54 protein-coding genes, 1 tRNA gene and 1 other RNA gene are annotated in these 56638 nt (G+C 59.0%); 25 read left to right on the top strand and 31 right to left on the bottom strand.

Annotation, left to right across the window (positions count from 1 at the left end; genetic code table 11):
- Both GGQ85_RS10345 and GGQ85_RS10350 read left to right on the top strand, forming a co-directional pair.
- The coding region (locus GGQ85_RS10345; RefSeq protein WP_309774439.1) for a hypothetical protein at nucleotides 1-378 on the top strand (378 nt) is incomplete at its 5' end.
- Between the two features lie 17 nt (nucleotides 379-395).
- Entirely contained in the window at nucleotides 396-1238 is an 843-nt protein-coding gene (locus GGQ85_RS10350; RefSeq protein WP_309774440.1) for a hypothetical protein, read from the top strand.
- Nucleotides 1239-1285: 47 nt separating this feature from the next.
- Here GGQ85_RS10350 and dmeF read toward each other — a convergent pair whose 3' ends face one another.
- The 7 genes from dmeF to GGQ85_RS10385 form a co-directional block, all read right to left on the bottom strand.
- Nucleotides 1286-2215 (bottom strand): CDF family Co(II)/Ni(II) efflux transporter DmeF, encoded by a 930-nt coding sequence (dmeF, locus tag GGQ85_RS10355; protein WP_309774442.1) that lies wholly within the window; start codon nucleotides 2213-2215, stop codon nucleotides 1286-1288.
- 29 nt (nucleotides 2216-2244) lie between these two features.
- Nucleotides 2245-3147, bottom strand: coding sequence for a DUF1259 domain-containing protein (locus GGQ85_RS10360; RefSeq protein WP_309774443.1), 903 nt, complete (start codon nucleotides 3145-3147; stop codon nucleotides 2245-2247).
- 189 nt (nucleotides 3148-3336) lie between these two features.
- On the bottom strand, nucleotides 3337-3627 hold the full coding sequence (locus GGQ85_RS10365) for a hypothetical protein (RefSeq protein WP_309774444.1): 291 nt from the start codon (nucleotides 3625-3627) through the stop codon (nucleotides 3337-3339).
- A 301-nt stretch (nucleotides 3628-3928) separates the two neighbouring features.
- On the bottom strand, nucleotides 3929-4195 hold the full coding sequence (locus GGQ85_RS10370; protein WP_309774445.1) for a hypothetical protein: 267 nt from the start codon (nucleotides 4193-4195) through the stop codon (nucleotides 3929-3931).
- 501 nt (nucleotides 4196-4696) lie between these two features.
- Nucleotides 4697-4924, bottom strand: a complete 228-nt coding sequence (locus GGQ85_RS10375; protein ID WP_309774446.1) for a hypothetical protein — start codon at nucleotides 4922-4924, stop codon at nucleotides 4697-4699.
- A 195-nt stretch (nucleotides 4925-5119) separates the two neighbouring features.
- The gene (locus GGQ85_RS10380) at nucleotides 5120-6991 is read right to left on the bottom strand and encodes a PAS domain-containing HWE histidine kinase family protein (RefSeq protein ID WP_309774447.1); all 1872 of its coding nucleotides are present in this window, start codon (nucleotides 6989-6991) and stop codon (nucleotides 5120-5122) included.
- Nucleotides 6992-7150: 159 nt separating this feature from the next.
- Nucleotides 7151-7393, bottom strand: a complete 243-nt coding sequence (locus GGQ85_RS10385; RefSeq protein WP_309774520.1) for a hypothetical protein — start codon at nucleotides 7391-7393, stop codon at nucleotides 7151-7153.
- Between the two features lie 1125 nt (nucleotides 7394-8518).
- Between GGQ85_RS10385 and GGQ85_RS10390 the strand changes: the two genes are divergently transcribed.
- Nucleotides 8519-9808 carry an acyltransferase family protein gene (locus GGQ85_RS10390; protein WP_309774448.1) on the top strand — a complete coding sequence of 430 codons (1290 nt, stop codon included), beginning with the start codon at nucleotides 8519-8521 and terminating at the stop codon, nucleotides 9806-9808.
- Between the two features lie 108 nt (nucleotides 9809-9916).
- Here GGQ85_RS10390 and GGQ85_RS10395 read toward each other — a convergent pair whose 3' ends face one another.
- The 4 genes from GGQ85_RS10395 to GGQ85_RS10410 all read right to left on the bottom strand — a co-directional run bounded on the left by GGQ85_RS10395 (nucleotide 9917) and on the right by GGQ85_RS10410 (nucleotide 11987).
- Nucleotides 9917-10741 carry a 2OG-Fe(II) oxygenase gene (locus GGQ85_RS10395; protein WP_309774449.1) on the bottom strand — a complete coding sequence of 275 codons (825 nt, stop codon included), beginning with the start codon at nucleotides 10739-10741 and terminating at the stop codon, nucleotides 9917-9919.
- Between the two features lie 214 nt (nucleotides 10742-10955).
- Nucleotides 10956-11117, bottom strand: coding sequence for a hypothetical protein (locus GGQ85_RS10400; protein WP_309774450.1), 162 nt, complete (start codon nucleotides 11115-11117; stop codon nucleotides 10956-10958).
- Between the two features lie 117 nt (nucleotides 11118-11234).
- A complete protein-coding gene (locus GGQ85_RS10405) occupies nucleotides 11235-11495 on the bottom strand; it encodes a GlsB/YeaQ/YmgE family stress response membrane protein (RefSeq protein WP_309774451.1) in 261 nt (86 codons plus the stop codon).
- A gap of 30 nt (nucleotides 11496-11525) precedes the next feature.
- Nucleotides 11526-11987: a YidB family protein gene (locus GGQ85_RS10410; protein ID WP_309774521.1), complete on the bottom strand. Its 462-nt coding sequence runs from the start codon at nucleotides 11985-11987 to the stop codon at nucleotides 11526-11528.
- Between the two features lie 211 nt (nucleotides 11988-12198).
- Here GGQ85_RS10410 and GGQ85_RS10415 point away from each other — a divergent pair, with 211 nt between their 5' ends.
- The 3 genes from GGQ85_RS10415 to GGQ85_RS10425 all read left to right on the top strand — a co-directional run bounded on the left by GGQ85_RS10415 (nucleotide 12199) and on the right by GGQ85_RS10425 (nucleotide 14256).
- Nucleotides 12199-12558 (top strand): Alb1 domain-containing protein, encoded by a 360-nt coding sequence (locus tag GGQ85_RS10415; RefSeq protein ID WP_309774452.1) that lies wholly within the window; start codon nucleotides 12199-12201, stop codon nucleotides 12556-12558.
- A gap of 240 nt (nucleotides 12559-12798) precedes the next feature.
- Nucleotides 12799-13572 (top strand): exodeoxyribonuclease III, encoded by a 774-nt coding sequence (locus GGQ85_RS10420; RefSeq protein WP_309774453.1) that lies wholly within the window; start codon nucleotides 12799-12801, stop codon nucleotides 13570-13572.
- 546 nt (nucleotides 13573-14118) lie between these two features.
- Nucleotides 14119-14256 carry a hypothetical protein gene (locus GGQ85_RS10425; RefSeq protein ID WP_309774454.1) on the top strand — a complete coding sequence of 46 codons (138 nt, stop codon included), beginning with the start codon at nucleotides 14119-14121 and terminating at the stop codon, nucleotides 14254-14256.
- A 292-nt stretch (nucleotides 14257-14548) separates the two neighbouring features.
- On the opposite strand, the gene GGQ85_RS10430 is transcribed toward GGQ85_RS10425, so the two are convergent.
- From GGQ85_RS10430 to GGQ85_RS10445, 4 genes are all read right to left on the bottom strand, one after another.
- Nucleotides 14549-14624: transfer RNA gene (locus GGQ85_RS10430), tRNA-Lys, on the bottom strand.
- A 161-nt stretch (nucleotides 14625-14785) separates the two neighbouring features.
- A complete protein-coding gene (locus tag GGQ85_RS10435) occupies nucleotides 14786-15385 on the bottom strand; it encodes a Spy/CpxP family protein refolding chaperone (RefSeq protein WP_309774455.1) in 600 nt (199 codons plus the stop codon).
- Between the two features lie 197 nt (nucleotides 15386-15582).
- Complete coding sequence (locus GGQ85_RS10440; protein ID WP_079447367.1) at nucleotides 15583-17142, bottom strand: 2-isopropylmalate synthase; 1560 nt, start codon at nucleotides 17140-17142, stop codon at nucleotides 15583-15585.
- Nucleotides 17143-17514: 372 nt separating this feature from the next.
- On the bottom strand, nucleotides 17515-18534 hold the full coding sequence (locus GGQ85_RS10445) for a polyphosphate kinase 2 family protein (protein ID WP_079447409.1): 1020 nt from the start codon (nucleotides 18532-18534) through the stop codon (nucleotides 17515-17517).
- Nucleotides 18535-18779: 245 nt separating this feature from the next.
- Here GGQ85_RS10445 and GGQ85_RS10450 point away from each other — a divergent pair, with 245 nt between their 5' ends.
- Together GGQ85_RS10450 and GGQ85_RS10455 are read left to right on the top strand one after the other, a co-directional pair.
- Nucleotides 18780-19586, top strand: coding sequence for an ATP-binding cassette domain-containing protein (locus GGQ85_RS10450; RefSeq protein WP_309774456.1), 807 nt, complete (start codon nucleotides 18780-18782; stop codon nucleotides 19584-19586).
- Nucleotides 19583-21142, top strand: a complete 1560-nt coding sequence (locus tag GGQ85_RS10455; protein ID WP_309774457.1) for an ABC transporter permease/substrate-binding protein — start codon at nucleotides 19583-19585, stop codon at nucleotides 21140-21142. Before GGQ85_RS10450 ends, GGQ85_RS10455 begins: the two co-directional genes overlap by 4 nt.
- 156 nt (nucleotides 21143-21298) lie before the next feature.
- On the opposite strand, the gene ilvC is transcribed toward GGQ85_RS10455, so the two are convergent.
- The 5 genes from ilvC to miaA form a co-directional block, all read right to left on the bottom strand.
- Entirely contained in the window at nucleotides 21299-22318 is a 1020-nt protein-coding gene (gene ilvC, locus GGQ85_RS10460) for a ketol-acid reductoisomerase (protein ID WP_309774458.1), read from the bottom strand.
- Nucleotides 22319-22467: 149 nt separating this feature from the next.
- The gene (locus tag GGQ85_RS10465) at nucleotides 22468-23169 is read right to left on the bottom strand and encodes a class I SAM-dependent methyltransferase (protein WP_079447371.1); all 702 of its coding nucleotides are present in this window, start codon (nucleotides 23167-23169) and stop codon (nucleotides 22468-22470) included.
- Between the two features lie 4 nt (nucleotides 23170-23173).
- Nucleotides 23174-23716, bottom strand: coding sequence for an acetolactate synthase small subunit (gene ilvN / locus GGQ85_RS10470; RefSeq protein ID WP_079447372.1), 543 nt, complete (start codon nucleotides 23714-23716; stop codon nucleotides 23174-23176).
- Nucleotides 23717-23882: 166 nt separating this feature from the next.
- Nucleotides 23883-25661 carry an acetolactate synthase 3 large subunit gene (locus GGQ85_RS10475; protein ID WP_309774459.1) on the bottom strand — a complete coding sequence of 593 codons (1779 nt, stop codon included), beginning with the start codon at nucleotides 25659-25661 and terminating at the stop codon, nucleotides 23883-23885.
- Between the two features lie 318 nt (nucleotides 25662-25979).
- Nucleotides 25980-26912: a tRNA (adenosine(37)-N6)-dimethylallyltransferase MiaA gene (miaA, locus tag GGQ85_RS10480; RefSeq protein WP_309774460.1), complete on the bottom strand. Its 933-nt coding sequence runs from the start codon at nucleotides 26910-26912 to the stop codon at nucleotides 25980-25982.
- Between miaA and serB the strand changes: the two genes are divergently transcribed.
- Nucleotides 26911-27804 (top strand): phosphoserine phosphatase SerB, encoded by an 894-nt coding sequence (serB, locus tag GGQ85_RS10485; protein ID WP_309774461.1) that lies wholly within the window; start codon nucleotides 26911-26913, stop codon nucleotides 27802-27804. The genes miaA and serB overlap by 2 nt on opposite strands.
- 127 nt (nucleotides 27805-27931) lie before the next feature.
- Here serB and GGQ85_RS10490 read toward each other — a convergent pair whose 3' ends face one another.
- The 6 genes from GGQ85_RS10490 to GGQ85_RS10515 all read right to left on the bottom strand — a co-directional run bounded on the left by GGQ85_RS10490 (nucleotide 27932) and on the right by GGQ85_RS10515 (nucleotide 33563).
- A complete protein-coding gene (locus tag GGQ85_RS10490) occupies nucleotides 27932-29422 on the bottom strand; it encodes a Do family serine endopeptidase (protein WP_309774462.1) in 1491 nt (496 codons plus the stop codon).
- A gap of 387 nt (nucleotides 29423-29809) precedes the next feature.
- Nucleotides 29810-30010 carry a DUF2065 domain-containing protein gene (locus GGQ85_RS10495; RefSeq protein WP_079447378.1) on the bottom strand — a complete coding sequence of 67 codons (201 nt, stop codon included), beginning with the start codon at nucleotides 30008-30010 and terminating at the stop codon, nucleotides 29810-29812.
- Between the two features lie 34 nt (nucleotides 30011-30044).
- On the bottom strand, nucleotides 30045-30941 hold the full coding sequence (gene hflC / locus GGQ85_RS10500; RefSeq protein WP_309774463.1) for a protease modulator HflC: 897 nt from the start codon (nucleotides 30939-30941) through the stop codon (nucleotides 30045-30047).
- Nucleotides 30938-32083, bottom strand: coding sequence for an FtsH protease activity modulator HflK (hflK, locus tag GGQ85_RS10505; protein WP_079447380.1), 1146 nt, complete (start codon nucleotides 32081-32083; stop codon nucleotides 30938-30940). The genes hflC and hflK overlap by 4 nt, the downstream gene beginning before the upstream one ends.
- A 155-nt stretch (nucleotides 32084-32238) precedes the next feature.
- Nucleotides 32239-32772, bottom strand: coding sequence for a dihydrofolate reductase (locus tag GGQ85_RS10510; protein ID WP_309774464.1), 534 nt, complete (start codon nucleotides 32770-32772; stop codon nucleotides 32239-32241).
- Nucleotides 32769-33563 (bottom strand): thymidylate synthase, encoded by a 795-nt coding sequence (locus GGQ85_RS10515; RefSeq protein ID WP_309774465.1) that lies wholly within the window; start codon nucleotides 33561-33563, stop codon nucleotides 32769-32771. Before GGQ85_RS10515 ends, GGQ85_RS10510 begins: the two co-directional genes overlap by 4 nt.
- Before the next feature lie 117 nt (nucleotides 33564-33680).
- Here GGQ85_RS10515 and ssrA point away from each other — a divergent pair.
- The 6 genes from ssrA (at nucleotide 33681) to GGQ85_RS10545 (ending at nucleotide 37558) form a co-directional block, all read left to right on the top strand.
- Nucleotides 33681-34039: a transfer-messenger RNA gene (gene ssrA / locus GGQ85_RS10520) on the top strand.
- A 167-nt stretch (nucleotides 34040-34206) separates the two neighbouring features.
- Nucleotides 34207-34758 (top strand): SspB family protein, encoded by a 552-nt coding sequence (locus GGQ85_RS10525; protein WP_079447382.1) that lies wholly within the window; start codon nucleotides 34207-34209, stop codon nucleotides 34756-34758.
- Nucleotides 34759-34845: 87 nt separating this feature from the next.
- Nucleotides 34846-36255 carry a class II fumarate hydratase gene (fumC, locus tag GGQ85_RS10530; protein ID WP_309774466.1) on the top strand — a complete coding sequence of 470 codons (1410 nt, stop codon included), beginning with the start codon at nucleotides 34846-34848 and terminating at the stop codon, nucleotides 36253-36255.
- A 228-nt stretch (nucleotides 36256-36483) separates the two neighbouring features.
- Nucleotides 36484-36672, top strand: coding sequence for a DUF4169 family protein (locus GGQ85_RS10535; protein WP_309774467.1), 189 nt, complete (start codon nucleotides 36484-36486; stop codon nucleotides 36670-36672).
- A complete protein-coding gene (locus GGQ85_RS10540) occupies nucleotides 36669-36923 on the top strand; it encodes a ribbon-helix-helix domain-containing protein (protein WP_079447385.1) in 255 nt (84 codons plus the stop codon). The genes GGQ85_RS10535 and GGQ85_RS10540 overlap by 4 nt, the downstream gene beginning before the upstream one ends.
- A 302-nt stretch (nucleotides 36924-37225) precedes the next feature.
- Nucleotides 37226-37558 (top strand): ribbon-helix-helix domain-containing protein, encoded by a 333-nt coding sequence (locus GGQ85_RS10545; protein WP_309774522.1) that lies wholly within the window; start codon nucleotides 37226-37228, stop codon nucleotides 37556-37558.
- Nucleotides 37559-37669: 111 nt separating this feature from the next.
- Here the strand turns inward: GGQ85_RS10545 and GGQ85_RS10550 are convergent, their stop codons facing one another.
- Together GGQ85_RS10550 and GGQ85_RS10555 are read right to left on the bottom strand one after the other, a co-directional pair.
- A complete protein-coding gene (locus tag GGQ85_RS10550) occupies nucleotides 37670-41281 on the bottom strand; it encodes an AsmA family protein (RefSeq protein WP_309774468.1) in 3612 nt (1203 codons plus the stop codon).
- Between the two features lie 626 nt (nucleotides 41282-41907).
- Nucleotides 41908-42081 (bottom strand): DUF1328 domain-containing protein, encoded by a 174-nt coding sequence (locus tag GGQ85_RS10555; protein ID WP_079447412.1) that lies wholly within the window; start codon nucleotides 42079-42081, stop codon nucleotides 41908-41910.
- Between the two features lie 267 nt (nucleotides 42082-42348).
- Between GGQ85_RS10555 and GGQ85_RS10560 the strand changes: the two genes are divergently transcribed.
- From GGQ85_RS10560 to GGQ85_RS10570, 3 genes are all read left to right on the top strand, one after another.
- Nucleotides 42349-44799, top strand: coding sequence for an ATP-dependent helicase (locus tag GGQ85_RS10560; RefSeq protein WP_309774469.1), 2451 nt, complete (start codon nucleotides 42349-42351; stop codon nucleotides 44797-44799).
- A gap of 120 nt (nucleotides 44800-44919) precedes the next feature.
- Complete coding sequence (locus tag GGQ85_RS10565) at nucleotides 44920-45840, top strand: ABC transporter ATP-binding protein (protein WP_309774470.1); 921 nt, start codon at nucleotides 44920-44922, stop codon at nucleotides 45838-45840.
- A gap of 2 nt (nucleotides 45841-45842) precedes the next feature.
- Entirely contained in the window at nucleotides 45843-46604 is a 762-nt protein-coding gene (locus GGQ85_RS10570) for an ABC transporter permease (protein ID WP_079447389.1), read from the top strand.
- A 72-nt stretch (nucleotides 46605-46676) separates the two neighbouring features.
- Here the strand turns inward: GGQ85_RS10570 and GGQ85_RS10575 are convergent, their stop codons facing one another.
- Nucleotides 46677-47015 carry a hypothetical protein gene (locus GGQ85_RS10575; protein ID WP_079447390.1) on the bottom strand — a complete coding sequence of 113 codons (339 nt, stop codon included), beginning with the start codon at nucleotides 47013-47015 and terminating at the stop codon, nucleotides 46677-46679.
- Nucleotides 47016-47280: 265 nt separating this feature from the next.
- Between GGQ85_RS10575 and GGQ85_RS10580 the strand changes: the two genes are divergently transcribed.
- From GGQ85_RS10580 to GGQ85_RS10605, 6 genes are all read left to right on the top strand, one after another.
- Nucleotides 47281-48078 (top strand): L,D-transpeptidase, encoded by a 798-nt coding sequence (locus tag GGQ85_RS10580; protein ID WP_309774472.1) that lies wholly within the window; start codon nucleotides 47281-47283, stop codon nucleotides 48076-48078.
- A 149-nt stretch (nucleotides 48079-48227) separates the two neighbouring features.
- Entirely contained in the window at nucleotides 48228-49835 is a 1608-nt protein-coding gene (locus GGQ85_RS10585) for a phytoene desaturase family protein (protein WP_309774473.1), read from the top strand.
- A 170-nt stretch (nucleotides 49836-50005) separates the two neighbouring features.
- A complete protein-coding gene (locus GGQ85_RS10590) occupies nucleotides 50006-50404 on the top strand; it encodes a hypothetical protein (RefSeq protein ID WP_309774475.1) in 399 nt (132 codons plus the stop codon).
- A 133-nt stretch (nucleotides 50405-50537) separates the two neighbouring features.
- Nucleotides 50538-51434 carry a 50S ribosomal protein L11 methyltransferase gene (locus GGQ85_RS10595; RefSeq protein WP_309774476.1) on the top strand — a complete coding sequence of 299 codons (897 nt, stop codon included), beginning with the start codon at nucleotides 50538-50540 and terminating at the stop codon, nucleotides 51432-51434.
- 51 nt (nucleotides 51435-51485) lie between these two features.
- Nucleotides 51486-53309, top strand: a complete 1824-nt coding sequence (locus GGQ85_RS10600; protein WP_309774477.1) for an aminopeptidase P family protein — start codon at nucleotides 51486-51488, stop codon at nucleotides 53307-53309.
- Nucleotides 53310-53559: 250 nt separating this feature from the next.
- Nucleotides 53560-54585, top strand: coding sequence for a class I SAM-dependent methyltransferase (locus GGQ85_RS10605; RefSeq protein WP_309774478.1), 1026 nt, complete (start codon nucleotides 53560-53562; stop codon nucleotides 54583-54585).
- 119 nt (nucleotides 54586-54704) lie between these two features.
- Here GGQ85_RS10605 and GGQ85_RS10610 read toward each other — a convergent pair whose 3' ends face one another.
- Nucleotides 54705-55424 (bottom strand): DUF899 family protein, encoded by a 720-nt coding sequence (locus GGQ85_RS10610; RefSeq protein ID WP_309774479.1) that lies wholly within the window; start codon nucleotides 55422-55424, stop codon nucleotides 54705-54707.
- A gap of 410 nt (nucleotides 55425-55834) precedes the next feature.
- The gene (locus tag GGQ85_RS10615; protein WP_079447398.1) at nucleotides 55835-56044 is read right to left on the bottom strand and encodes a cold-shock protein; all 210 of its coding nucleotides are present in this window, start codon (nucleotides 56042-56044) and stop codon (nucleotides 55835-55837) included.
- 285 nt (nucleotides 56045-56329) lie between these two features.
- Here GGQ85_RS10615 and GGQ85_RS10620 point away from each other — a divergent pair, with 285 nt between their 5' ends.
- Nucleotides 56330-56566, top strand: coding sequence for a hypothetical protein (locus GGQ85_RS10620; RefSeq protein ID WP_374708876.1), 237 nt, complete (start codon nucleotides 56330-56332; stop codon nucleotides 56564-56566).
- Nucleotides 56567-56638 lie beyond the last annotated feature (72 nt).

Consider the following 56638-nt stretch of genomic DNA (forward strand, 5'->3'; position numbering starts at 1 on the left):
AGGGAAAAGCGCGCTTCGCGAGCGGCCTCTGCCGCGCCCAGACTGGCCTGCTTTTACTCCGCCTCCGTGGCTTGGTTTTGCTCCGCCGTTGACACGCCGGTTTCGCCGACAATCGCGTATTCGCACTTCACGCTGAGGCCAGCGCGTTCCAAGCCTGGCTCAAAGCCAGCGAAGCATTCCAGGCTTGTAAGGACTAAAGGCATGGCCGCCCGCAAGAACGCGATCCGTGAGGCAAGGGCTGCATCGCAAGCCTTTGCTAGCGCGAGAAAGCAACTCATTGAGGCAACAGCGCTCCAACGCGACACGATAGCCGCTGCCGCGAACGAGTATTCCGCAAATCAACTTTGGCGTCGCGCAGTCGCCGCGATCACCACCTGAAAGAAAGAAGAGAAACTATGGGTATCCTCGAAAAATTCTTCCCCGCCAAGACCGCCATCACGTCGGAAACCATTAAGGCGGAAATCGATTACAGCGAGTCTGAAATCAAGCGCCTCCAGGCGGAGATCGGCCCCAAGCTTGCGGCCATCGCCACGATGACTGATGCCGAACATGTAAAGACCGAAGCCGACATTGCGGCAACGAAACGCGCCATTGCGCGACTCGACTCCCGCATTGCGCTGTTGAACGACCAACTTCCAACCGTGCTCGCTGCGGAAGGAGCTGCTGCAAAAGCAACCGCCGACGCCGCGCTTCGCGCCCTTGCCGAAGCGTGCCGCAAGGCGAACGAAAAGGAAGCCGCGAAGCTGTTGGCCGCCTATGACGAACACGCCAGTGCGATCGGCGGAATCATCGCCAAGCTGAAGGCGATGGACGGGGAACGCGAGGCTATCAACGCACAGCTGCGCACCAACGACGTCTGCGAGCCGGTGCGAAGCTACGTAGATATTCACCGCACCACGCCCGGCACCGACGCCACTGAACAACGTGCGAAGGTGCCATGTTGGGTCTACCGCTATCCTGGTAGTCCCCCAGACACGAAGGAAACGAAGTATCAGTATGAAGCACCGCGCGAGGACGTGCGGCGCGCGACCATTGGCTCAGATGGCGAGCCGGTCCGGGGTGCTACTGAGATTCATAATTACTACGGCCGAGAGATCATCATCACGCCGACGTTGGAGAAGCGCGAGATGGTAGTTTCTCGAAACCGAGCCCAGCCGCCTCGTTACGAGGACTCGCTTAACGGTGTGCTCTTGCCGCCCGCCTTTGCTGGCGGAAAGTGGCACTGGCCGCGCCAGTGAGATCGCTTGAAGCACCCCGTCGAAAATCGACGGGGTGCATCGTGCCATTAGCCATGTGCGTGGTGCGGACAAGCCTCGACTTCTATTGTTAAGTGACTAAGGCCACGCAACCCTCCGAGCCGCCGCTTGTACGTCTTGGGCGGCAGCGGATTGTCGGAAATAACCGAAATGATTGCGGCCCGATGTCCTGGCCCTACCTGCCACAAATGAAGGTCGGTGACACGATCACCCTTGGTTTCAATTCGCTCGCGGATGGTTGTTTCGAGATTTTTGTCCGCGCTGACATCCAAGAGCACAGCCCCGGAATCTCGGATCAGCCCATAGGCCCAGCTACCGATAACCAGACTAACCAAGATGCCAACTAGAGGATCGGCCCAAGTCCATCCAAAGTGCATCGCGAGCAATAGCGCTGCGATTGCCAGCACCGATGTGGCGGCATCTGCCAGTACATGGACGTAAGCGGCACGGAGATTGTTATCGTGGTGGTGGTGCGAATGATCGCTTCCATGGTGGTGGTGGTGAGAGTCTTGAAGGAGCCATGCGCTGGCGATATTGACCGTTAATCCCAGCACCGCGACCACTACCGCTTCGTTGTAGAAAATTGTGACCGGATTAAAGAGCCGAACCACGCTTTCATAAGCGATCTGCAGGGCAATCATTGCAAGCATGATTGCGCTGGAAAAGGCGGCAAGATCGCCGAACTTTCCTGTACCAAAGGCAAATCGCGAGTTTTGGGCATGCCTGCGAGCCAACAAATAGGCTAACCCTGCAATGCCCAACGCCGCTGCGTGCGTCGCCATGTGCCAACCGTCTGCCAACAACGCCATCGATCCAAATAGCGTGCCTGCCGCGATCTCTCCGACCATCATTGATGTCGTGAGCGCCACAACAATCCAAGTTCGGCGCTCGTTATGGGCGTGCCGCTCACCGAGAAAAACATGGCCATGGACCCATTGGTCTATTGAATGTGTGTGCATGTTGACTCCAACCTAGTACTCTAATCGTCTTAGTTTTTTGTGCTTGCGGTCTTGTCGAGTGCTGCCCGCAGTCCTTTGGCGAGCTTGATAGCATCGTCATTGGCCCAAAAGTGCATGAAGAAGAGCCTTGGCTGCTCATCCAGCATATGGCTGTGAAGCGCCGTGACTTCGATGCCGTGCGTGCGCAGCGCAGCTACTACCGGATTGACCTCATCGCCTGTCAGGACGAAGTCGCCGGTGATGGCAGCCTTACCATCGCCCGTCGGTTGAAAGTTGACTCCGATCGCTACACCCATTGGCCCGGCCGGCGTTAGCTGCATACCACTTTCGCTGACAGGATCACGTCGCGGCACATTGAACTGATAAACGCCGCCATTGGTCTTACCCTTCGCGCCGATAATTTCGTCTAGCTGCGCCGTATCAAGGTCGACAGCAGAAGGTGGATTTGACGACGGCGTCACCTGAAGCGGGGTTTTACTTTCGGCAAGCGCATCATGGAGCGCGGTTGCGAGTTTGGCGGGGTCTCCATGCCCGGCCACATGCATGTAGAACGTCGCCGGGTTCGCCCGAAGAAGATGATTATGGATAGCCGTAATCTCGAGCCCGCCAGCAATCATCTTCAACATGACTGGATTGATTTCACTCTCCAGCAATACGAGGTCTCCCATCGCCATAGCGCCATCGTGAGCTCGCTTAAATGCGACCCAGCCGCCGAGCGCCAAAGCCGGCTTGATCGTCACGCCATCAAGGGTCACCGTCAAATCGGTTCGAGGAAAGCCATATCGATGCACGTCTTCAGTGACGGCCGGCTTCCGAGCAAGTATCTCATCGATCTGCGCCCAATCTGCGCTTTGATCCTGCGCGCAAGCGCTTCCATTCAACGCCATTAAACAGGCGCTGATGCCTATCAGCGTAGAGAGTAAGCTTCGCATAAAACAACTCCTTGGGAAACTGCAACGCCAACCTACATCTTCGCCTAACCATCAACAACGGGGCGAGCGAAAATCCGCACGCAATTGCCAGCCGGTGGGCTGTCTATCATAGGCTCCGCACTAGCGGTTCAACGCCATTGCTATCCGAAGACAACATGCCATAGTCGTCCGAGGGAGACGAAGAGCTTCTTATATGGTGGGCACGCGCGAACCGATCCTGCAACCAATTCCGATTTTGTCGCTGCGACCGACGCAGATGACGGTCGGGATCATCGTTTTCATACCGGTCTCGGCTTGGGACCGGGTCTTGAAGATGCCGTGGTCGACGATGGTGGCCGTAACGGTTGGCTTTTGGTCGACGATGGTGCACCTCTTCGTCGCGGGGTCGCGGACGACATAGTATTCCTCGTGAACCACGGCCTGAGCCAATGCCGATGTAGCCGCGAATGCAATGACCGCGCTCAGAATAACTTTCTTCATCGATGCGTTTCTCCGTTGTTCAACGGAGAGCCAAAACGCGGTTGGCTTTAGGTTCCTCACTCGAAACTGTGAACTCCAACCCCTCTGATGGTGCCAACCATCTTCTTTTGCGGAACTGCATTGAATGCTTCGCGGAGTTTAAGCCTCATCTGTTGGATAGCGGCCATTTCAAGCTCGAGATTGTGTTGTTGACTGGCGAGATACGTAAGGGAACAAGCGAGAGATGCGTGTCTAGCTTGATCGATCGAGAAGCTGTTCATTTGGGTTGCTCAGGACACGAGTGCGGGCCGACCCAACAACTTCAGTAATCGGGAGTTGTTCCTGGCAAGAATCGGTCGCGCGCGATTGCGCCGTGCACGGCCCGGCAAAAGTAGATCCGTGCGATAAATATGAATGGACCGCCGTGTTCCGCTGCCAACTGCAGCCCCTTGGCGGCCCGCTGCCAGGGCTCGGTGTTGCGGGCCTTCTTTGACCGCCTGATCGCATATTCGGCCGCTTCGCCAAGCGTGCGAATGGTGCTGCCGTTTGGCATCGGGACAGGATTGTCGAAGCGGCGGGACCAGTTCACCCCGTTATACCATCCTGCTTATCACCGGTTGTGACGATCCGGAGGGATTCGTCTGGCAAGGGTCGTCGTAGCGATTTGGCTTGATCCGATGGTGCCCGCATCTAGACATCATCCTCTCAGTGGTCAGGATCACGGGCATGCCCTTCGGATGCGGCTTGGCGATCTCAAGGTTTGGCTGACACGTAAGGAAGCTGAAAACGTCCGCAGCGATCTCACCTTCTTTCGCCTTCCGCACGCATGTCCAGGTTAGTCCAGATCCCGGCAAAGGCTAGCAACGGTCGGCTCTCGTCGATCGCAAACCAGACCGGCATTTTCTTGCCGTAGGAGAGGTCCGTTTGGCGTTCAGCCTCATCGCCTCGCCTTCACCCCCGCTTCGCCACTTGCCTTAAAACAAAGCGCGAGCCCGCCGACGAGGGGGCGTCGACGGGCTCTGGGGTCCCTAGACGGGCAACATTGGGGCTGCTCCCGTCGGTGAACAGGCTAGCCGACAGCGCCCGAATATCAGGCGGATTTGCGTCGACGTCTCACCAGCCAGTAAACGCCATAACCGGCGGCGAGAAACGGAAGGCCAGCCGCGCCGACAATTGGTCCAGGCGCTCCGTGCACCCCATTTTTTTTAAGTTGGCCGGGTGCGTTTTCGCAATTGCCCCCGCCGTTGCAGGCCAGAGCAGGTGAAGCAATGATGGCGACTAAGGCCGCTGCCGATAAAGTCTGAAGTGCGGCTTTCATTCGATGGCTCCAATTCCAAGAGGACCAGGTTCGGTCAAATGCACGACTTTAATTTTAGCGGTATTTAATGTTCGACGCTAATTAAATCGAAACTATCCTCGCCGCGCCAAATTTCCATTTCGGTTCAATGTGTTCCCATCCATGTCCGACTGATTTTACCACGGGTGCAGCACCGACAGATCGCGAATCTTTACTCTAGGTTTGCGATCCTTCTTCCCAGTCGGCAGCAAGGGGAGCGACGATTTCACAGACGACGCCGGATGTTTCATAAGTGATCCGGACATCGCCGCTGAGTTCGAGCGCGAGCACACGTTCAATCAATCGCGAACCGAATCCCTTTCGACTGGGTTCTGAGACAGCCGGGCCATCCTGTTCCTGCCAACGAAAGGTAAACCATGGGACGTCGCGCTGCTCGATCCCCCACCCTATCGTGACTCTGCCAGTCGGGACGGACAGTGCACCATATTTGGCGGCGTTCGTCGCTAACTCGTGTAGTGCCAACGTCAATGCCAGTGCGGATTTTGGAGAGAGCCGCAGATCGGACCCTTCGATCTGGAATCGCCGGCGTCCATGCACAGTGATGATCTGCGCAACGATATCCCTCAGTTCTGCGCTATCCCATTCCTCGCGGGTGATCAGATCATGGCCTTTCGACAAGGCCAGCAAACGTGCCTCGAATTTGCGAAAGTCCTCGCTTTCACTCTCATGACCGCCGAAGCTTTGCCGTGCGATCGCGAGCACGGTCGACAGATTGTTCTTGAGCCGATGCTTCATCTCACGCAGCAAAGTGAAATTTAGACGTTCGGCCGCCTTGCGATCGGTGACATCGCGAGCAATCTTGGAAGCGCCGATGATATGGTTGTCACTGTTTCGGATCGGTGAAATCGTCAGCGATAGATCGACTAGACTGCCGTCCTTTCGCCGACGGACCGTCTCAAAATGCTCGACACGCTCGCCCCTGCGAAGCCGCGCGAGGATGTCGGGTTCCTCCTTCTGCCGATCCTCCGGGATTAGGACGGTGACGGGTTTTCCGACAATTTCTTCGGCTGAAAAACCGAACAATCGCTCTGCTCCGACATTCCAGCTCGTGATGATGCCATCGAGATTCTTACTAATGATCGCGTCGTCAGACGACTCGACAATTGCGGCAAGATGCCCGCTCGCTAGCTCGGCTCGCTTCCGGTCGCTAATGTCCACTGCAACGCCAGGCATCCGACAAGGCTTGCCAGATTCGTCATAGAGACATTGGCCATGCACCTCAAGCCAGTGAACCGTCCCATCCGTTTTCTGGACGCGGTATTCCAAAACGCATTTCTCTCCGGTCACAATCGCTTGCTGTATGGCATCGCTGACCCGCTGCACGTCATCCGAATGGATTCCCGCAAGGTAATCGGCAAGCGGTGCACCAGCGGCACCCTTTTCAGGCGCTACCGAGAACATCGTCGCGAAGCGGGCATCCGAATACACGGTACCCGTTTGAAGGTCGGTATCAAAGGTCCCGATCATGCCGGCCGCCTGCAGCGCGTAGGAGAGCCGTTCTTCCGCTTTCACCAACGCCCGGTCGGTGACGACGCGCTGTGTCGTCTCTTCGACGATGCACAAAACGCCGTCGATTCGGCCTGTCTCGTCGGAGATTGGAGAATATGAAATGTTGAAGTAGACGGTTTCGGGATAACCGTGCCGCTCGATCTCGAACGGTCGATCCTTCGCGGACACCGTTTCGCCCGTAAGAAGAACGCGGGTTAGCAACGGTTCAAGATCACTCCATAGCTCCGTCCAGCTCTCTCGTGCCGGTCGCGCAAACGCTGTCGGGTGTTTGTTACCAATGGTTGGAGCATAGGCGTCGTTATATAGAGCTAGAAAATCCGGCCCCCAAAACAGCACGATCTGGGCCTTTGCGGGTAACATCAGCCCCACGGTGGTCCTCAGATGCGCCGGCCATCCGGAAATCGGCCCCAAGCTGGTTTTGGAAAAGTCGAACGCTCGAATAAGCGAACCCATCTCGCCGCCGCGAAACGGGAATGCCTCATTCTGATTCCCGCCCGCTTCCGGGCTCACATTGAGCATAGGGTGTGCCTCGAAAATAGCGCTAATATTCATCCGCCATTCAAATAATACGCTGAAGCAAGGTTGGGGGAAAAGCTCTTTTAATGTGAGGGTGCGATACGGAATCCACTCGTTTTTTGGTTTCGCTCGCGAAGTTTAGAATAGAGTCCTAAAGCGCGCTCAATCACTCGGCACTTCGCCAAATGCTTTCAACAAAACCGCATCTGCAAACTCACCGCTGGCAGGATCGCCTGTACGGCTGAACGCAACCGCACCGATATGCCCCTCAGTCCGCGCCATTCGCTCAGCACTTCGTATCGCCGCATTCGCACTTGTGCATTCGACAGCTTCGCGAGACTCTGGTCCATCGTCGCCAGTACCAAACGGGATCGCTAACGCTGCAACCCAACAAGCCCGTGGAATGATCCTCCGATCACGCCACGACAGTCGCTTGAAGTCGTGCTTTTTCGTCAGTTCCTAGTTCTCTTGCGAGCGCCAAACCATCACTCTCATCCCGAAGCAGTTGAACGGTCGATGGTTCACTCCGTTCGTAAAGCCCGCGTTCCGTGGACACGAGCTGGTCAAAGAACGCGAACCTTGCCGTCATCGTATCGTCCCAAAAAAGCCCTTCCGGTTCACTAATTCAGCGGTGCGCTAATGGAGCGTGAGTCGGCGCTGTGCTTGCGAACTCAAGATAAAGCGGCCCTAGAGTTATCAGGAAGATGTTTGTGGCAGCCATTCCTCTCAGTTGGAATGACCCCGCTGTTTAGCGGCGTTACCAGTTTCGGTTCGTTAAGCCTGAGGGCGACGTTATCGGACAAGTCCGAACGCCTTAATAAGCCACGGAAATGATCGACTATCGAAACGAGCAATGGCGGGCGATCGATGACTTCTACGAAGTCTCGAACTTTGGACATGTCGCCGCAATAGGCGGGTTCCTCCTTCACAGGCGGATGAATGACTTTGGGTATTTTGTTGTACGCCTGTGCTCACCTCGGAGAATCGAGGAGGTTCACCGGCTGGTTGCATTGGCATTTGTCCCTAATCCGACCGCATTGCCGGCAGCAATCCACGTCAATGGCAACCCGACGGACAACCGCCCGATCAATCTTAAATGGTGCAGCTTCGAGTCCCAGACTTTTACTCGCTCGCTCCGGCCAATACGCAAATTCCCACAACTGGCGGCACATAGCCGACCTGGAGGGAAAGTTGATGACACAGCGGATAGAGGCAGCTCTGCGGGTTGTGAACGGGTCTCTCGAACAATTCCACCGGTCGTAAGAGAATACATCCTCCGCTGCGGGCATTGCAGCCACAGATGGTCTGACAAGGTTCAGATCGCGATAGGGAAAACCGCCTCAAGCTTCTGCCCTGGCTGCGGCACGCGAAACACCTGGAGTCATTCCGCTGCTCTCGAGAGGGCTCACCGACAAGCCCAGGCTGTTTGTGCCGATTGAGCAGAGAACAATTCGCAACGACGTCCGCGCCCTTGTCCTCTTAGCCGTTGTGCGGCGTCGATCTTTCACCTTTTCCGCTGTTAGGAGGACAATGGTGCAGATTGCATCCACGTTGAACACCTCCCGAATTGACGTTGGCTTTAAACAGATGGTCGGGCCTGTAGGGTACAGGCGTTCTGTTCAAATTGATGTCGTTCGCGCGTGTGCCATCCTTTTAGTCATGGGTGCACATCTCCGATTTGAGGAGCCGGACGGTATCGTGGGCTCCATTGCCTGGGCTTGGCACGAATGGGGCGGGTTTGGCGTGCCGTTGTTCTTCACGCTCTCAGGATATCTTGTCTACGGCCTACTCCTCGTCGAGAACCGCAACTCCGGCACAATTGATGTTAGTAGGTTCTTGATCCGACGAAGCTTAAAAATATGGCCTGCCTATTTCGTATTCGTGACGTATCTCGTCGCCATGCCTCTCCTAAAAGGAACCGCAACGCTATCTAGTGTGATGTCAGACTATTGGCCGAATGTTTTGTTTCTTAATAACTACGTGGGACCGAACCCGGCTCTACACACGTGGAGCTTAGCAGTTGAGGAGCAGTTCTATCTTTTGCTTGCTGCGTTCTTGGTTGCATTTGTTCGGATGGGGAAAGCGTCCTGGATCGCTCCGCTCTTTTTGTTGGCGCCGCTGATTTGGAGCGCGTTCAGAGCAATCTGCGCCTTGGCTGGTGACCCTTACCTTTTCGACCCCACGATGCCAGCCACTCATTTATGGCTTGATGGTCTGCTGGTAGGAGCTGGCGTCCGTGCAATTTCTGAGTCCAATCCCGGGATGTTCGCTAAGCTCTGCGCTTGGCGCTGGCCTTTCATAATTGGAGGGATCGCGCTGATGGCGAGCCTAGTTGCGCCCTGGCCCAACTTAAATGACGTATCGCTGTATCGCATACTCCCGGTTAGAGCCCTTGCCTCAACTTTCATTCTGATCGGAATGCTGCATCTTTCCATGACCACCTGGCTGCACGCTATGGCGGCACGGATCGGCCGGTATTCTTACAGCATCTATCTCTGGCATGTGACGGTCCTCGGGATCACCTATCGACTTTTCAGCCCCTCACTCGAAGCAGGAAACGCCATGCACTGGCTGGCCGCAGTAGGAGGGACCGTCGTAGCGGCAATCCTGTTCGGCGCGCTGACGTCCCAGCTCATTGAATGGCCGGTCATAAAAATTCGAGACCGAATATTTCCATCTAGAGCTCAGGAGAGCGAGCCTTCGGCTTTGTCGGGCCGCCGGCGCTCGTCCGCTCGAGGCCTTGCTTCGCGGTGGGCGAAAGAGCCGGGTTCCGCGCGGGCGCCGAACGGGAGCTGGTTAAGTTTGCGACCTAGATTGTGAACTGAATGCCAGCCTCAGAGTAATGGCCGCTGTGCAGACGTGCTCCGCACGTAAAGGGACGCTTTCGGGACTGTCGAGTTCACAGGTCCGCGCATCGTTCCGACGCGCTCAATTCGGCCTTCTTCGCACCAATTGATCACGCGCTGCTCGGAACCAAAATTTCAGCGGCTCGGGCGTCACTGATCGCGCACGATCCAGCCAACCTACGTGCTCTATTGAGCGATCATCCTCGGGTCGGGCGGCCCAATAGCGACCACCTCGTCGTTCACCAGCGGCTGCCGGTCGGCATTCTTTGGTATAGTAATACGATGCGACCGATAAGCGCATCCGGTTCGGAGGACATCTCACGGGATCGGGAAGACCATGCAGCGTCCCGCCGTGCGTTTCCCAAAGAACCATCGTATTGAAGCGCGGAAATACGCGGCGGCCGATAGCTGACATGTCCGTTGGCCACAATTCGAGACTGCCGCCATATGAGTCTGGCCAGTCACGATTCAGATAGACAAGTAAATTCACTCGATGGAATAGCCCAGTGTCAGGGTGCATCTCGAAATCGCGATGGATTTTGGTATACCCTCCCGGTGGCGTCCGGTGCGCGCCCGCCAACTTGTGGCTTGGATCGGACAGCAGGTTGTCAACGCCTGTCACAGTTGAGATGAACTCGCGGAAGCTTTCGCCGTCCACCAAGTCAAAAAAATGCTGGGTGGCTGGACCAAAACCTTGTGAGGCTTCCTGCTTGATTTGACGAACATCGAGGCTCGAGATGATGTGCGATTGATCAATGTTCGCGACTTCATCCGCGATCTCATCCAGGAAGTCATCGGGAAAGCCGTTCGCGACAACGACGTGTGGCCAAGGCTTGGCGTTTAGATATTCGTCCCGTAGGACCTCAGCTCGCTTATGGAGGTCAATTGCGACGGCAAACGTCTTCATGCTCGACCCTCCCAATGCCGAAAATAAGCCCCTTGGATCGGCTGGGGGCTGGCCGAGACGGCTCGCGGCCGATAGGCAACCGATCCCGCGCCATCCACAACACGCACACTAGTCGCTATCCTTTCATCAGCCTGCCCATCGCGTTGCCAATTGCACTCGGTTCCGCCTCAAGTCTGCCTACTTGGTTGTTCGGATTTTGACTTCGGCTGAGAATTTAATCTCCGACCATGTAGCCGACGGCGAACCAGGCGCCGGCCCCGAGCACGCAATCGATGAGGATCACAGCAATCAGAAGCCTGCCCCAGCCACTCCGTTCGATAATGGCTCTGGCGAATGAAAAACCGGAGACGACCTTGCCGGACTGATAGGCGAACATGAGAGCTCACAAAACGAGGATAGTGCGACGCGTTATCGGCAAACACGTCCTAGATGAAACGGATTTTTCCAGATGAGCGGTCCGCCGGATAGCACGACGACAAACCTACTCCGCCGCTCAAACTGCGCGTCGGCGGCCCGTAAAGAAGCTATAAACAAACAGCACGATAACAGCGCCCACCACCGCTCCAATCAAGCCCGCTCCTTCTCCAGGTCGATACCACCCAAGTCCCTGACCAAGATAAGTTGCGACGAAAGCTCCGACGATGCCGAGTACAGCCGTAAGGATAAAGCCGGTCGGCTCATTGTCGCCCGGCATGATGAATTTCGCTATTACCCCGGCTACAAACCCAATGATAATCGTCCAGATAATACCCATATCAACAATCCTCTACAGTAGTTTCGACCATCAGCTCGGAATGCGTCCGTCCGGCGTATACTTGTCCACGGCAGCAGGGAGTTCGCGGGAAAGTCTTGCTAACAGTTCTTCCTGAGGTAGGCCGGTTTGCTGTTCCAATGCGGCCAAGACATCTGGTCCAATAGCCTCCTTCAACCGGGGCGCAGGAAGCTCCTTGTTAGGCCCAGTGTTCACCCAGGAATTGGCGGCATCTCCCTGGCCGTTTTCCTTAAACCGCTCGAGCAGTTCGTTCAGTCCCCCGTTAAGAAGACTACCCACTCCGCCACCCGCGAGTACTCCGCTTAGGTTGCCCAACAGGCCGCCCAAGGGCTGCCCTTGCTGATTTCTGGGTTCAGGCTGAGTAGTCTTGCCGCTTGCGCCCTTTAAAAGCTCTGCGAGCTTGTCCCTGTTCTGGTAACCTGCCAACGCGAGCAAGCCGAGTAACGCTGTCATCGATGGCATCCCGCGTGACATATTCTCCACTCCAGCCTGATCATGAATCTTCGCAGCAACGTTTGAAGCTGCCTCCCGTTCCACTCTCTTGTCTTCTTGTCGCAAAAATCAGTTGCACGGCCGCCCAACGGGCTTGGAAGCCCGCAAGGAGGCAGACAAGCTCGCTCGCGTCGCGTGGAGCAGCCGCATGCTGGGCTCGAAATGACCTACCGAGCTCGACGCGACCTTCGACATGAACTTCGGAGTTCATAGCCGCGCGGCAATGAACCGAACTGACCTTGTTATCGAATATGAACGGATGCTCAGCCACTTAGCGAAATTTTGGGTCACACCGAGAACGCGAACGTCCGTGTTGATTAGCTCTCCACACGTTGAAGGGAGTTTGAATAAGTTGATTGTAGCGATGGAGGTTGGCGCGGCCGCACTGTTCAGTGTTTCCGCTGCAAACGCAGCCAATCAAAAGGATCTGACCGACGTCGCCCAGTATCAACCGGCAGCAAATCTCAACATCGGCACTATCGACACTTTCATGGGCGTCAGCACTATGGCCACCGCCATGATCGGTATTATGGCCAATTTGGCCATCGTATGACCGTAAAAAAGGAGCTACGGCTACGCTCCGCAGTATTAAGCGGTGGCTATGGTGGCCAAGGTTACGGCGGATGATATGGTTGTGGTGTTGCCGAGCATAACGTTTGGCTTCGCCCAGGGCGGATAAGATGGTTGGTGAAAAAGAACCCCGCAGCGATGCGGGCTGTTTTACAGCAACGCTGCCCTTAGTAGGCGGCACGCTCCAGATCGAAAACGAGGATGCGGCGTCCGCCGAGCCCGCATGAAGATTGCCACCTTCAACATCAACAACGTCAAAAAACGTCTGCCAAATCTCCTGCAATGGCTGAAGCAGAGCAAGCCCGATATTGTTTGTCTGCAAGAACTAAAATGCGAGACGAAAGACTTTCCGGAGTCTGATCTCCAACGTGCCGGCTATTCGGCCGTGTGGGAGGGGCAAAGGTCCTGGAATGGCGTCGCCATTTTGTCGAAACGGTCGCAACCGATCGTTACCCGCCGGCGGCTTCCCCGCGATCCCGCTGATCGCGAGGCAAGATACATCGAAGCCGCTGTCGACGGCATGCTGATTGGCTGCCTTTATCTTCCGAATGGAAATCCTCAGCCGGGACCGAAGTTCGATTACAAGATGAAATGGTTTTCGCGGTTGGCTCGGCATGCGGCTCAGGTGCAGAAGCAAGGCCACCCTACCCTCTTGGTCGGCGACTACAACGTTGCGCCAACCGACCTGGATATCTATCCAACGAAGTCATGGGCTAAGGATGCGCTGGTTCAGCCCGCGCCGCGCAGAACGTTTGCCTCGCTCCTTGCGGACGGATGGACTGACGCTCTCCGCGATATTTTCGGTGACGAGCGCATCTATACCTTCTGGACCTACTGGCGAGATCGCTATGAAAAGGATCACGGTCTCCGGCTAGACCACTTTCTTCTCAGCCATTCCGTTGCTTCCCGCTTAGTGGAAGCGGGCTTGGATGGCGACGTCAGAAACGAAGACAACGCCAGCGATCACGCGCCAGCCCGGATCAGGCTGTGCCGGTAGAGCGTGTTGCGAAGCAGGTTCGCTAACGCGGGTACCAAACCGCTGCTTAATGTTTCAACGAATGGACCCGAGATGGTTGCCGCCACCGGTGGCCGTGCGGCGTGCGAGACATTCCCCACGAAGCCAGTTCCACCGAATGGCTGGGGGGTTCTTTTGATCGGATGCGCATGTCGACAAGCGTCTTTTGAAAAAATGCTTCAGACGACCGAAACTACTGTTTACTGCCGACGTTGGCTGACATGGCTCACTATTTCATCATCACAATTACAACCGGCTTGCTCGTGGTGATCACGCTTTTGCTATGGCTGGTTTTTCAACCAATCCCCCCCGGCCATACGCGCCGTGGCGTTCCCGATAAAGCGGCCGCACCTATCGCACTCCAGGGCAGTCGCGGGCAGGCTCCTGCATGGTACACGCTAGTTTGAGGCCCGCCGATTTGCCGTGATCTTGTGCAACCAATAGCATCTCATAAATTAGAAATCGGTCCGTTTCTGTATCGGTGACGAGAACGCTTTTTGCGTTCCCGCCCAATCGAAAGGGGCGAGCATGACACGACTTTTGAGGCGGCCGGATTCGGGGCTGGACGAAAGCACGCTATCTCAGAAAATCTGCTTGGCCATCGCTGCAGGCGGCTCGTTCGCTCTGATCGTGCTGCTATTCTATTTGTTCGGCAGCGTGGATTGAGTCCATCTTCGGCGGACGTCGGTCGAAGGCTTATGAACGACCCTAGCAACTTCGAGCAAATGCGCCGCTGTTCCACCAAATGCCATGCAGACGCGCGAATCATCCGACGACTGAGCACTCACAGCTCGCCCGAATCCAGATGCAAAATTCCTTCTCTGGGCGACCTCCCCCGTAACGGATGATAGCGGACAGTAACGGATAACAACGGATGAATACCCATACCCCGACCCGTACCCCAACTGGGATGAGGTCTTGGGATAAAGCCGAGGATGCTTTAAGTCATTGATTTTATTGGTGGGCGATGTAGGGCTCGAACCTACGACCCGCTGATTAAGAGTCAGCTGCTCTACCAACTGAGCTAATCGCCCGGAACTGTCCGAAATTCCCTTGCGGGAGGGGGTCGTTTAGCAAAGCGAACCCGCGATGTCCAGCAAAGCAGCCCTGCTTTCCCCTGCCGCCGCAACCTTCGGAGAGACGAAAAAGCCGCCGATTTCCGGCGGCTTCCTCTTGGCTATCTTATGTCGGCGGATCAGAGGCGTCCGGGCTTCTGCTGGTCATGGTGATCGGAGTCCCCGTCGCGGTCCTTGCTGTGATCGGACCAATCACCGCCTCGGTCAAAGTGATGATGGTGCCACCCGCTTCCCATTCCGGAGCCGTGATTCATACGGGTGAGAACCATCAGGCGCCGCTTTTGGCCATCGTCGAGGGTCTTGTAAAGCGGATCGGCAGCATCAGCGATCTTTTTCAAAGCCGCAGCTGTCTCGGCCATGCGATCGGCGTGCGCGCGAAGCCGCGCCACCTGATCGACAGGCGCCTGCTTTTCCGCGTCATCATTCTTGGCTTCGTTCTTGCTTTCCTTCTTGGCCTGCATCTTGGCGTCGGCACGATCGATCCGAAGCTTGGCAAAATCACGGATTGCCTTTTCCACCGGCGGCCACAGCTTTTCCTGATCCGGCGTCAGAGTAAGACCGGCGTGGACCGCCGCAATCCGCGCATCGGCGATAGCCGTTCGGTCCTGCTGACTGAGTTGTACGCGATCACGAGACCACAGGTGATGCGGGTGAGCGTACACCGCTGTCGAACCGGCGATGACGAGCGCTGCGACACCGGCGAGGATGGCCTTCTTCATTGGAACTCTCCTTTGCAAGGTCCAATCAAGATGGGGGCGCGCAGCACACCAAGCAAATTACATCTTCGCAAGGGAACCCTATCTTACGAAGATGTAATGTCGCCTCGCGATTCGTCGCGATGATATGTCGCGTCAGGATCTGTCGCTCGCACAAACGGCGGTTGACGCACCGTCCGTTTCACTTGCGGAACGAGCAGTCAACTGGCAGCGGCCGAAGGAAGGTCGCGCTGATGTTTCATCACGATCTTGTTTAGCGCACCGAGATAGGCCTTGGCGGATGCAACCAGCGTGTCAGGATCGGCGGCCTTCGATGTCATCGCGCGGCCGTCCTGGCTGAGACGCACCGACACTTCCGCCTGTGCGTCAGTGCCCTGGGTCACCGCATGAACCTGATAGAGTTCGAGCTTGGCCTCGTGCGGCACTAGCCTCTTGATGCAGTTGAATACGGCGTCGACCGGCCCGTTGCCTTCGGCCTCCTCGATCCGGGTCTGGCCATTGACGGTGAGCTTCATGGTCGCTCGCTGCGGGCCATGGGTGCCTGCGATCACTGTCAACGATGACAGCTTGATTCGATCGTGCGACGCGGCCATTTCCTCGTCCACCAGCGCAATGATGTCCTCGTCGTAGATGTCCTTCTTGCGGTCGGCCAGTGCCTTGAAGCGCACGAACGCATCCTGCAACTGGTTCTCGGCCAGCTTGTAGCCGAGTTCTTCCAGCTTGTGCTGAAAGGCATGGCGGCCGGAATGCTTACCCATCACCAGCGAGGTCTGTTTCACGCCGACGCTCTCCGGCGTCATAATCTCGTAGGTCTGCGCGTTCTTCAACATGCCGTCCTGATGAATGCCGCTCTCGTGCGCGAACGCGTTCCGGCCGACGATCGCTTTATTATACTGCACCGGAAATGAGGTGGCGGCCGAAACCAGCTTGGAGGCACGAGTCAGCATGGTGCTCTCGACGTTGCACCAATACGGCATGACATCGCCGCGGGTCTTGATCGCCATCACGACTTCTTCCAGCGCGGCGTTCCCTGCCCGCTCGCCAATGCCGTTGATGGTGGATTCAACCTGGCGCGCGCCACCCTCGACGCCGGCCAGCGAGTTGGCGACGGCGAGACCCAGATCGTCATGGCAGTGCACCGAGAAGATCGCTTTATCCGCGTTCGGCACCCGCTCGCGAATGGTCTTGAACATCCGCCGGTACTCGTCAGGCACCGCATAGCCAACGGTGTCTGGCAGGTTGACGGTGGTGGCGCCGGCTGCAATCGCCGTCTCTACGCATTTGCACAGGTAGTCAATTGGGGTGCGGGTCGCGTCCATCGCCGACCACTCGACATCCTCGACCAGGTTGCGGGCCTGCGTCACCGTGGCGGTGATGATTTCCAGCACCTCCGCCTCGCTCTTTCGCATCTGATGCGCCAAATGGATCGGCGACGTGGAAACGAAGGTGTGGATGCGGCCCCGCCGTGCATGACGCACCGCTTCACCGGCACGAGCGATATCGCCGGAAATGGCGCGGGCCAGACCTGCGATCACCGCGCTTTTGGCGTTCTTCGCGATCTCCGCAACCGCTTCGAAATCGCCGACCGAAGCGATTGGGAAGCCGGCTTCGATGATATCGACTCCCATGTCGTCGAGCATCTCGGCGACTTCGATCTTCTCCTCGAAAGTCATGGTGGCGCCGGGGCATTGCTCACCGTCGCGCAGGGTGGTGTCGAAAATAACGACGCGGTCCTTGTCGGACTTATTCGCGGTAGTCATGGGGAAAGATCCTCTGGGTCAATGCGCCGTGCGGGCGCTCGAAGGGGTTCTGGTGTTTCCTGCGTTCCCCTGAGTGCCCAGGCAACAACTGCCCAGCCGGCGCTCAGGGGCCGATAAGAAGCAGAAGCCCGCCAGTCAGCAGACTGGGCATGGGCATAGCCGGAATCTCTTCGGAACAAGCAGCCGACGCCACCAGCCCGTGAACTCCTGCCATTTCGCTGCAAGCCAGCATTACCGAACCCTTTAGAGGGTCATTTTCAACAAGAACCGTTGACGGTTCGTTGCCGACCCTTCCTCTACAGATTTTAGACGAGAATGACCTGACATCGCAATGCCCAAAATTTGGTCAGGAATCGTGACCAACCACTCTGCTCAGTTCGTTCGTGCCGGCCTCCCTGTTCCTCGAGATGCCGACGAATCGGAAGCAACTTCGGACTTCTCCCCCGCAGCATGCTTCACCGCTGCCTTCTTTACGCGCAACGCGCTGTTGTTCTCATTTTGCAATGCCTTGCGAACCTTCTTGAATTCACCCAATTCGCTCTTGTCGACCTTGGGGAACCGCAGGTCCAGCCTATCCAGCGCGCCGACAATGGCAGATCCGACCACGACACGCGCGAACCACTTGTGGTCGGCCGGCACGATGTGCCACGGCGCATCGAGCGAGGATGTATGGCGGATCATGTCCTGGTAGGCCGCCTGATACCTGTCCCAGAGCTTTCGTTCGGCGACATCGCCCATCGAGAACTTCCAGTTCTTCGCCGGCTCCTCCAGGCGATCGAGAAAGCGCCGGCGCTGCTCCTCCTTCGAGACGTTGAGGAAGAATTTCAGCACGAGCGTGCCGTTACGGGCGAGATATTTCTCGAAAGCCGAAATATCCTCGAAGCGTTCGCGCCAGATGTTCTTCGTCACCAGCTTCGGTGGAACTTTCTGCTTTGCCAAAATTTCCGGATGCACGCGCACCACCAGTACTTCCTCATAATAGGAGCGGTTGAAGATACCGATGCGCCCGCGTTCGGGAAGCCGCCGCGCCGCGCGCCACATGAAATCATGATCGAGTTCTTCCGTTGAAGGTTGCTTGAAGGAATGCACGTCGCAGCCTTGGGGATTGACGCCGTCGAACACGCTCTCGATGGCGCTGTCCTTGCCGGCGGCATCCATGCCCTGGAAGATCAAGAGCAGCGACCAGCGATCCTGCGCATAGAGCTTTTCCTGCAAATCGCTAAGGCGGTCGCGGTTGGCCTTGATAATCTCCTGCCCGCTGTCCTTGTCGATGCCGCCGCGCTCCGCAGTTTTGTACGAGGCGAGACGAAACGCCCTGGTGTCATCGACACGAAAGGGCTCCACGTAGCGTTTTAATTGTTCTGGCAACAACGATGATGATGTCTTTCTCATAAGGGAATTGCGCCTTTGCTTCCCCATTTCCTGCGGAAGATGGTGGTTTCGAGCGTAGCGAGAAATCGGATCCAAAACAAAATAAAGGCGGGGACAACAAGATAAAATCGTCGATGCTTTCCAGCGTCACCGACCGGATCAAAACTCGAACTGTATTGTGGGTTCGGGCTTCGCCTAGAATTTACTGTTGCCACCAAGGGCATGGGCTTGGTGCGATGGCGACCGTGTGATACCCCCCGCAGGGCATGAGCGAAACCTCACCGCTGGTCGCGTTTTCACATGTCGCCAAAAGCTTCAAAGGCGGCTGTGCAAGAGACGACGATGTAAGAGCCGTGGACGACGTCTCGTTTGCCATCGGCGCGGGCGAATTCCTCGCCGTTGTCGGCGGTTCCGGCTCCGGCAAGACCACACTGCTGCGGCTCGCCAATCGCCTGATCGATCCCGACGCCGGAACTATCACCGTTGCAGGCGAGGATATCGCCGGAATCGACGCGATCGGGCTGCGCCGCAGCATCGGCTATGTATTCCAGAGCGGCGGCCTGTTTCCGCATATGACTATCGCCGCCAACATCGGCATCACGCCCCGCCTGCTCGGGACGCCGAAATCCGAAATCGCCGCGCGGGTCGACGAGTTGATCGATCTGGTGCAACTCGACCGCGCCCAACACCGCGATCGCTTTCCGCATGAACTTTCCGGTGGCCAGCGCCAGCGGGTCGGCGTAGCGCGAGCACTTGCCGCAGAGCCGCGCATCGTCCTGATGGACGAGCCGTTCGGTGCCCTCGACCCGGTAACGCGTGACGCGCTCGGCAACGACTATCGTGCGCTGCACGCCAGGCTCGGTCTCACAACCATCATGATCACCCATGACATGACCGAAGCGCTGCTGCTCGCGGATCGCGTTGCTGTCATGCACGAAGGTCGCCTGGTTGCGCTGGGCACGGCAAAGGAATTGTCCCGCATCGACAACCCTTATGTCGGCGAGCTGCTCGGAACGCCATGCCGCCAGGCCGAGCGGCTTCTGGCAGCGCTCTCGCAGAGCACCACGTTATGAGCCTGCTCTTTGATCCGCGCTGGAATGAAGCGCTCGGTCACCTGCCCGACTATCTTGGCAACCACGTCCGCGTCAGCGTGACGGCGCTGGCGCTGGGACTCGTGATCAGTTTTCCGCTCGCGCTGGCCGCTCGCAACCGGCCGGTGCTGCGGAGTATGATTCTCGGTTTTGCAAGCATCGTGCAGACCATGCCGGGGCTTGCGCTGCTGGCCTTGTTCTATCCGCTCCTCCTGGCTCTGGCGACAATGACGTCGCGATGGTTCAGCCTCGGATTCTCAGCATTCGGATTCTTGCCTGCGGTCCTGGCGCTGGCGCTCTATTCGATGCTTCCGGTGCTGCGCAACACCATCACAGGCTTGCAGGGGATTGATCCTGCATTGACGGAAGCGGCTCGAGGGGTCGGTATGACGGCGCGGCAATCCCTCGTCATGGTCGAACTTCCGCTGGCGCTTCCTGTGATCATGGCCGGCATCCGCACCGCAGCGGTTTGGGTGATCGGCACCGCGACACTCTCTACGCCGATCGGCCAGACCAGTCTCGGCAACTACATTTTTGCCGGGCTGCAGACCCAGAACTGGGTGTTCGTGCTCTTCGGCTGCATCGCCGCGGCAGGCCTCGCGCTGGTCGTCGATCAGTTGCTGGCGCTGATCGAATCCGGCTTGCGGATACGTCGTCCCATCCGCGTGTCAGTCGGCCTTGTCGGAATCGCAATTCTCGTTGCGGCCACACTAGCGCCCTCCCTCACCCGCGCGAAACCCACCTACATCGTCGGCGCCAAAACCTTCACCGAACAATATGTGCTCGCGGCGCTGATCTCGCACCGGCTACAAGCCGCGGGTCTTCCCGTAGCCACCCGCGAGGGTCTTGGCTCCAACGTCATTTTCGATGCGCTAGCGAATGGCGACGTTGACGTCTACGTCGATTATTCCGGCACGCTGTGGTCCAATCAGTTCCATATAACAGACGTCAAGCCGCGCGAGGAACTACTCACCGAGCTCAAGGCGACGCTGGCGCGGCAGAATATCACGCTGCTTGGTGAACTCGGCTTCGAGAACGCCTACGCGCTGCTCATGCCAAAAACACGAGCTGACGCGCTGAACATTCATTCGATCTCCGACCTCGCCGCCCGCGCGGGCACGATGTCGATCTCCGGCGACTACGAATTCTTTGCCCGGCCTGAATGGATAACTCTGAAGAAGATTTACGGATTGTCGTTTCGCGAGCGGCGGCAGATGCAGTCGGACTTCATGTATGCCGCGGTGGATTCCGGTGAAGTCGACGTGATAGCGGGCTACACCAGCGATGGACTGATCGCCAAATACGGCCTGACCGTGCTTGACGATCCCCGACACGCCATTCCGCCCTATGACGCGATCGTGCTGATATCGCCGCGGCGCGCCAACGACGCAAAGCTGCGTGCCGCAATTCAGCCGTTGCTCGGAAGAATCAGCCTCACGCTCATGCGCGAGGCAAATCTTCGCGCCAGCGGCAGCGACGCGGACAGTTCATCGGCAACGGTGGCGCGGTGGTTATGGGCGAAGATCGACGAGAAATAAGGTGGTGGGTGCTTACTTGTGTACCCTCACAGCGCGGTACCTTTCCCTCTCCTTGTGGGAGAGGGAGCCTCAACTCACTGTTAGTCGACCCGCGCACCACACTCCTGATCATTGAGATCGTACCGCGCGATCAATCATAGGCAGGATTGAAGAACTTCAGTTCTTCGCTTTGTCGACCAGTGCGGCCTTCTTGATCCACGGCATCATGTCGCGGAGTTTTGCACCGACCTCCTCGATCGGATGGGCAGCAAGCCTTGCGCGGGTCGCCTTGAAGGAAGTCTGGTTGACCTTGTTTTCCAGCATCCAGTCGCGAGCGAATTTGCCGGACTGAATATCGTCGAGCACGCGCTTCATCTCCTTCTTCGTCTCCGCGGTCACGATGCGCGGACCCGTGACGTATTCGCCGTATTCAGCGGTATTGGAGATCGAGTAGTTCATATTGGCGATACCACCCTCGTAGATCAGATCCACGATCAGCTTCACCTCGTGCAAACACTCGAAGTAGGCCATCTCTGGTGCATAACCGGCTTCCACCAAGGTCTCGAAGCCGTTCTTGATCAACTCGACCAGACCACCGCAGAGCACAGCCTGTTCGCCGAACAGGTCGGTCTCGCACTCTTCCCTGAACGTGGTCTCGATGATGCCAGCGCGGCCACCACCGATCGCCGAGGCGTAGCTAAGACCAAGATCATGCGCGTTACCCGAGGAATCCTTGGCAACCGCAATCAGGCAAGGAACGCCGCCGCCGCGTTGATACTCCGCCCGCACAGTGTGGCCAGGACCTTTCGGAGCGATCATCAGGACGTCGAGATCGGCGCGCGGGTCCAGCAGATTGAAATGCACGTTGAGTCCGTGCGCGAAGATGAGCGCCGCACCCTTCTTCATGTTGTCGTGCAGCTGCTCGCGATAGATGTCGCCCTGCAGTTCATCAGGCGTCAGCATCATCACGAGATCGCCCCACTTCGCGGCATCGGCGACTTCCATCACCTTGAAACCAGCAGCCTCAGCTTTCTTGGCGGAAGCAGAGCCCTTGCGCAGCGCGATCGCGACCTCCTTGACGCCGGAGTCCTTCAGGTTCAGCGCATGGGCGTGGCCCTGGCTACCATAGCCGACGATGACCACCTTCTTTCCCTTGATCAGGTTCAGGTCGGCGTCGCGATCGTAATAAACACGCATGGTTGGTCCTCTTTTGCGGCCACAAGTTGCGCCCGGTTTTAGGGCTACGGATGCCGGGAAACAAGTCCGCTGCAATGCCTTGAATGATGGAAAAACTTCAAAGGTCGTCCGGTAGGAAAAGGTGAATAGCGCCGGCGACAAACACAAGACTATGCCGGAGGCTCGTCGCCTGGCTTGCGGCAGAGATAAGTGCCGTGAAGCGGCGCGTGATAGTCCGCAGATACCAGCGCAAAGCCGACGTCCTTCAGCATCCGCTCAATCACCCAGCCAAAGGTCGAATGTTCGTCGCGCATGTGGCTGGCGACCTCGCCGCTTGGGAAGTCGTGGTTGTTGATGTTGAATTCCGCCCATTGCTCGACCGTTCGGTCGGAGCCATCCGGTTCGCGGACGAACACGATGTCGCGCAGAAACAGCTGTCCGCCGGGCTTGACGACGCGGAACATGCGTGACAGCGCGACTGCCTTCCAGAAATCCGGCAGATGATGCAGCGTGAACTCGCTCACGACCAGATCCAGAGAATCCGATGCGAGAGCAAAACTGAGCAGACCGGCCGCCTGAGTCCGGATCGCAACGTTGCCGTCACGCGCCTGGGCCTCGGCCAGAGCGAGCGCTGCCGGCGCAATATCGACCGCATAGACTTCCGCACCCATCCTGGCGGCTTCACAAGCAAGCGTGCCCGTGCCGCAACCGATATCTGCGATCCGCCAGCCGGGCCGCACGCCTAGCTTGGCGAGAGTTGCGCGAGCCCGGCTGCCGCTATCATCGTGATCATAGATCGCGGAGCGCGCAGCAATGAGCGAATCCAATCCGATCCGCCCACGTTCACTGTAAAACCAGTCGCGCGCCAGCATGACCTTACATCCCTTCCGGTCCGCGCCCGATCGCAGCGACACCGGTTCGCGACACTTCGACCAGACCGATCGGCCGCATCAGGTCGACAAACTGATTGATCTTCGAGGTGCCGCCCGTAATCTCGAACACAAAGCTCTCATTGGTGGCATCCACCACACGAGCACGAAAGACCTCTGCGAGCCGCATTGCCTCGATACGTTGGTCCCCCGAACCCTTCACCTTGACCATGGCTAGCTCGCGCTCGATGGAGCGCCCGGTCAGTGTCATATCAACGACCTGATAAACCGGGATCATGCGGTCGAGCTGATGCTTGATCTGCTGGATCACCATTGGGGTGCCAGTGGTGACGATGGTAATTCGCGAGACGTGCTTCTGATTTTCGGTCTCGGACACCGTCAAGCTTTCGATGTTGTAACCGCGACCTGAGAACAGCCCGATCACCCGCGCCAACACGCCCGGTTCGTTGGCGACCAGCACCGACAGCGTGTGCGTCTCGTTCGGATCGCGGCGCTCTTCGAGAAAGTAGGCGGAAGCGGGCTGGTTCATGGATATGTTCTCAAATCGATATCGTGATTGCCGTCATTGCCGAGCGTAGCCGTTCGTAAAACGGCGTCGTTTCGTTCGCCTGTGCCCCGGCAAGCCGTCTTCACGATGGATGCGCAGATCAAGTCCGCGCATGACGATCTGTGCGTGGCGACACTTCGAGACATTTTCACACCAGCGCCTTGCCGCCGGCAAATGCGGCCGCGGTCGCATCGTCATTGGCTTCCGCCGGCAACAGCATTTCGTTGTGCGCCTTGCCGGATGGAATCATCGGGAAGCAGTTTTCCAGCGCTGCGACGCGGCAGTCGAACAGCACCGGCTTCTTCACCGAGATCATCTCCCTGATCGCGCCGTCGAGATCAGACGGCTTGGTCGCCTGCAGGCCGACACAGCCGAAGGCATCGGCGAGCTTGACGAAATCGGGAAGCGCCTCTGAATACGAGTGCGACAGGCGGTTGCCGTGCAGCAACTGCTGCCACTGCCGTACCATGCCCATGTACTGGTTGTTGAGGATAAAGATCTTGATCGGGAGTTCGTGCTGAACTGCCGTCGACATCTCCTGCATCGTCATCTGTACCGAAGCATCGCCGGCAATATCAATGACGAGGCTGTCGCGATGCGCCACTTGCACTCCCAGCGCGGCCGGCAAACCGTAGCCCATAGTACCGAGGCCACCCGAGGTCATTAAGTGGTGCGGCTCCTCGAATCCGAAGAACTGCGCAGCCCACATCTGATGCTGGCCGACCTCAGTTGTGATGTAGGTGTCCCGGCCTCGCGTCGCCTCGAACAGACGCTGGATCGCGAACTGCGGCAGAATCACATCGTCGTTCTTCTTATAAGCCAGCGAGTTTCGCGCGCGCCAGCGCCCGATCTCGAACCACCACGGATCGATTTTAGGGTTTTTGCCTTCCGCCTTGAAAGCCTGCAACAGGTCGGCCATCACGCTGCCGGCATCACCGATGATCGGCACGTCGACGCGGATATTCTTGTTGATCGATGAGGGGTCGATATCGATGTGAATTTTCTTTGATCCCGGCGAGAACGCATCGGTACGACCCGTTATTCGATCGTCGAAGCGTGCACCGATGCACAGCATGACGTCGCAGTCATGCATCGCCATGTTGGCCTCATAAGTGCCGTGCATGCCGAGCATTCCAAGCCAGTTCTTGCCGGAGGCCGGATAGGCCCCTAGTCCCATCAAAGTGGACGTAATCGGAAAACCAGTGGCTTCGACCAGCGCGCGCAGCGTCTTCGACGCCTCTCGGCCCGAGTTGATGATGCCGCCGCCGGTATAGATCATCGGCCGCTTGGCATTCACCAGCAGCGCGACAGCCTTGCGGATCTGTCCGGCATCCCCCTTTATCTGAGGCTTGTATGACGCGTGGACATCGGTCTTGCGCGGCGGGTGATAGGTTCCGGTGGCGAACTGCACGTCCTTGGGCACATCGACCACGACCGGCCCGGGGCGGCCAGTAGTCGCCACATAGAACGCCTCGTGCAACACCTTGGCGAGATCGTTGACGTCGCGCACCAGCCAGTTGTGCTTGGTGCAGGGCCTGGTGATACCGACAGTGTCGCATTCCTGAAACGCATCGTTGCCGATCAGGTGCGTCGGCACCTGGCCGGTGATGCAGACCAGCGGGATCGAGTCCATCAGCGCATCGGTCAGCGGCGTCACCATATTGGTAGCGCCGGGCCCCGAGGTCACGAGCACCACCCCCGGCTTGCCGGTGGAGCGGGCGTAGCCTTCGGCCGCGTGACCCGCGCCCTGCTCGTGCCGCACCAGGACATGCTCGATATCGCTCTGCTGAAAAATTTCGTCATAGATCGGGAGTACGGCCCCGCCCGGATAACCGAAAATGCTTTTGACACCATGGTCAACGAGGGCTCGAACAATCATGGCCGCACCGGTCATCTGATTGGAATCTTGGCGCTTGGTCTGACTCATGGTCGGCTCCGGATTCGCGCAGGCTTCGTGTCCGCCAGCGTCGCAAACAATAAAAAAGGGCCTTGAAGGCCCCCGGCACACCGCCTTCCATTCGGACGGCTCAGCCGTCCCGGGCGGTGCTCCAGGATACGATGATAACGGGGACGAGGTGGCGGATAACAAAGTTGCGCATTTTACAGCTAACGTTCCCAAAGGTTGCGCGGGTTATACGGGGCGGATTTGCGGCCGTCAACGGTGTTTCGATGCAAATAAGCCGGTTTCGGCGGTTTGGAAGGGGGCCGAGGGGCCAGACGCCTCAGCGCGAAACGTCAAACCCCCTTAGTCCAGCGCCTTTCTGGCCTCCTCAGGCCGCACCCAGGCGAACTCTGTCAACTGATGGCGAAACCAGGTGAACTGCCGCTTGGCATAGTGGCGCGTGTCGGCGCGCCCGATCTGGGCGGCCTCCGCCAGCGAAATCTCGCCGCGCAGATGCCGGACCAGCGCGGGGACGCCATGCGCCTTCATTGCCGGCAGGAACGGGTCGAGACGCCGTTCGGCCAGCGCCGCGACTTCCTCCAGCGCCCCGGCCGCCAGCATCGCATCGAAACGGGCGTCGATCCGCGCGTAGAGCACTTCACGATCCGGAGCAACGAAGACCGCCCTCGCCCGCTCGGGCGGCAGCAACGGCGGCAAGCCATCGCTATGCCAATCGATCAACGAGCGTCCGGTCGTCTCGACCACTTCGAGGGCACGGGCGATGCGGGCGCGGTCGCGCGGTTTCAGACGTTGCGCCGCCGCCGGATCGCGCCGCGCGAGAACAGCATGAAGCACTTCGGCCCCATCACGTTCGAGGCGCGCTCGGACGTCATCGCGCACCTGAGACGGAATCGGCGGCACCGCCGACAGGCCGCGCGTCAGCGCTTTGAAGTAAAGGCCGGAGCCACCGACGAAGATAGGCACCCGGTTTTGCGCGCGAGCTTCGGCAAGAGCGACCGCTGCATCGGCGACCCACATCCCGGCGGAGCAGTTCACGCTCGCATCGACATGGCCGTAGAGCCGGTGTGGCGCTCGCGCCTCCTCATCAGGGGTCGGCCGCGCGGTCAAGATGCGGAGATCTCGATAGACCTGCATGGAGTCGGTATTGATGACGACGCCGCCCGTCCGTTCGGCAAGCGACAACGCTAACGCAGACTTGCCGCTCGCGGTCGGCCCTGCGATAAGCACGGCATCCGTCGCCTGCCCGTTTACCTCGCCAGAGCTCTCCCCATCCATGTCGCTCGTCGCCACGCTGATCTGCAATCCGGTTAACCCCGCGCTCGATAGCACGGTGCTCGACGGCGCGCGCGCAATTCTGAGCAATGCCGGCCCGGCGCGCTGGCTGTGGGACGAAGTCGCGGCCGACATTCCCTTCGAAAGCGACGAGCCCATTCCGGCCATTGCGCAGCGCCTGCGCGAGGCGCGAGGCGATCTGCCGATCGACGTGGTGATCCAGCCGCAGCTCGGCCGGCGCAAGAAGCTGTTTCTGGCCGACATGGATTCCACCATGATCGGCCAGGAGTGCATCGACGAACTCGCCGATTTCGCCGGTCTCAAGGCACATGTAGCAGCAATCACCGAGCGTGCCATGCGCGGCGAAATGCAGTTTGAAACCGCGCTGCGTGAGCGCGTGGCGTTGCTGAAGGGTCTTTCCGTATCAGTCGTAGACGAGGTGCTGGCAAAGCGCATCACGCTGACACCGGGCGGGCGCGAATTGGTCATGACCATGCGCTCCAATGGAGCCTATACCTGCCTGATCTCAGGCGGCTTCACCTTGTTCACCAAAGCAGTGGCCGCCATGATCGGTTTTCAGGAAAATCGCGGCAATACGCTACTGGTCGAAGACGGAAAATTGTCGGGCGCGGCCGCCGAACCGATCGTCGGTCGCGAGGCGAAACTTGCAACTCTGATCGAACTGCGCGAGGCCTCCGATCTCGACAATCTTGATACGCTGGCGGTCGGCGACGGCGCCAACGACCTCGGCATGATCCAGCAGGCTGGCCTAGGTGTCGCCTATCACGCCAAGCCCGCGGTTGCCGCGGCAGCAGCAGCCCGAATCGATCACGGCGACCTTACCGCCCTGCTCTATGCGCAGGGATATCGACGCGACGAGTTTGTGAACGCTTGAGTCCATTCAGACTTAAAGCGCAATCAGCCGCCGTCCCTGTTTATTGTTCAGTGATCCACGTCTTTCGCCGCTCCATCGAACGGCGATTGCCCCGACCACGACAACCGCGCTCCGATGTGGTTCGTACCTACTTCAGGCTCAGCGCCACAAACCGCAGTTCGCCGGCGCCGTTCGAAACCATCAGCAACACTGCCTTTTTGCCGTCCTTCTTCAGTTGATCGACGCGCTTGCGGATATCGGAAGCGCTACTCACGGCCTCCTGCGCCACCTCTACGATGACGTCGCCGGCGCTGAGCCGCTTCTCGGCCGCGTCGGAATCCGCGTCCACATCGGTGACGATGACGCCCTTGACACTGTCCTTAATCTTGTAGCGCGCACGCAGATCCTTGCTAAGCGTGGCGAGATCGAGACCGAGCGCCTTCTGCGTTACGGGCTTGTCGTCGTCATCAGGCTTGGTCTTGATCGAGACGGGCGTTGCCTTGTCGCTGTCGTCGAGGCGTCCCAGCGTTACCTTCTTGGTCTCTTCCTTGCCTTTGCGAATGATCGTGACCTTGACTGTCTTGCCAACTGCCGTGTCGGCGACAAGGCGAGACAAATCTTTCGGCTCCTTGATGTCCTTTCCGTCGAAAGCGATGATGACATCGCCGGGTTCGATGCCGGCAGGTTTAGCTGGACCTTTATCCTCCACGCCGGCAACGAGCGCCCCGCGGGTCGGTTTGATATTGAGGCTGTCGGCGATCTCGTCGGTGACCTGCTGGATACGGACACCAAGCCAACCTCGACGCAACTCACCGAACTGCCGTAATTGATCGACAACGCCTGCTACCGTCTTCGACGGCACCGCAAAGCCGATCCCGATAGAACCGCCCGACGGCGAGATGATCAGCGTATTCACTCCCACGACCTCGCCCTCGAGATTGAACAGTGGACCACCGGAGTTGCCACGGTTAATGGAGGCATCGGTCTGGATGTAGCTGTCATAGGGGCCGTTGTTGATGTCGCGGTTGCGCGCCGAGACGATCCCGGCGGTAACGGAACCGCCAAGACTGAACGGATTGCCGATGGCAATCACCCATTCGCCGAGCCGCAACTTGTCGGAATCACCGAACTTGACGGCGGTCAGCGGGTGCGGCGGCTTGAACTTCAGCACCGCGAGATCGGTTTTCTTGTCGACCCCGACGGTTTCAGCCTTGACCTTGGTGCCATCATTCAGAATGACGTTGATCTCGTCGGAATCCGCGATGACGTGATTATTGGTGACCACAATTCCGGCGGCATCGACGATGAATCCGGAGCCGAGCGAGTTTGTTTTGTGCGTTTGCAGGCCGCCATTCTTGCCGCCGCGGCGATTCTTGAAGAAGTCGTCGAAGAACTCCTCGAACGGTGATCCCGGCGGAAGTTGTGGAATGGCGCGGCGGCTCTCGCCGCTCTTTGCTTCAACGGTTTGGGTCGTCGAGATGTTGACCACCGCGTCGATCACCTTTTCCGCCACGTCGGCGATGCCATCGGGACCGCGGGCCAGCGCCGGCTCGGATATCATGGCGCTAGCGGCGCTGAGGCATAGCGCGATCAGCAGGGAACGCCGGCGAAAGCTCAACGCGTGAATCGCTCGGATCATGTTTCGAGTCTCTCCTGGAGAAGCATATTGCCGGGCATACACTGCGCCGGACGCCGAACACGCGCAAGCAGCGAAACGGCGCTCGCTGATCCATCGGGATTTCCGATTACGGCAAAAAGCTGGCACCACCTTCACGATACGTTGCAAGCTCAGGCTTTCGAAGCGCTCCCGCCCGTTGGCTCCGGTAGGTTTCCGCCACTGATAGAAACAGAAGCGGCGATCTATCTTTTGATACGATACGGCCTCTTCATGCCGACCGACGGTCTTCGCGCGAAAACCTATGATATTCACTCGCATGATCTCAGCGATCGTCGCGGCGATTGCCTAGAATTACAGCATCACTGGCGGATCAAACTATAGAGTCGGTGGCCGCCAAGAGCCTGCCCCCTAACGCCTGACCAGCCAGATCAGGATAAGGCCCACGATTGCCGACCCGATACCCACCATCCGCAAAATGTGTTCTGGAGCTGCCAGCGCACTTTTCATCGCTCGCCGCGTCCAATCCGGTGCCGCGGCAAACAGGATGCCTTCAAGCATGAAAAGGATACCGAGACCGATAAGAAAATCGGCGAAGGCGATGGAACCCATCGGCGGCGTCTCCCGGCATCGCGATCTTTCGGGTTTACGGCTTCGCCGCCGATGCCGCAGGCCTGCCGCTTGGATGCCCGAAGAAACGGAAGAAGTCGGAATCGGGCTTCAGCAGGAAGCGGGTAGCGCTGCCCTTCAATCCGTTCTGGTAGGCGGTCATTGACCGGTAGAACGCAAAGAAGTCCGGGGCCTTGTTGTAGGCCTCGGCAAACAGCCGGTTGCGCTCGCCATCGCCCTGGCCGCGGATCTGCTCGGCCGCGGAATTGGCCTCGGCCACGATCACGGTCGCTTCGCGATCAGCCTTTGCCCGGATCTCCTGCGCTTTCTGACCACCCTGAGCGCGGAACTCGGCGGCTTCCCGTTGTCGCTCAGTCTGCATGCGCTGATAGACCGCCTGACTGTTCTGGTCCGGCAGATCGGCTCTCCGAATCCGAACATCGACGACCGAGATGCCGTATCCGCTGGCCTCCTTGTCGAGCTGGTCGCGGATGCGACCCATCAGTTGTTCGCGCTCATCCCGCACCACCTGGATGAAGGTGACCTCGCCCAGAACACGACGCAACGACGCATTAAGCAGTGTCGTCAACTGGATATTGGCTGCCTGGACGGAGCCGACGCTTTGGTAGAAGCGCAGCGCATCCTTGATTCGATAGCGCGCGAACGCATCGACAACGAGCCGCTTCTGGTCCGACGCAATGACTTCCTGCGACGCCTGCTCGAGGTCCAGAATTCGTTTGTCGATCTGGATCACGGAGTCCACAAACGGCGCCTTGAAATGCAGTCCCGGCTCGGTGACGACACGCACCGGTTCACCCAGTCGCACCAGCAACACCTGATCGGTCTGGCTCACCGTGAAAACGGAACTATATCCCACCACCAGCAAGGCCAGCCCCACGAGTAGCCCGGCAATCCCTAAAACTCCGATTTTCATCGGGCGCTCCCGTTCGTCCTGGCTGGCTGGTTCGCGGTCCCGGCACCACGCGGCGATGTCAATTCGCTCAGCGGCAGGTAAGGCAAGATACCCGGCGACGATGAACCCGGATCGTATACGAGCTTGTCGGCGTCTCCGAGCACATGCTCCATGGTCTCCAGGTAGATGCGCTCGCGCGTCACGTCAGGCGCCGTTTTGTAGGCCTCATAAACCTGCAGAAACCGAGAACTCTGGCCCTTGGCTTCGGCGATGGCCTGTCCCTTGTAGCCTTCAGCATTCTGCACGATCTGCGACGCCCGGCCGCGCGCATCGGGAATAACTCGATTGGCGTAGGTCTGGGCTTCGTTCTGCAGCCGCTCGAGGTCAGCACGCGCCGCCTGCACGTCGCGGAATGAATCGATGACCTGAGCCGGCGGATCGACCTTCTGCATCTGCACCTGCTGAATCAGAACACCGGCACCATATTCATCCAGGGTCTTCTGCATCAGTTCATGCACCGAAGCTTCAATTTTGGTTCGCTCGGACGTTAGAATGGGTTGAATATCCGAACGTCCCACCAACTCGCGCATCGCACTTTCGGCCACCGCTTTGACGGTACCTTCCGGATTCTGGATATTGAACAGGAAGTCACCGACCCCGCCCGGCTTGATCCGCCACAATACCGTGAAATCGACGTCGACGATGTTTTCATCGCCCGTCAGCATCAGACTTTCCTCCGGCACATCGCGCATCGTGCTGGTGTTCCGGGCCGGGTCCTGAGCCAGCGTCAAACCGATATTGAGGGTCGAGACACGCAGCGCCTTCGGCAGCAACACGGTCTCGATCGGATACGGCAGATGATAATTGAGGCCAGGCTGCACGGTCCGTACATGCTTGCCGAAGCGCAGCACCACACCGAGTTCTTCCGACTGCACCCGGAAGAAGCCGGACATCCCCCAAATCACGACCGCGCCGACCAGGATCAGCAAGATGCCCATGCCGCTCAGGTGTCCGCCTGGCAACAGTTGCCGGATACGTTCCTGAGCCCGACGCAGCAGATCCTCAAGATCCGGTGGCTTGGGTCCAGTCGGCTGCGGGCCGGCTCCCCAAGGCCCTTTCGGACCCTGACCCCACGGCCCCCCGGTTTGATTCTTCCACGGCATCGACACTCTCCTCCGCGCGGATGGGCCTTTAAAGCCTAACCTCGCTCTCCATTCGACCTTATAGGGGACGCTCTCGGCCCTTACAACGCGGCTTGTTAGCTGCAAGGAGCTATATTCGATCAGACAAATGTCAATGCAAACATCAGGGAATGCGGTTAATGCATCCGACGGCGATATGTCACATAAGAATAATCGGCAGTGTCGCCGCTGGCCACCGTGTTTCGGCAGCGGGCGACTTCGTGCCAGATCGAAGGATCGATCGGCGGGAAAAAAGTATCCCCATCGACTTGGGCATGAACCTCGGTCACTTCGAGGCGGTCGGCTACAGGCATGGACGCGGTATAGATCTCGGCACCGCCGATCACCGCAATCTCAGCGACCGAACGCCGCATGGCATCTCCTTTTGCGATGGCGAGCGCGTCTACCAGCGATCGTGTCACCAACGCTCCGGCCGCCGTAAAGTCCGGATCGCGGGTGATGACGATGTTGGTTCGTCCCGGCAGTGGCCGACGCAATGAGTCGAAGGTTTTGCGCCCCATTACGATCGGCTTGCCGATGGTGATCGCCTTGAAGCGTTGCAGATCGGCTTTCAGCCGCCACGGGATTCCATTGCGCTGACCAATTACCCCGTTCTCGGCAACCGCAACCACCAGGGCTATTTCCGGACGCAGGGAGACAATCCCGGTCATACGGCGACCTCGGCCTTGATGTGCGGATGGGGATTGTAATTTTCGAGTTTGAAGTCCTCGTAGCGAAACGCGAAGATATCCTTCACCTCGGGGTTAATTGTCATCGTCGGCAGCGGCCGCTCGGGTCGCGCGAGTTGAAGCCGAGCCTGCTCAAGATGATTCGAATACAGGTGCGCGTCGCCCAGGCTATGTACGAAGTCGCCGGGATTAAGCCCCGTAACCTGCGCAACCATCATCGTCAGCAGCGCATAAGACGCGATATTGAAGGGTACGCCGAGGAATACGTCGGCCGAGCGCTGATAAAGCTGGCATGACAGTTTTCCGTTGGCGACATAGAACTGAAACAGGCAATGGCACGGCGGTAGCGCCATCTTATCGACATCGGCCGGATTCCACGCACTGACGATCAACCGCCGCGAATCGGGGTTGCGTTGGATCATGTCAATGACGTTGGCGATCTGGTCGATACTGCGACCGTCCGGCGCGGGCCATGAACGCCATTGCGAGCCGTACACCGGACCGAGATCGCCGTTTGCGTCGGCCCACTCGTCCCAGATCGAGACGCCGTTGTCTTTCAGATATTTAATGTTGGTCTCGCCCTTCAGGAACCAGAGCAGTTCATGCACGATCGACCGGAGGGGAAGCTTCTTGGTGGTCAGCATCGGAAAGCCCGATGCGAGATCGAAGCGCATCTGATGTCCAAAGACAGACAGCGTTCCGGTGCCGGTACGGTCATGCTTCTCCGTACCTTCGCCGAGTATTCGTTTGAGCAGATCGTGATATTGATTCATGCCAGTGGCGCTTTCGGGCGATGAACTTAGCGTCGGATCGGTTGATCTGACAGCGCCGCGCCTCATTATACCCGGGAAAATGGATCGCTGAGACGGCAAAAAAATGTGCCGTCTGGCACCCTTTTTTCCTCACGTTTTGCAGACTATATTAAAAGCGCCGGTTCGCCGGCTATGGAAATAAATGGCCGCCGCAATAAACCATTCGGACCCGGGGGCAGTACCCGGCGCCTCCACCAGAGCCCGACTCGGCAGATTTCGGGTTCTGGCGGGGGCGAAACAGGATCGACGAGGGCGTAAAGGGCTCGCTTTTTCCCGGTATGGTTCCGCCGTTATCGGGCTATGCAATAGTTGCAAACGACAACTATGCTCCGGTTGCTCAGGCTGCGTAACGCAGTTTGAAAGACCACTCTGAAGTCCTGATGGGTTAAGCTCCGTCAGGCGGGGTTCGGAGGCACCTGGCAACAGAAGCCTCCACTTTAATCCGTTCACCGCTTCAGCCCAACTGGCGACGAGAAACTTACCGGTCCGACCCCAACCGCTGCTGACCTCGCAAGATCGTGGGAGTATCATCGCGAGACGGCGCGAGTCGGCTTAGACGTTCGCGGCGATTTGCGCATACTGCCGAGGCGACGAGACCTAATCGATGCAAACCGATCATATTCGCTACGATTTGCTTACGAGCGACGCAATGCGCGGTGTCCTGCGCCGCGTGCTGATGGACGCCGCCGAGCACGGGCTGCCGGGCGAGCACCACTTTTTCATCACCTTCATGTCGACGGCCGACGGAGTGACGATATCGTCCCGCCTTCTGGCGCAATATCCCGAGGAGATGACCATCATTCTCCAGCATCAGTTCTGGGATCTGACGGTGACCGAAGATCACTTCGAGGTCGGGCTGTCGTTCGGCGGGGTGCCGGAGCGCCTCGTGGTTCCCTTCAGCGCGATCAAGGGCTTCTTCGACCCATCGGTACAGTTCGGATTGCAGTTTGAGCCGGCTGCGACAGAAACAACCGAGACGGAGAAAGCTGAGATCGAGACAAGCGCGAGCGAGACCTCGAGGACGACCCCGACTGCGCCCTCCCCGACGGCGCTGGCCGTTCCGGCCAATCCTTCTCAGCCGGCCGAAACCGAGGACAAACCTAAACCTGGCCAGGGCGCCGAGGTTGTCAGACTGGACCGCTTTCGCAAGAAGTAACCCGGGGTTGCATTTGCCGGATTGTCCTTTGGCGGGCGGAGGATTGGGCTGCGCCCCACAGCGGCATCAAACATAACGGACCGGACCATGGTTGCGTCATCACGCACGGCGAAAACGCGCACGGAAACCGATAGCTTCGGTCCCATCGAAGTTCAGGCAGACCGCTACTGGGGAGCCCAGACCGAACGCAGCCGACAAAACTTCCGCATCGGAGACGACCGGATGCCGATGCCGCTGATTCGAGCGCTCGGCATCGTCAAACTCGCAGCAGCACAGACCAATCGGGAGCTTGGCCTGCTCGACCGCCGGCGCACGAACGCAATCATTCGCGCGGCACGCGAAGTGATCGACGGCAAGCTCGACGAGCATTTTCCGCTGGTGGTCTGGCAGACCGGTTCCGGCACACAGACCAACATGAACCTCAACGAGGTCATCGCCAATCGTGCCAATGTGTTGCTCGGTGGCGAACTCGGCCATAAGAAGCCCGTTCACCCAAACGACCACGTCAACATGAGCCAGTCGTCGAATGATTCATTTCCGACGGCGATGCATATCGCGGCGGCTCATGGCATCGTGTCAGACTTGGTTCCCGCCCTGGCCGCTCTGCTCAAGGCGCTACGCGAAAAAGAAAAGGTCTTCGCTAATATCGTCAAGATTGGGCGGACTCATACCCAGGATGCAACTCCGCTGACGCTCGGCCAGGAATTCTCCGGCTATGCGGCGCAGATCGAGAGCGGTCTGGCCCGGCTCCACATAGCACTGAAGGATCTCTATCCGCTGGCGCAAGGCGGAACCGCGGTGGGGACAGGACTGAACTCGAAGCCAAAATTTGCCAAACTGTTTGCGAAAAATGCAGCACTGCTTACAAAACTCCCCTTCACAAGCGCTCCAAACAAATTTGAGGCGTTGGCTTCAAACGACGCCTATGTTTTCGCTCACGGCGCGATCAATGCAGTCGCAACGGGCCTGTTCAAGATCGCGAACGACATCCGCCTTCTGGGTTCCGGACCTCGGTCTGGCCTCGGAGAGCTGATTCTTCCCGAGAACGAACCTGGGTCATCCATTATGCCGGGGAAGGTCAACCCTACGCAGTGCGAAGCGATGACAATGGTCTGTTGTCGGGTGTTCGGAAACCATACGACCGTGACTGTGGCTGGCAGTCAGGGGCATTTCGAACTTAACGTTTACAAGCCGGTTTTGGCTTACTGTATGATCGACTCCATACAGCTGCTCGCCGACGTCGTGCGTTCATTCACCGAACACTGCATCAAAGGCATCCGTGCCGACGAGCAGCGGATTCGCGAATTGATGCAACGCTCGCTCATGCTGGTCACGGCTCTCGCGCCAAGGATCGGCTACGATAACGCGGCGAAGGTCGCTAAGGCCGCCCACGCTCGCGGATCAACATTAAAGGAGGAGGCTCAGCGGCTCGGCTTTGTTACGGCTGCGGAGTTCGACCGATTGGTGCAACCCAGCAAAATGACCCGACCAGGATAAAATGACCGGTCGGAGCTTTGTAGTTCTATCATTCTCTAACAGGCTGATATTCTAACGATCAGGGTTTTGGCAATTATTATATTCTAATATTGCGTGGCATATTAGACAAAATTTTCTACCCTGCTGCGATGCATCATGGTACATCCCCAATTATAGCCGCTTTTGGCGGAATGAATTTTCGATGTTTGCGGCTGCGCGTTCCCGGCATTCAAGACAGCGGAATTAGTCATGGGGGATGTGATTAACTTGAACAAGCGCAGGAAGCGCGCCGAACGCAAACAGGCGGCCGCCACCGCTGACGCTAATCGCGCGCGCTTCGGCCGCAGCAAAGCCGAGCGCGATCTTTCCGAACAGCAGAGGATGCGAGAACTGCGTTTGCTCGATCAACACCGCATCGACGGCGAGGACGCGTCATGAAATCGCCAGTAGTGAAACGATCGATCGTAGTGGCTGGTCACAAGACGAGCGTGAGCCTCGAGGAAGCATTCTGGAACGGGATGAAAGAAATTTCGAGTCACCGCGACATGACGCTGTCCGAACTCGTCGGGGAAATCGACAGCAACCGCCAACAGGGCAACCTTTCCTCGGCAATCCGTCTCTTCGTGCTGGACTACTTTCGAAGCCGCGCGACGACATCCGGATCCGAACACAGTCCTAGCCTCGGATAGCAGGCATCGACTCTCCGCAGATCACCAGCGCAATTCTCATCCGTATGTCTGCGCACGTCGGCGTCACGATAGTGAGCCGGGCTAGGTTATTTCCCGAATACCGACGCCCGGTACTTTCAGCTACTATTTACCTGCCTTGACGATCTGCCATCGCGCCGATCAGAGGTGGACCGCGAAGTCACCTGCATGCCCGCAGCGCGGTCCACCGACGGTCCGCAGCACCGCTTTCGCAGTTGGACCAAACAAACATCCGGTGTCGTACGCCGATGATGAAGCTTGCCGGAATACAGATGGAGTCAATCATGCAAAACGGCGAAAGCGGCGACCGCCGCGGAGAACCAGGACCATTGCGCGAATATGCCGTCGTCAAAAGATCGGTTGTCGTCGGTGGTCACAAGACCAGTGTCAGCCTCGAAGATGCGTTCTGGACCAGCCTGAAGGATATCGCGACACGGCGGGGCATAACCCTTTCCACACAAATTGCTTCGATCGATACCAATCGCAGGACCAGCAACTTGTCTTCGGCGATTCGTCTGTATGTCCTCGAGCATTTTCGCACGCGAGCGGTAAGCACCATGTTCATCGGCGAACGTCAGGCACCGTCAACGCGGCTTGTGCCGCTTGGCACGAAGTAGCTCCACTCCTGTCGGTTCGGAGCAAATCAGAAGAAACACCCGGACTTGGTCGGGGACACTTCTTCGCGAGTTGACGCACCGGCTTCGTTCCTCCGGCGGAGACGGGCGGCCTCAGCGCTGGCGCACCGGCCTTGGCGCCACGAGCTGTGTCTCCACCGGCAAACGCGCAACCGACGGCGGTGTCGGCACACGGGATGCCCGGGCGGCAGTCGTCGGACGCCGAGACGGTAGCGGGACGGCCATCCGACCTCTTGCCGCGAACCGCCGAGGATCCCGCTTTGGTCTTGGTGGATGAGTGACGGGTGCTGCGTCCGAAGCCAGTAGACTAGCGGAAAGATTTGAGGGTTCAGCCTGCAGGGATGCCTGCGCCGGGGAAACGCTCGGAGCCGGCTCCAGGCTTTGCTCGATCGAGTCGAGTCTGCGAGACTCGCGATCAATCGACCTCACCGCAAGCCATGAGGACAGCGCCGCGACATCAATAGCCCGGTTTATCGCGTGGGACGGCCCAACTGCGAATATCTGAACTTGCGGACGATCGTTCGCAGACCCGGTCGAGGTTGACGCAAGGCCAGCGCGCATATCGACTTGATCCGACGTGATGTCATAGCCGCCGGAGACAATCGCCTGCGCACCTTCGCCGTCTAACGGCGTTGGGCTAACACGCACACGGCCATCCCTCACCGTGAACGGAATTTGCGCCGATACGACCGACAGCGGACCGGCGGTGAGAGACTGCTCTACGATCTCCTGCAATCTAGCATCGTCCGATCCCCGCTCGACATTGCCATTGATCGCAACTTCGAACACGCGCGGATCGAGCCCTGAAATCCGCGCGTGATCGAGCGTGACCACCCCGTCGCCGGACAACGCTCCCACCATCGCCGACGCGCTGCGGCCCCGGCTGGCGAGTGTGATCCGCGCCGAGATGCGGCCGGCAGGCATCGCCAGCGCACCGTATTGCAATGCTGCCCCCTCGACGTTGGTGAATTGGACGTTCGCATTCAAGGCAACGCCTTCGGCGGTCTGCCCAACATGGAGGCTTGCCGTGGCATCGCCATCGCCGATTTTCCCCTTCATCGCATCGAACGTCAGGGAATGGTCGTCCCCTTTGACAACGCCGCTGACGGGTCTCAATTCAGCGCCTCCCGGCAACGTGCCGCGCAGCGCCGCGAAAGCCAGTTGACCGCGCCAGCCCTCCGGCAGGCCGACATTCAACGGCTCCGCCGGATCACGCCCCCCGAAGTCGACTGCAAGCCCGAACACCGTCGCCAGATCGAGCGTATTGATTCCGAGTTCGCCTTCGAGGCGCCTTTCGTTTCCTAGACTGACCGTAACATGCCCGCGCATACGCGAGTCGCCGATCGCGCTATCGAGATCGCTGAAAATCAGCTTGTCGTCGGCCAGGATGACATGGGACGAGAGCCTGACCTCCTGACCGTCGGGACCGGACGGCTGAAGATTCAGTCGCGGCTTGAGATCGACGCGGTGAACTGTGAGATTAAGGTCCGCCTTCCGATCCGATGACCATGGCTGCACCATTCCTTTTATTTCGGCATCCAGATCGGTTCCTGACATCCTCGCATTTAGCTGAGCCGGGGTACGCCAGGTTCCCGTCGCTGTAGCTTCCAATACAGATGGGTTCGCAACCGCGATCACACGATCAAGACCCAGCAGCATCGGCACGCCCCCGCCGCGCTCCGACGTCAGATTCGTCCGAAGCGTCACCTCGCTGCGTGCCAATACATCAAAATCGGCGGCGCGTACCGCCGCGAGTGAAGGTGCTGCAACCAGTGACAGTGAGCCTTTCAGTTGCGGCAGATTGACGTCGAGTGTAGCGCTGGCATCTGCCTTGTTGTTGTCGGCAAGGCTCTTACCAACGTTGAGCGTGAGGCGAAGCTGGGCAGCCCCCGCGGCCGCCGGTATCGCATCGAGGCGCGCCGCAACGCTCGGTGCGAGCGGAGCAATCACGCTCGCCATAGGGGCAACCGACTCAGATGTCGCATTCAACGATAACTTCCCGGTGGTATTGATGCGGTCGAATGCACCGGAGCTATCGATCATGAGTCCGCCGGAGGAGCCGACTTTCAATTGTTCGAGCGAGATTGCCGTTGGCCCATAACTCAGTTCGGCGAGAAATGGACCGAACTCCCGTGTCGCCCACATCGCGTGATCAACATTTAAGGACAATCGTCCCTCACTGGGCCAACTGTCTTGCAATGCCGCGACCGCGCGCACCAGACTTGCCGCCGCATCAAGATCGAGACGATCCGCTTTGAGTTCAGCTTCGGCCCGCGTACCGTTCTCCGGTGTCAAATCGACAAACGCCAGCCGCCCTTCAACGCTGCCACCCTCGATATCGGCCTTGAGCTGTTCGAAGACCACCTGGCCTTGATCAGCAGTCAACTTGCTTTGCACACGCAGCGGCTTTCGGCTCAGATGAGTGACTTCGCCACGGCCCTGCAACCATGCGATGAAAGTATCGGGATCAGACGATTCAATGTCGAGTGCCCCGTTGAGCCGCGACGACGGTCCGGGCAGCAGGATCGCGCCGTTAACAGCCATGCGCGTGGCGCCGGGAGCGTGGAATTCCAGCCGGCTGATCGTCCATGAAGCAGTGTCGCTGCGTAAGTCAGTGCTGAAATTTTGTATCGGGCGGCCGCCCAGCATGATCTGGTCGGCGCTGATCTCTATGTCGGCGGCGAGCCATGGTTTCGGGATTTTTGTTAGATAACGTTGCATTGTCTGCAACATCTTTGCGGGATCGGCCTGTTCCTTGGCAAACAGGCGGTCGGCGTCGAGTTGACGCGCGGAGAATTCAGCGTGAAGCCGGGGCGACGAGCCGAAACGAATGTCTCCTTTGCCTGTGAGCCTCAGCGCAGAGTCGGCATGACCATAACTAGCATCAACCTGCTCGAGACGCGCGCCTTTCGGATCTGCTTTTACGTTGGCCGATACACGCCATGGTCTTTGAGAGGGGGCGACCGAAAATTTTTTGCCGACAGATTCCCCACCACCTGCCAGCGTCAGCGCGCCATCGAAACGCGGGATCTGCTCGTCGAATGACAAGATCCCATCGACGTCGATGAACTCCGCCCGCGTTCCGGGATCGATCGCGACGTGAACACGGCTGGCACCGCCGGCACTCGCCTGTGCGAGCGAAATTTGGAAGGGATATCGCGTTCCTGACAACACGAAATTGCCGTCGCCGCGCACGGAAGCTCCCGATGGCCGCACCTCTCCACTGAACGCGATGTCGTTCAATTCCAAAGTGCTGCGGCTTGCAGCATCATGAAACGCCACGCGGCCGGTGAGATTCAACTGATCAACAGAAAGCGAGCCGAAATTAAACGATAGTGGCCAGCCCATCCGCTCTCTGTCATTGAGACCGAGGTCGAGCGCAACACCGTTGATCGTCAATTCGGTTGCGCGCCACTCTCCACGCATCAGCGAACCAAGGCTGAATTCGACGGCGAGACTGTCGGCCTGTACCTGTCCCGGGTCGTTCGGCCTTCCAACGAATACCGACTCAAGCCGCAATGACGGCGACGGCAGCAGCCGGGCGTCGATCCCACCCTCGACCCGCACCGGCGCGCCGATCACGCGTGCCGCCTCTGTCTCGAACTGGGACCGAAACCGGCTCCAGTCGATGAAATGCGGCCCGATCAGCGCGGCGATGAGCGCAACAATGAATGTAATCGCCAGGCCGAGCAGTGTCGTCTGCACGGTGTCCCCCTCTGACCCTTCCGACAAAATTGCATTCGTTCGGGTCGCCCTTCCGCAAATGGTAGACCCGGGTTCGTGCTTCCGGACTCCGCGAGGCGCACTAAAACGAATGCCGCATCCTTATACTAATAACAACTGTGGCAAAGTCGCAGCGACGGCAGGCAGCGCATTGTTCCTGGAAGGGGCGGCGCAGACAGTGCGAAGCGATGATGGCGGTCAAGTGATCCATCATCGCGCACCGACCTGTTCTGGCTCGAACTGGGGAATCGGCCTCGATTACATGAAAGCGTGCCCGCGCCTCCCGCGTTCATGGCCGAATCCCATTTGCGCTATTTGCGGGAAATCGCCTGGACGGCCAATTGTAGATCCAACTCTTCTGATCGATCGACGAAAAGCATCTGCGTGAGGGAGAGGAAATTACAACACGCTCACCGAGGAAGCCTCTCGGCAACCTCCGAACGATGACGCTTCACGTCGAGATGGCCGCCCGCAACGTCGTCCCCCTCGCCTCCGATAGCGGTGCCCGCTTCAGGCCGTCGTTGCGCTTGCAGCGTCACCGCGCGTCCCCGAGGGCACAGCGCCGGACACTCGCGATGCCCTCGACACCCTAGGTTAAAACCCGCGCGCTATGCGCCGGGTCGGCCGCGCAACAACCCGACCACCGCTGAAACCACTAACAGAATCAGCGCGATGAAAAAGATGATCTTCGCGATTTCGATCGAGGCGCCCGCGATACCTCCAAAGCCCAAAACGCCGGCAATCAATGCAATGACCAGGAACGTCACTACCCAATTCAACATGATCTGGCCTCCATTTTTGCGCGCTTTGCGCGTGACTGAAAAACAATCCGTCACCGGAACAATAGTTCCGCCCGGCCCTATACGAGAAAGTTCTGAAAATGAGCGGCTTTTGGGGAACAAAACGTCGAAGGCGGCGAGATCATTCCATTGGCTTGGACGCAGAAAAGCCGCTACGAAGCGCGTCACCCCTATATATTTCATTGATCCGACTAAGAGGGCTCTCCCCTTCGCTGGCCAGCAGTGTCATCGTGGGGAAAGACGATTCGCATGACCGATCCAGGTAGACTGATCCATAGCAACGTTTCCGAGCACCAGCCCGCCGCCGGCGGCATCGCTGCGCGCGCGCGGGCCGCAGCAACGCCACGATATCTGAGCGGGCTCAATCCGGAACAGCGCGAGGCCGTGGAAACGCTGGACGGACCGGTTCTGGTGCTGGCCGGTGCGGGAACAGGCAAGACCCGCGTGCTGACGACCCGCATCGCGCATATTCTCAGCCAGGGCCGCGCCCGCCCTGGCGAGATCTTGTCGGTGACTTTCACCAACAAGGCCGCTCGCGAGATGAAGCATCGTCTCGGCCAGATGCTCGGGCAAGCAGTCGAAGGTATGCCGTGGCTCGGCACCTTTCATTCCATTGCGGGCCGGATCCTGCGCGTTCATGCCGAACTGGTGCAACTCAAATCCAACTTCACGATTCTCGATGTCGACGATCAAATCCGCCTGCTCAAACAGCTTCTGCAGGCCGACAACATCGACGACAAGCGCTGGCCCGCACGGATGCTGGCCGGGTTGATCGACGGCTGGAAGAACCGCGGACTGACGCCCGCGCAGGTGCCGTCGGGCGAAGCCTCCGTATTCGGCAACGGCCGCGGCGGCAAGCTTTACGCCGCCTACCAGGCGCGGTTGAAAATCCTCAATGCAGTGGACTTCGGTGATTTGCTGCTGGAGAATGTCCGGCTGTTTCGCGAGCATCCGGACGTGCTGCGGCAATACCAGAACCGCTTCAAGTTCATCCTTGTCGACGAGTATCAGGACACGAATGTTGCGCAATATCTATGGCTGCGGTTGCTGTCGCAGGCGCCGCCTTCATCGCAAGCACATTTTCCCGCTCCCTCTCCGGGAGAGGATCCGAGCCCGCGCACGGCCCAGCCCAAAAACATCTGCTGCGTCGGCGACGACGACCAGTCGATCTACGGCTGGCGCGGCGCCGAGGTGGATAACATCCTGCGCTTCGAACACGATTTTCCAGGCGCCAAGGTGATTCGACTGGAGCGTAATTATCGCTCAACCGGCCATATCCTCGCCGCTGCCTCGCACCTGATCGCGCATAACGAAGGCAGGCTCGGCAAGACATTACGTACCGAGGATATCGACGGCGAGAAGGTCACCGTCACCGGCTCCTGGGATTCCGAGGAGGAAGCCCGAGCCATTGGCGAGGAAATCGAACAGCTCCAGCGCGCCGGCGAAAAATTGAATGAAATCGCAATTCTGGTGCGCGCCTCATTCCAGATGCGCGAGTTCGAAGACCGCTTTGTCACGCTTGGCCTGCCCTATCGCGTTATCGGCGGTCCTCGCTTCTACGAGCGCGCCGAAATCCGCGACGCGCTCGCCTATCTGCGCCTCATCAACTCGCCAGCTGATGATCTTGCCTTCGAGCGCATCGTTAATGTGCCCAAACGTGGCCTGGGCGATGCCACCGTCCAGACGCTGCATGGCATCGCGCGAAAGCGGCAGATCCCGCTCAGCGAAGCGGCCCGCACCGTTGTCGAAACCGACGAGTTGAAACCGAAAGCGCGCGGATCGCTGCGCGCTTTGGTCGAGAGCTTCGACCGGTGGCGCGTGCAGCGAGAGGCCATACCGCACACCGAACTTGCCGAGATCGTGCTGGACGAGAGCGGCTACACGGAGATGTGGCAGAAGGATCGCTCGGCTGATGCTGCTGGTCGCCTGGAGAATCTGAAAGAACTGGTACGCTCGATGGAGGAGTTCGAAAACCTGCAAGGCTTTCTCGAGCATATATCTCTGGTGATGGATCGCGACGGCGGCGCCGACGAGGATGCCGTCTCGGTCATGACGCTGCATTCCGCCAAAGGGCTCGAATTCGACAGCGTCTTCCTGCCAGGCTGGGAGGAAGGTCTGTTTCCCCATCAGCGTGCGCTGGATGAGCAGGGACGCTCTGGGCTCGAAGAAGAGCGCCGCCTCGCGCACGTCGGGCTGACACGGGCGCGCCGACGCGCAAAGCTCTATTTCGCTACCAATCGCCGTATCCATGGCTCATGGTCGACGACGATTCCGTCTCGCTTTCTCGACGAACTGCCGGCGGAAAACGTCGAGATCACGGAATCGAAAGGTGGGTCGGGATGGGGCGGAACGGGCGGTTACGGCCCCTCGCGGTTCGACAACATCGAGTCGTTTGGCTCGAGCTATGCAACGCCTGGCTGGCAACGCGCACAGGCCAATCGCGGTCGGGGCGGATTTAACGAGACCAATGCACCCTATGCTGCGAGCCGATCGAAGTCGAAGTACACGCCATTGACCATCGAAGGCGAACTGGTGGCGAAATCTACCGGCACGACATCCGAGTTCTCACTCGGCGACCGGGTCTTTCACCAGAAATTCGGCTACGGAAAAGTGGCGCGGATCGATGGCAACAAGCTGACCATCGCTTTCGAAAAAGCCGGCGACAAAAAGGTGGTCGATAGCTTTGTGAAGCGGGTGTAGCCGAATTGCGAACCACCGCACGTGTTCCTATCTGACCTCCATTCCGTCATCCTGCCATTCGACGCGATAGTATCTTCTCGTCGTCCCTTTTTCCACCAGCTTACAGCGTGTCAAGCTCGCATGTCGCCCATCATATCTATTTCCGGCTTATCGAAGACCTACGCGTCCGGCTTCGCAGCACTGAAGTGCATCGACCTCGATATCAACCGGGGTGAGATTTTCGCGCTGCTCGGCCCCAATGGCGCCGGCAAGACAACGCTCATCAGCATCATTTGCGGCATCACCAACGCATCCGCAGGTCAGGTGCGGGTCGACGGTCGGGACATCCGGCGCGACTATCGAGCTACCCGCGCGATGATCGGACTGGTGCCGCAGGAACTGCATACCGATGCGTTCGAAACGGTCTGGGCAACCGTGAGTTTCAGCCGTGGGCTGTTCGGAAAGCCCAAGAATCCGGCCCATATCGAGAAGGTCCTGAGAGATCTCTCGTTGTGGGACAAGAAAGATAGCAAGATCGTCACGCTGTCCGGGGGCATGAAACGACGTGTTATGATTGCGAAGGCCCTTTCGCACGAGCCGCAAGTGCTGTTTCTCGACGAGCCCACAGCGGGGGTCGATGTCGAATTACGGAAAGCCATGTGGGAGATGGTGCGCGCGCTGCGAGCCTTGGGCGTCACGATCATTCTGACGACGCATTACATCGAAGAAGCTCAAGAAATGGCGGACCGTGTCGGCGTCATCAATAGGGGCGAGATCATTCTCGTCGAAGAAAAGGCAGCGCTGATGCAGAAGCTCGGCAAAAAGCGGTTGAAGCTTCATTTGCAGTGCAAGGTCGAAGCCATACCTGCAACGTTGGCGGCTTACAATCTCGAACTTGCCGCAGACGGAATGCAAGTGATCTATACCTATGATACCCAAAGTGAGCACACTGGCATCACCAGCCTGCTGAGCGATCTCCGTGCCGCGGGTATCAGATTTTCCGACCTCGACACCACTGAAAGCTCGCTGGAAGAGATCTTCGTCAGCCTGGTAAGGACCTGACCATGAATTTTGGAGCCGTGCAGGCGATTTACAAATTCGAAATGGCGCGCACTTGGCGCACGCTGCTGCAAAGCATCGTGTCACCGGTGGTTTCGACCTCGCTTTATTTTGTGGTGTTCGGCGCGGCAATCGGATCGCGCATCACTCAGGTCGAGGGCGTCAGTTACGGCACTTTCATTGTGCCCGGACTCATAATGTTGTCGGTGCTGACGCAAAGTATCACCAACGCATCGTTCGGGATCTACTTCCCAAAGTTCATAGGCACCATTTACGAGATACTGTCGGCGCCGGTCTCCTATTTCGAGATTGTCCTCGGCTATGTGGGGGCGGCTGCGACCAAATCGATTATTCTAGGCCTGATCATTCTGGCCACCGCCGGCCTGTTCGTGCCATTGCACATTCATCACCCGATATGGATGCTGACCTTTCTGATATTGACCTCAGTGACCTTCAGTCTTTTCGGCTTCATCATCGGGATTTGGGCCGACGGTTTCGAGAAACTGCAGATGATTCCGATGTTGATCATCACGCCGCTAACATTCCTCGGAGGAAGTTTTTATTCGATCAACATGCTGCCGCAGACTTGGCAAACCCTCGCGCTTTTTAATCCCGTCGTCTATCTCATCAGCGGATTCCGGTGGAGTTTTTACGAGATCGCTGACGTCAGCGTGTCCGTGAGTATTGGCATGACAGTCGGTTTTCTCGCGGCCTGCATGTTGATGGTATGGTGGATATTCAGAACCGGCTATCGGCTTAGACATTAAGTTGTGATGCGCAAACGCAGACCGCGACGGGTTCGGCCCCGGACCGCGGTCTGCTCATACGGGAAATCCTTATCAACGGTAGCAGTGGAAATGCCCGTGCTTCCAATAACCACGGCATCGATGCCCCCTTCGGTATCCGCGATCCGGAATGCCGAGCACGCCGTTGACGCCGCCGACCGCACCCCCAACGCCGGCGCCAATCGCGCCGCCGATTGCGCCACCCACCGGCCCTGCCGCACGATGACCCTCGTACGCGCCTTGGTTGGCACCACGCTCCATGCCATTGAAGACGCCCTGAGCATGCGCTTGATGCGGAATGGCGAATAGGGCCAGCGCCGCTGCAGCAGCGGCTACCGCGATCCGCAATCGGAAAGAAGGCTCGGTTGGCAATGCTATGGTTCTCATCCTCATCGGCGTTTCTGTCCTTATTTTGAATCTAGCTAGGTTGCCCCAACAGGCCGTGATCGCTGGATCTGAGGTGATATAATGTGGAATCCCGCCGAAAGTTCCGAGCTTTGCGGGAGGGCGCTTTCCAAGGTCTCACCCGACTTTTCTCTCCCCCGCCTTGGTCGTGCCGCCTCGTGAGTTAACGATGACGCAAACCCGCTACTGGAAGCACATCCTGTTTGAGCGCATATATGGCTCGGGGACGTAGGCTGAAGTCGAGGCCGAGGTAATGCGCAAGTTTCTTATTCCTGTTTCCGCTCTGCTGTTTCTCGCCGCTGGTAGCGTCGCCCACGCAAAGGTGTCCATTGTGGTCGACAAGGACAATCAGCAAATGACCGTTTCCGTCGACGGCGTTGAACGCTATCAATGGCCGGTCTCGACTGGAAATCCGTCGCACGAAACTCCGAATGGAAAATTCCAAACTTTCCGGATGGAAGCCGACCATTTCTCCAAGGAGTTCGACGACGCGCCGATGCCGCACTCGATCTTCTTCACCAAGATCGGTCATGCCATCCACGGCACGTTCTCCGAGGGCAGCCTCGGCGTCCCCGTCTCTCACGGCTGCGTCCGTATCTCGCGCGCCAACGCCAGCACACTGTTCTCTCTTGTGAAGACAGAAGGCGTCCTCAATACCACCGTCACACTGACTGGATCGTCGCGCGTGGCGCTGGCACGCAATCCTCGTAGCAGGCGGCGAACCGATGTCGCCCGTCGCGATCCGACGTCGGCCTATCAATCTTACGATGCCGCCGGAAATCCGGTCGATCTGACGCCCGGGCAGATCGCACCCGGTCGCCAGCCGCAAGCCACCGTTCGCGGCGACGACGGCTATATCTATCCGGCCGACGGCAGTTCCAACGATCAGCGTTATCCTGCTCCGCGCGGTTATCGTCGCGGCGCGCAGAACGTTCCTCAACCACAGCAATACTACTACGGCGATCAAACAGGCTACGGATACGCGCAGCCTCAGGTCTATGCGCCGCGACCCTATCGGTCGCGAGGCCTGTTCTCTGGCTTCGACGACTGACCGCTATATCTTCACCATTGCGCAGTTACCGCCAACGCAAAGCGTGTCATCAGGCTGAACTCGGCTCGTAAGCCTTGTGCCGTCCATCGGACTTTCCGATAAGAGTTTGAAGGACGGCAGTCAGACCGTCTGAGGACTTTGAAGCGGATATGTCAGACACTGACGTCGTTATCATCGGCGCAGGCCACAACGGCTTGACGTGCGCGGCCTATCTCGCAATGGCCGGACTACGCGTCAGAGTCGTGGAGCGGCGCAAGGTGGTGGGCGGCGCAGCGGTGACCGAGGAATTCCACCCAGGTTTCCGCAATTCGGTCGCGGCCTACACCGTCAGCCTGCTCAATCCGAAAGTCATCGCCGACCTACGGCTTCACGACCACGGCCTGCGGATCGTCGAACGCCGCGCGCAGAACTTCCTGCCCGCTCCCGACGGCCGCTACCTGCTCACCGGCGAAGGCCGCACCCGGACATCGGCGGCTCGCTTGAGCGAACGGGATGCGAACGCGGTCGGCGATTTCATGCGCGAACTCGAAGAGATCGCCGACGTTGTCCGCCAATTCGTGCTCCGCGCGCCACCAAATCTCGTTGAGGGGCTTGGCCTCAAGGCGGCGCACGAGTTCGTCAACGTCGCCGGAACGGTGGGTATCTTGCGCGGGCTTTCGCTGGAGCAGCAACGCAGCCTGCTCGATCTCTTTACGCGATCGGCAGGAGACATGCTCGACGATCGCTTCGAAACCGATCTTATCAAGGCTCTGTTCGGCTTTGACGCCATCGTCGGCAACTATGCGAGTCCCTACGCGGCCGGCTCGGCCTACGTTATGCTGCACCATGCTTTCGGGGAAGTGAACGGCAAGAAGGGCGTTTGGGGACACGCCATCGGCGGCATGGGCGCGATCACCCAGGCGATGGCAATGGCCGCCCGCGCGACCGGTGTGGAAATCGAAACGAACGCAGGCGTGCGTGAGATCGTTGTCGAAGGAAAGCAGGTAGCAGGTACCGTGCTCGACGACGGACGGACGATCCGCGCAAGATATGTCGCGGCGAACGTCAACCCAAAACTGCTGTATACGCGGCTGTTGCCCGCAGACGCGCTGCCCGCCACCTTTCTGACCCGCATCAAGAACTGGCGCAATGGCTCCGGGACATTCCGGATGAACGTCGCGCTCTCCGCCCTCCCCTCATTCTCCGCCTTGCCGGGCGCCGGCGACCATCTCAGCGCCGGTATCATCATTGCACCCGGTCTCGACTACATGGACAGCGCCTGGCATGACGCGCGAAAGTTCGGCTGGAGCCGCGAACCGGTGATCGAGGTTCTGATCCCCTCGGTGATCGACGATTCCCTCGCACCGCCCGGCCGCCATGTGGCCAGCCTTTTCTGCCAGCATGTCGCGCCGCAATTGCCTGACGGCGCGTCTTGGGATGACCATCGCGATGAGGTCGCCGACCTCATGATCGCGACCGTCGACCGCTACGCGCCGGGCTTTACCGCCAGCGTGATCGGCCGGCAGGTCCTGTCACCGCTCGACCTCGAACGCGAATTTGGATTGCTGGGCGGCGATATCTTCCACGGCGCGCTGACGCTGAACCAATTGTTTTCGGCCCGGCCGATGCTGGGCTACGCAGATTATCGGGGCCCGCTGAAGGGGCTCTATCACTGCGGCGCCGGCGCGCATCCCGGCGGAGGTGTCACAGGCGCACCCGGTCATAACGCCGCCCGCGCCATCCTGCGGGATCACCGGGCGCTGTTCGCTCGCCGCTAACAATCAGCACCACATAGACTATCGCCAGCGAAGCCAATTCCGACCACAACCCAAGCCGATGCCGAGGCGACGGATAACGCTGTCGAAAACCCTGTGCGAAACCGAGGATCAGGCTGTGGAAATCCTGTGGATATCTCTGTGGAAAGCTTCCGCATCCCCGGCCGCCCTTCGTGACAATCGCGACGCCTGTCGCCGTCACTCCGCCCACGCCTTCCGGCCCGCGCATTTTCCATCGTCTAAGTTTCCGATTTGCACTAAAGCAAAGGCCTGACGAAAGCAGGCAAGTTCTGGGGGGTGAGGTGCTACAAATTCTTGGCCGGGTTTTTCTGGCGATTCTTGTCCCGACTTATCTCGGTTATGTCGGCGCATCGTTGAATATGTTTGACGTCTACCTGCTCGTGGCCGCCTCCTGGTCGCTGTGGGCCTATGGGCAACCGGGACCGCAAGAGCTCTGGGAAAGCGGCGGCATCATCGCAATTATAAAGGGCTGGCTTGTCATGGTGTTCGCCATTCTCCTGGTCGCCGGACCGGCCTATGGCATCGGCTATCTCATTGCCAAATATGTATGAGGCCCTGCGGGATCTCCGTTCCCCTTTCCGCTTCTCATGAAATCCGAGGCGGAGCTATGATCTTGATTTAATGCGTTTTCTTCACGCGAACCGGTCCACTTCGCTCGAAAACGCTATGGACCCCGGGCTGTCGATGACAAATGCCATTTCGCCGGCAACAAGCTGCGCCGCCTTCGCCATCGGGGCGGAGCAGATCGCGCGTCGGGTCGTCGATCTCCTGACCGAAAGCCTTGAGGATAGCGAGGCCGCGGTTACCGCATTCGAACGCAGCGACGGCTGCTGGAGCATCGCGGTCCACTTCGCCGATCCGCCGGACGAAAAACGAATCCGCGCGCTGGTCGCTCTCGCCGCCGGCGATGAGATCGCCCGGACCGTCGTCTTCGATAGCGTTGCCGCCAGGGACTGGGTCGAGGCCAGCCTTGAAGGGCTGGCTCCGGTCCCCGCTGGCCGCTTCATCGTCCACGGTCGGCACGACCGCGCACGCGTCCCGCCGAACAAGCTGAGCATCGAGATCGAGGCCGCGCTGGCATTCGGCACCGGCCATCACGGCACCACCCGGGGCTGCCTGCTATTGCTCGATCAGGTACTGCGCGCCCGGATGCCGCGGCGCGTTCTCGATCTCGGCGCTGGCACGGGCGTCCTGGCCATCGCCGCGGCCAAAGCGCTGCGTCGGAACGTGCTGGCCAGCGACATCGACCCGCGTTCCACGTCCGTGGCAAGAGAGAATGCCGTATCGAACGGCGTCGGCAATCTTGTCGAGGCAATCTGCGCGACCGGCTTTTCCGCGCCGTCGTTTCGCATGCGCGCGCCGTTCGATCTGGTGCTGGCGAATATCCTCGCCAATCCGCTGCGGCAGATGGCCCCGGCCATGGCGCGTCACCTCGCGCCTGAAGCCATGGTGATCCTCTCGGGGCTGCTGCCGCAGCAAACTCGCGGCGTCATTGCGGCCTACCGCGCGCAGGGGCTGGTGTTGATCCAGCAGATCCGGATCGACGGCTGGTGCAGCCTGCTGATGCAGAACAGACGATGACCCCCCGGCTGCGTTGCGCAGCCCTGCCCTCGATCCTATGATGCGGGAACTATGTTCGAGGCTCATTTCCAGACATTCGAAGACCCCGAAGGCGGTGTCGCGCTGACCGCCCGGCTCGCCGCGTTTCGCGAGGAGCTGGTGCGGCGACAACTGACAGGCTTCGTGATTCCGCGCGCGGACCGGCAGCAGAACGAGTATGTCCCGCCTTCCGAGGAGCGGTTGGCGTGGCTCACCGGCTTCACCGGATCGGCCGGCTTGGCCATCGTGCTCGCGACGGAAGCTGCGGTATTTGTCGACGGCCGCTACACCTTGCAGGCGGCGCAACAGGTGGACGTTCGAGCCTGGAGCATCGCTTCGCTGGCCGATCCGCCCCCGGAAAGCTGGCTGGCGGAGCATCTCACGGCGGACGATCGCCTTGGTTACGATCCATGGCTGCACACCTCGGCGGCGGTCGAACGTCTCGCAACGGCTTGCACGAAAGCCGGCGCGGAGTTGGTCCCCGTCGACAGCAACCCGGTCGACAGCATCTGGACCGACCGACCCGCGCCGCCGCTCGGCCCGGTCACGATCCACGGCGCGACATTCGCCGGCGAAGCCGAGGCCGACAAGCTCGCGCGCATCCGCACTGAGATGACAAAGCTCGGCGTCGATGCGCTGGTGTTGTCGGATTCCCACGCGGTGGCGTGGACCTTCAACATTCGCGGCGCCGATGTCTCGCATACGCCGCTGCCTCTGTCCTACGCTTTGGTGCCGAAGGATGGCCGTCCCACGATCTTCATCGACACCCGCAAACTTTCCAACAGCGCACGCGATCATCTCGAGCGCAACGCCGAGGTCCGCGAACCTGATGAGCTGACCGACGCGCTGACGCAGACGGCCCAATCCGGCGCGGCCATCGCGCTCGACAAAGCCACCGCCGCCGACGCGTTGAGCCGCCTGATCACATCCGCCGGCGGAAAGCCGGTGCGCGGCAACGACCCCGTTGCGCTTTTGAAGGCGGTGAAGAACCAGACCGAGATCGAGGGCGCCCGCGCCGCGCATCGGCGCGACGCCGTGGCGCTGGCGCGGTTTCTCGCCTGGATCGACCGCGAGGCGCCGAAGGGCACGCTGACCGAAATCGACGCGGTCGAGGCGCTGGAAACCTTTCGCCGCGAGACCGGCGCGCTGAAGGACGTCTCCTTTCCCACCATCTCGGGCACCGGGCCGAACGGCGCCATCGTCCACTACCGCGTCACCCGCATGAGCAACCGCCGCATCGTGCCCGGCGATCTGCTGCTGATCGATTCCGGCGGGCAATACGAGGACGGCACCACCGACGTCACCCGCACCATCGCCATCGGCACGCCGACCGACGAGATGCGCGACCGCTTCACTCGCGTGCTGCGCGGCCACATCGCCATCGCCCGCGCGGTGTTTCCCGATGGCACCACCGGCGCGCAACTCGACACGCTGGCACGGCAGTTTCTCTGGCAGACCGGCATCGACTTCGACCACGGCACAGGCCACGGCGTCGGCAGCTACCTCTCTGTGCATGAAGGCCCGGCGCGGATTTCGAAACTCGGCACCACACCGCTGAGGCGCGGCATGATCCTGTCCAACGAGCCGGGCTATTATAAACGTGACGCGTTCGGCATCCGGATCGAAAACCTGGTACTCGTCACAGCCGCGGAAATTGCGCATGCCGAGAAACCCATGAACGGCTTCGAGACCCTGACGCTGGCGCCGATCGACCGCCGCCTGATCGATCACCGCATCAGCAAGAAGGAGCTGATGTGGCTCAACGACTACCATGCCCGCGTCCGCCGCGAGGTGCGCCCGCATCTCGACGAAGCCACGAAACTCTGGCTCGACGCAGCGACCGAGCCGCTGCCGTAGCGCGCGCGAGGCTTGCCTCGTTCGCGTCACGAAAACTCGCGTGACGTTTGCGCCATTCGCGCAAAATATTCAACGTCGATCTCCTGCCTGCGCTCCTGACGCTAGTTAAAACGTAACCCTGCCATTAAACCGTCTCTGTTCCGGCTCCGATTGTCTGTAGTGAGCATCTGTGGGCCTAGCGTAGATCAAATGCGCTCACAGAACGCATCCGGCGTGACCTTACGAGGGCTCGCCAGTCGGGGAGGCTCAGATGCAAAACGGAATTTCTCCAGATCACATACTGCAAATTGGCTTTGGGTTCTGGCCAGCCAAGACATTGTTGAGCGCCGTGGAACTAGGGCTCTTCTCGCTGCTTGCGGACGGCCCCAAAACCGGCCTCGAACTGCAACGCGCCATGGGTCTGCATCCGCGCGGGACGTATGATTTTCTCGATACCCTCGTCGCGCTCGGATTGCTGCGGAGGGACGGCGCCGGTGAAACTGGCAGATACGGCAATACGCCATCAACCGAGCTATTCCTGGTCGAGCGGAGCCCACAATACATCGGTGGAATCCTTAAGATGGCGAACGCGCGCCTATATCGGTTCTGGGGCAATCTCACACCGGCATTGCAGACTGGAAAGCCTCAAAACGAGATCAAGGAGACAGGCAAGTCCATGTTCGGCGAGCTCTACGCGGACCCGGCGCGCCTGGAGCAGTTCATGGATGCGATGAGCGGCATCTCGATGAGGAATTTCACGACGTTTGCCGAGAAGTTCGATTTTTCCAAACATAAGACGCTGGCCGATATAGGCGGTGCAACCGGGCAGCTTTCGGCCATCATCGCGGCGCGGCATCCGCACATGCAATGCCGGACCTGCGATCTCTCAGATGTGCGGCCGATCGCCGAACGGCGCTTGAGGGAGTGCAATCTCGGCGGCCGGATCACCGCCGAGACGATCGATTTCTTCGCAGATGAATTTCCCAAGGCGGACATCATTACAATGGGAATGATCCTTCACGACTGGAATCTTGAGAACAAGAAAATGCTGATCGCCAAGGCCTACCGTGCATTGCCGACCGGCGGCGCGCTGGTCGCCATTGAAAACATTATCGACGATGAACGCAGGCAAAATAGCTTCGGTCTCATGATGTCGCTGAACATGCTGATCGAATTTGGCGAGGCGTTTGACTTCACTGGCGCCCAGTTCACCGAGTGGTGCAAAGAGGCAGGGTTCAGTCGCTGCGAGATTATTCCGTTGGCAGGACCTGCGAGTGCAGCGGTGGCTTACAAGTAGGGGCTTCGCATTGCTGCTCCTTGAGCCAGAAATAAGTCTCGATTCATAAATGGTCTTTCGGAAGCCGTAGATCTTTACCTCTCCCCTCAGCGTAGCCCTATGACGGTCCGGTCCGGACGCTAATACTCCACCTCCGGAAACCACGTCTCCCCTCGCCCCTCCGGTGTCATATCGAGCAGATTCCACAAGGGATCGGCCATGTCGCCGGCGCGGTGATGCTGGCCCAGCGCAGGGCGGGCGAAGGCCATCTCCGAGCCCCAGAAATGATGGATTTTTCCGTTGCGCTTTTTGAAGACGTTGAAGATCGTTTCGTCCCAGTTCTTGCCCACCGGCACACTGTGCTGAAGCCGCATGGCTTTTGACAGCTTCGTGGTGTCGCCAAAATAGTCGCCGTCGTAACAGTTGCCCGCGGTCGAGAGCAGCGACATATGCTGCCAGCCGCGCTCGCGCGCGAACGCCATCAGCCGCGCGATCGGCGATTTGGCGACGACATGAAACGCGGCGCGCTGGGTGAGGTGCCGCGCCGCGCCGTCGATGCCATCGAGAAGATGCGTGCAACCGGAGCATGGGGAGTCGCGCTCGGGGCCATACATGAAACTGTAGAGGATCATCGTGTCGTGCGGCCCGAACAGCTCGGACATCCTCACCTTCTGCGGCATGAGATTGTCGCCGATGCGCTCGAACACATAATCCCACGGTACTTCGCCACCCAACGGCAGCGCGCGACGCCGCGCCGCGACCGCCTCGATCTGCGCGCGCAGCTTGATCTCCTCCTCCAACAACCGGTTGCGCGCGATTCGATAGCCCTCGCTCTCGTTCGGATATTGCAGATGTTCCATCGGGGCCTCGTCGAATGCTGGGGGCTAAAGTCTTTCACCGCTTCACGGGAATGGTGAAGGCTCTAGCTTTTTGATCTGACGCGTTTTCTTCACGCGAACCGGATTCCACTTCGCTCGAAAACGCTATAGCGGGATCGAACCGAGAAAACGCGGGGCCTAAGGCCGGGTTCCGGGGCCGCGAACATGCGCCGTGTCGTCGGACATGCCGGCGCAACAAAAAAAGCCCCGTCATCGCTGACGAGGCTCCCTGAACGCCCGTTTCAAGACATTGCCCGTTTCAGGACATGGGTGAAACGAGGCGCGAAGAAAGCGGGTCCCGGTTCATCCGCGGGTGACGACGCTTTCCGATTCCCTGCATGATGCACGACCATCATCACAAAGGGATGACAGCCAGCGCGACCATGATCTGTTTAAGCGAGCGAGAGATTTTCCGCGCTGACCTTGCCGCGCATCTTGTCGGTCTTCAGCTCGAAGTTGACCTTCTGGCCTTCGTTGAGGCCGGAGAGGCCCGCACGCTCCACCGCGCTGATATGCACGAACACGTCGTTGCCGCCGTCGCTCGGCTGGATGAAGCCAAAACCCTTCTGGCCGTTAAACCACTTCACTGTACCTGTCGTCATCGGAGTCGTCCCTTATTCCAAAGCGCGCACATGCGCGTTTTCCGCGCACGATTACGCGAACCCATCCAATCTCAGCGATGTCTTTGGAAAGGAGCCTTGTCTTTTTACAGAAGACTTGCGGCGCTCTAACAAAACCAATGCCGGCAATCGAATATCCCTAATTATGGCATTTTTCGGCGGAGAAGGCAAATCCCGGCCCACCCTGGCATTCCGGCAAACCATGCCTATATAAGTTCCATGACAAAGTCCCCGCCGAGTCCAGCACAACTGGCCCGTAACGAACGGATGCGTACAGCCGCCATCGAAGGCGCCAAGGCCCGCGCCGATATTGAAGCCCGCGATGTCGCAGTCCGCAAGAACATGGAGCGCCTGCGCGCCCTGCGGATGGCGAAGGAAGCCGAAGAGGCGGCGCAGCCGAAGCCGGTGAAAGCGCCTGTTCGGGGCAAGAAGGCAGCGCCCAAACAAGCGGCCAAGCTGTCGGATTTCCTCGCTTCGCAAAGGAGCAACGGCCGGACCACTTGAATAGGCTGCGTTCGACCACCGCTCACAATTGATAGAATCTAAAAAGCCCCGGATCGCTCCGGGGCTTTTTGC

The organism is Nitrobacter vulgaris (genome assembly GCF_031453995.1).
Taxonomy (GTDB): domain Bacteria; phylum Pseudomonadota; class Alphaproteobacteria; order Rhizobiales; family Xanthobacteraceae; genus Nitrobacter; species Nitrobacter vulgaris.

Excerpts from the sequence above, each read along its gene's own strand:
- GGQ85_RS10350 (WP_309774440.1), top strand. The coding sequence starts at position 396 with ATGGGTATCCTCGAAAAATTCTTCCCCGCCAAGACCGCCATCACGTCG.
- dmeF (WP_309774442.1), bottom strand. The coding sequence starts at position 2,215 with ATGCACACACATTCAATAGACCAATGGGTCCATGGCCATGTTTTTCTC.
- GGQ85_RS10360 (WP_309774443.1), bottom strand. The coding sequence starts at position 3,147 with ATGCGAAGCTTACTCTCTACGCTGATAGGCATCAGCGCCTGTTTAATG.
- GGQ85_RS10365 (WP_309774444.1), bottom strand. The coding sequence starts at position 3,627 with ATGAAGAAAGTTATTCTGAGCGCGGTCATTGCATTCGCGGCTACATCG.
- GGQ85_RS10375 (WP_309774446.1), bottom strand. The coding sequence starts at position 4,924 with ATGAAAGCCGCACTTCAGACTTTATCGGCAGCGGCCTTAGTCGCCATC.
- GGQ85_RS10380 (WP_309774447.1), bottom strand. The coding sequence starts at position 6,991 with ATGCTCAATGTGAGCCCGGAAGCGGGCGGGAATCAGAATGAGGCATTC.
- GGQ85_RS10390 (WP_309774448.1), top strand. The coding sequence starts at position 8,519 with ATGGTGCAGATTGCATCCACGTTGAACACCTCCCGAATTGACGTTGGC.
- GGQ85_RS10395 (WP_309774449.1), bottom strand. The coding sequence starts at position 10,741 with ATGAAGACGTTTGCCGTCGCAATTGACCTCCATAAGCGAGCTGAGGTC.
- GGQ85_RS10400 (WP_309774450.1), bottom strand. The coding sequence starts at position 11,117 with ATGTTCGCCTATCAGTCCGGCAAGGTCGTCTCCGGTTTTTCATTCGCC.
- GGQ85_RS10405 (WP_309774451.1), bottom strand. The coding sequence starts at position 11,495 with ATGGGTATTATCTGGACGATTATCATTGGGTTTGTAGCCGGGGTAATA.
- GGQ85_RS10410 (WP_309774521.1), bottom strand. The coding sequence starts at position 11,987 with ATGTCACGCGGGATGCCATCGATGACAGCGTTACTCGGCTTGCTCGCG.
- GGQ85_RS10415 (WP_309774452.1), top strand. The coding sequence starts at position 12,199 with ATGAACTTCGGAGTTCATAGCCGCGCGGCAATGAACCGAACTGACCTT.
- GGQ85_RS10420 (WP_309774453.1), top strand. The coding sequence starts at position 12,799 with ATGAAGATTGCCACCTTCAACATCAACAACGTCAAAAAACGTCTGCCA.
- GGQ85_RS10425 (WP_309774454.1), top strand. The coding sequence starts at position 14,119 with ATGACACGACTTTTGAGGCGGCCGGATTCGGGGCTGGACGAAAGCACG.
- GGQ85_RS10435 (WP_309774455.1), bottom strand. The coding sequence starts at position 15,385 with ATGAAGAAGGCCATCCTCGCCGGTGTCGCAGCGCTCGTCATCGCCGGT.
- GGQ85_RS10440 (WP_079447367.1), bottom strand. The coding sequence starts at position 17,142 with ATGACTACCGCGAATAAGTCCGACAAGGACCGCGTCGTTATTTTCGAC.
- GGQ85_RS10445 (WP_079447409.1), bottom strand. The coding sequence starts at position 18,534 with ATGAGAAAGACATCATCATCGTTGTTGCCAGAACAATTAAAACGCTAC.
- GGQ85_RS10450 (WP_309774456.1), top strand. The coding sequence starts at position 18,780 with ATGAGCGAAACCTCACCGCTGGTCGCGTTTTCACATGTCGCCAAAAGC.
- GGQ85_RS10455 (WP_309774457.1), top strand. The coding sequence starts at position 19,583 with ATGAGCCTGCTCTTTGATCCGCGCTGGAATGAAGCGCTCGGTCACCTG.
- ilvC (WP_309774458.1), bottom strand. The coding sequence starts at position 22,318 with ATGCGTGTTTATTACGATCGCGACGCCGACCTGAACCTGATCAAGGGA.
- GGQ85_RS10465 (WP_079447371.1), bottom strand. The coding sequence starts at position 23,169 with ATGCTGGCGCGCGACTGGTTTTACAGTGAACGTGGGCGGATCGGATTG.
- ilvN (WP_079447372.1), bottom strand. The coding sequence starts at position 23,716 with ATGAACCAGCCCGCTTCCGCCTACTTTCTCGAAGAGCGCCGCGATCCG.
- GGQ85_RS10475 (WP_309774459.1), bottom strand. The coding sequence starts at position 25,661 with ATGAGTCAGACCAAGCGCCAAGATTCCAATCAGATGACCGGTGCGGCC.
- serB (WP_309774461.1), top strand. The coding sequence starts at position 26,911 with ATGTCGCTCGTCGCCACGCTGATCTGCAATCCGGTTAACCCCGCGCTC.
- miaA (WP_309774460.1), bottom strand. The coding sequence starts at position 26,912 with ATGGATGGGGAGAGCTCTGGCGAGGTAAACGGGCAGGCGACGGATGCC.
- GGQ85_RS10490 (WP_309774462.1), bottom strand. The coding sequence starts at position 29,422 with ATGATCCGAGCGATTCACGCGTTGAGCTTTCGCCGGCGTTCCCTGCTG.
- GGQ85_RS10495 (WP_079447378.1), bottom strand. The coding sequence starts at position 30,010 with ATGGGTTCCATCGCCTTCGCCGATTTTCTTATCGGTCTCGGTATCCTT.
- hflC (WP_309774463.1), bottom strand. The coding sequence starts at position 30,941 with ATGAAAATCGGAGTTTTAGGGATTGCCGGGCTACTCGTGGGGCTGGCC.
- hflK (WP_079447380.1), bottom strand. The coding sequence starts at position 32,083 with ATGCCGTGGAAGAATCAAACCGGGGGGCCGTGGGGTCAGGGTCCGAAA.
- GGQ85_RS10510 (WP_309774464.1), bottom strand. The coding sequence starts at position 32,772 with ATGACCGGGATTGTCTCCCTGCGTCCGGAAATAGCCCTGGTGGTTGCG.
- GGQ85_RS10515 (WP_309774465.1), bottom strand. The coding sequence starts at position 33,563 with ATGAATCAATATCACGATCTGCTCAAACGAATACTCGGCGAAGGTACG.
- GGQ85_RS10525 (WP_079447382.1), top strand. The coding sequence starts at position 34,207 with ATGCAAACCGATCATATTCGCTACGATTTGCTTACGAGCGACGCAATG.
- fumC (WP_309774466.1), top strand. The coding sequence starts at position 34,846 with ATGGTTGCGTCATCACGCACGGCGAAAACGCGCACGGAAACCGATAGC.
- GGQ85_RS10535 (WP_309774467.1), top strand. The coding sequence starts at position 36,484 with ATGGGGGATGTGATTAACTTGAACAAGCGCAGGAAGCGCGCCGAACGC.
- GGQ85_RS10540 (WP_079447385.1), top strand. The coding sequence starts at position 36,669 with ATGAAATCGCCAGTAGTGAAACGATCGATCGTAGTGGCTGGTCACAAG.
- GGQ85_RS10545 (WP_309774522.1), top strand. The coding sequence starts at position 37,226 with ATGCAAAACGGCGAAAGCGGCGACCGCCGCGGAGAACCAGGACCATTG.
- GGQ85_RS10555 (WP_079447412.1), bottom strand. The coding sequence starts at position 42,081 with ATGTTGAATTGGGTAGTGACGTTCCTGGTCATTGCATTGATTGCCGGC.
- GGQ85_RS10560 (WP_309774469.1), top strand. The coding sequence starts at position 42,349 with ATGACCGATCCAGGTAGACTGATCCATAGCAACGTTTCCGAGCACCAG.
- GGQ85_RS10565 (WP_309774470.1), top strand. The coding sequence starts at position 44,920 with ATGTCGCCCATCATATCTATTTCCGGCTTATCGAAGACCTACGCGTCC.
- GGQ85_RS10570 (WP_079447389.1), top strand. The coding sequence starts at position 45,843 with ATGAATTTTGGAGCCGTGCAGGCGATTTACAAATTCGAAATGGCGCGC.
- GGQ85_RS10575 (WP_079447390.1), bottom strand. The coding sequence starts at position 47,015 with ATGAGGATGAGAACCATAGCATTGCCAACCGAGCCTTCTTTCCGATTG.
- GGQ85_RS10580 (WP_309774472.1), top strand. The coding sequence starts at position 47,281 with ATGCGCAAGTTTCTTATTCCTGTTTCCGCTCTGCTGTTTCTCGCCGCT.
- GGQ85_RS10585 (WP_309774473.1), top strand. The coding sequence starts at position 48,228 with ATGTCAGACACTGACGTCGTTATCATCGGCGCAGGCCACAACGGCTTG.
- GGQ85_RS10595 (WP_309774476.1), top strand. The coding sequence starts at position 50,538 with ATGACAAATGCCATTTCGCCGGCAACAAGCTGCGCCGCCTTCGCCATC.
- GGQ85_RS10600 (WP_309774477.1), top strand. The coding sequence starts at position 51,486 with ATGTTCGAGGCTCATTTCCAGACATTCGAAGACCCCGAAGGCGGTGTC.
- GGQ85_RS10605 (WP_309774478.1), top strand. The coding sequence starts at position 53,560 with ATGCAAAACGGAATTTCTCCAGATCACATACTGCAAATTGGCTTTGGG.
- GGQ85_RS10610 (WP_309774479.1), bottom strand. The coding sequence starts at position 55,424 with ATGGAACATCTGCAATATCCGAACGAGAGCGAGGGCTATCGAATCGCG.
- GGQ85_RS10615 (WP_079447398.1), bottom strand. The coding sequence starts at position 56,044 with ATGACGACAGGTACAGTGAAGTGGTTTAACGGCCAGAAGGGTTTTGGC.
- GGQ85_RS10620 (WP_374708876.1), top strand. The coding sequence starts at position 56,330 with ATGCGTACAGCCGCCATCGAAGGCGCCAAGGCCCGCGCCGATATTGAA.